Genomic DNA, 54676 nt, shown 5'->3' with positions numbered 1-54676 from the left:
ACTTGGTCAATTTCGGCAGGAACAGGAACGGCAAGTATCAATACATCAGGCGTTGTTTCGGGCTTAACGGCAGGAACGGTAACAGTGGAATATACGATAACCAACGGAAGTGGCTGTAAAACAAAAGTAACCGCTCCATTAACAATAAATGCGTTGCCATCAGCACCAACAGTTGGAACCATTACGCATCCAACATGTGCTTTGGTAACAGGAAGTGTAGTTTTGAATGGCTTACCTACAGGAAACTGGATTATCAATCCAGGGAATATTTCTGGAAGTACAGCTTCAACAACTATTTCAGGATTGTCAGCAGGAACTACTTTTAATTATACAGTAACTGTTGATGGTTGTACGTCTGGAACGGTTGAAGTTATTATTAACAATTATGTATGTCCAATATTCGAAAACGGAACCATCGCATCAACGGGAGGGGAAGTTTTTGCAAACATTGCAAGCAACGATAAAGTAAATGGAGTTCCGGCAGTATTGGGAACAACAGGAAACGCCACGGTTGCAATATCAGGAACATGGCCAACGGGAATTACATTAGATCCAGCCACTGGAAAAGTAACTGTTGCTGCAGGGACAGCACCGGGGACTTATAATGTAGTTTATGAATTGTGTGATAAATTAACGCCAGTGACATGTGCTACGGTTTCGAATGAAATCAAAGTAACAGCAATTGTTGAGCCAGTATTAGAAAACGGAACGATCCCATCAACAGGAGGAACTGTATTCGTAAATATTGCATCAAATGATAAGGTAAATGGAGTTTCGGCAACATTAGGAACAACAGGAAACGCGACCGTTTCCGTATCTGGAACATGGCCAACGGGAATTACATTAGATCCAGCCACTGGAAAAGTAACTGTTGCTGCAGGGACAGCACCGGGAACTTATACTGTAGTTTATGAATTGTGTGATAAATTAACGCCAGTGACATGCGCTACGGTTTCGAATGAAATCAAAGTAACAGCAGTTGTAGCACCAATATTCGAAAACGGAACCATCGCATCAACGGGAGGGACAGTTTTTGCAAACATTGCAGGCAACGATAAAGTAAATGGTGTTCCGGCAGTATTGGGAACAACAGGAAACGCGAGCGTTTCCGTATCTGGAACATGGCCAACGGGAATTACATTAGATCCAGCCACTGGAAAAGTAATTGTTGCTGCAGGAACTGCACCGGGAACTTATAATGTAGTTTATGAATTGTGTGATAAATTAACGCCACAAACTTGCGCTACGGTTTCGAATGAAATCAAAGTAACAGCAGTTGTAGCTCCACTATTCGAAAACGGAACCATCCCATCAACAGGAGGAGATGTTTTTGCAAACATTGCAAGCAACGATACAGTAAATGGAGTTCCGGCAGTATTGGGAACAACAGGAAACGCGAGCGTTGCAGTATCAGGAACATGGCCAACGGGAATTACATTAGACCCCGCAACCGGAAAAGTAACTGTTGCTGCAGGAACCACACCGGGGACTTATAATGTGGTTTATACTTTATGCGATAAATTAACGCCAGTGACATGCGCTACGGTTTCGAATGAAATCATAGTAACGCCAGTAACCATATTCGTAGCAAGTCCAAGTATAGCTTTAGTGAAAACAGCTCATTTCAATGACGAAAATGGTGATGGTTATGCAAAAGTTGGGGAAACCATTACCTATAATTTCGCAGTGACAAATACAGGAAATGTCGCTTTGACCAATGTATTCGTAGTAGATCCGCTAACAGGAGTAACTATGACTGGAGGTCCAATAAATTTAGCTGTTGGACAAGAGGACACGACTTCATTTACAGGTGCCTATTCTATAGTACAAGCCGATATTAATTTAGGAAGTATATCGAATCAAGCCGAAGTTTCTGGAACAGGTCCAAATGATATTGTAGTAAGAGACAAATCAGACAGTAGCAGTATTTTGGATGATAGTCCAACGGTATTGCCAATTTCAGGATGTGTTATAAAAGTATTTAATGCTATTTCTCCGAATGGAGATACAAAGAATGCCCGATTCTATATTCAAGGATTAGAATGTTATCCTGACAATACGGTTGAAATTTATAATCGCTGGGGAGTTTTAGTGTACGAACGTGATCATTATGATAATGTTAATGTAGTATTTAGAGGATTCTCTGAAGGACGTGTAACTGTTGCATCATCTGATGGATTGCCAGTGGGAACCTATTATTATGTTCTGAAATATAAAGACAGTGAATCCAATGCGCATCAGCAGGCTGGGTATTTATACCTCGGTAAGTAATTAGTCAAAACAAATTTAAATGGCTTAGTTTTTATGCTAAGCCATTCTTAAAAGTAAAATAAATGAGAAAATTAGTTTTAGTTTTTATGTTTTTTTCTGTTGCGGGTTTTGCACAGCAAGATGCGCAGTTTACGCAATACATGTACAATACCATCACTATTAATCCTGCTTATGCAGGTTCAAGAAGTGTCATGAATATTTTTGGACTATACCGTACCCAATGGGTTGGACTCGATGGAGCTCCGGTGACCAGTAGTTTTTCATTAAACACACCTTTAAATAATAGTAATTTAGGATTAGGAGTTTCATTGGTTAATGATAAAATTGGACCAACAACTGAAAATACTTTTTCCGCAGATTTGTCCTACTCTATACCAACTTCAGAAACTTTCAAACTTTCGTTTGGTATGAAAGCTACAGCGAATTTGTTTAATCTTGATGTTAATAAATTAAGCCAGGAGGATCAAGATGACCCTCAATTTCAAAATTTAAACAGTGAATTTTCGCCTAACATTGGGGCTGGGGTCTATTGGCATTCTGATAAAGGGTATGTTGGTTTGTCTGTGCCCAATTTTCTAGAAACCAATCGTTATGATGCAAATGAAGTTGCCATATTTAAAGAGAAAATAAATTATTACTTGATTGCTGGTTACGTATTTGATTTAAATCCTACTCTAAAATTCAAACCAGCCCTATTGACCAAAATGGTTGAAGGTTCACCTTTGCAAGTAGATCTTTCAGCCAATTTTATGTTTAACGACAAATTTGTGATTGGGGTTGCCTATAGATGGAGTGCAGCCTTGAGTGCTATGGTTGGATTCCAAATTACCGATGGTTTATATCTTGGTTATGGATATGACCAAGAAACAACCAATTTGAATAATTACAACTCAGGATCTCATGAGATTTTCCTGCGTTTCGAATTTTTTAATGATTTTAGTCGAATAACTTCACCTAGATTTTTCTAATATTCCAATTATGAAATCGCCATGATTCCTAAATCTAAAATTAGAATGAAGAGTGTCGATACCTCCCGATAGCTATCGGGATCCATTAAAAAATAAAACACATATGAAATCGCCATGACTGAAGTTGTCACAAACACCAATGAAGATCTAGCGATACCATATTCCATTAAAAAACAAATATTATCTACATATGAAAATTAAAAATTTAGTTTATACCGTTTTTTTAGTGCTATTTGTTTTCAAGGGAATTGCACAAACTGGCAATATCGCTAACGCCGATAAAAAATACAATAAATATGCTTATATCGACGCAATTGCTACTTACGAAAAGGTGGCAGAGAAAGGATATAAAGAGGAAAAAATGTTTCAAAGATTGGGCAATGCCTATTACTTTAATGGAGAGTTAACCAAAGCTTTAAAATGGTACGATGCTCTTTTTGAAATGAATGAGCAACAGGAATTAGAATATTATTACCGATATTCCCAAACGCTAAAATCAAAAGGCGATTATGCTAAAGCAGATAAAATGTTGGAGCTATTCAATCAAAAAGCAAACGCTGATAAAAGAGGATTGTTATTTGAAAAGAATAAAAATTATTTGGAACAAATAAAATCCAATTCAGGGCGATTTGAAATTGCAGATGCCGGAATCAATTCGAAATATTCGGATTATGGAAGTTCTTTTTTAGATAATAAGTTGGTATTTGCTTCAGCTCGAGATACGGGAGGAATTACCAAAAAAAGATTCAAGTGGACCAATAAATCCTTTACAAACCTTTATGCGGTGGAATTAAAACCAGATGGAAGTGTTGGTGAGGCAGAACGATTTGAAAGAAAGGTCAATTCAAAGTTTAATGAATCGACACCTGTTTTTACAAAAGACGGAACAACGATGTATTTTACCAGAAACAATTTCTTGAATGGCACAAAAGGGAAAGACGATAAAAAAATCACCTTATTAAAATTGTATAAAGCGAGCCTTGTTGATGGAAAATGGACTGATATTATTGAATTACCATTTAACAGTAATCAATACAGTGTGGCACATCCGACATTAAGTGTAGATGAGAAAAAGATGTATTTTGCCTCAGACATGCCGGGAAGTTTAGGACAATCCGATTTGTTTAGCGTTACCATTAATAATGATGGTAGTTTTGGTACGCCTGAAAATTTGGGAGCAACTATAAATACAGAAGGAAGAGAAACTTTTCCTTTTGTGTCAGGGGATAATGAGTTGTATTTTGCCAGTGACGGACGTCCAGGATTAGGAGGACTCGATGTATTTGTTTCAGCTATTAAAAGTGATTCGACTTTTGGAGAAGTACAAAATATTGGAGCTCCTATAAATACAAAACAAGATGATTTTGCTTTTGTAATGAACAGCAAAAATAGATACGGTTTTTTCTCCTCTAACAGAGAGGGAGGGAATGGTTATGATGATGTTTACCGATTTACGGAAACCAAAAAATTAGTTTGTGAGCAAGTTTTAACCGGAACTATTGTAGATGTTGAAACCAATGTAGTACTGGGGAATTCAAAAGTAAATTTATTGGATGATCAATTCCAAATAATTGGAGAAATAGTAACAGGAGCAGACGGGAAGTATAATTTTAAAGTAAATTGTGATCAAAAATATTATGTTAGAGCTGCAAGTCAAGACTATGAAACAAAAGAGGAAGCTATAACTATTGATAGAAACGCAAGCAAAACAGATTTGCTATTGGCCTTAACAAAAGCAATATGTAAAGTTGTTGTTGGCGATGATTTAGCGAAATGTTTTGGTATAAAAATGATTTACTTCGACTTAGATAAATCATTCGTTCGAAAAGAGGCCGCCTTTGAGTTAGAGAAAATCTTAGACGTGATGAAACAACATCCAGCGATGAAAATTGATGTTCGTTCACATACTGATAGCAGACAGACTCATGCTTATAATGAAAAACTTTCGGACAGAAGAGCCAAAGCAACTATTGCATGGTTAGTCAAAAATGGAATAGCTGCCGAACGATTAACAGGCAAAGGATATGGAGAAACACAATTAGTGAATCAATGCGCTGATGACGTAAAATGTACCGAAGAGGAACATCAAGCGAATAGAAGAAGTGAATTTATTATTACTTCGATGTAAATTGAATATCTTGATTAAAAAAACAGCCTTTTCTAGTAGAAAAGGCTGTTTCATTTATATCCCTATATTTATTTGGATTTTTTAAAATATTTGTACCCCCTATGTTTACAAATATTTTATTTCTAGAGACACTTCATCATATAGTAATTTGTAAAACGATAATCCATTGATCTTCCCTGTTTTCAAAACAGGTAGGTTGTGATTTTTTTTGCGCAAAAAAAGCCGAACATTGCTGTTCGGCTTTTTGTCGGGGTGGCAGGATTCGAACCTGCGGCCTCCTGCTCCCAAAGCAGGCGCGATAACCGAGCTACGCTACACCCCGTAATTCGAGTGCAAATATAAGGTTTAATTCTGTTTATCAAAATGTTTTTGAGAAATAAATAAAATTTATTTCGACATCAGTTTTTTGGATTTATAAGAGTGTGAATTTTTTATAATAAAGGGTATATTTGCATTTCAAAAAGTAAAAAATATGTCGGATACAATAGAAAAAATCAAATGCCTTATTATAGGTTCTGGTCCAGCGGGTTATACTGCGGCCATATATGCTGCTAGAGCTAATATGAATCCTGTTTTATACCAAGGAATGCAACCAGGTGGTCAATTGACTACCACCAATGAAGTAGAAAACTTCCCAGGTTATGTAGATGGAGTTACTGGTCCCGAAATGATGGTACAGTTACAAAGTCAAGCACAACGTTTTGGTGCCGACATCCGTGATGGTTGGGCTACAAAGGTTGATTTCTCTGGAGATATCCATAAAGTTTGGATCAATGACACCATAGAATTGCATTGTGAAACCGTGATTATTTCTACGGGAGCTTCAGCTAAATATTTGAATATTCCATCTGAACAACATTATCTAAAAATGGGAGGCGGAGTTTCTGCTTGTGCCGTTTGTGACGGATTCTTTTATAGAAATCAAGAAGTTGTTATAGTAGGGGCAGGGGATTCAGCTTGTGAAGAGGCTCATTATTTGTCTAAATTATGTTCCAAAGTAACGATGCTGGTACGTAGCGAAAAATTTAGAGCTTCTAAAATTATGGAAGATCGTGTTCGTAAAACTGAAAACATTACCATTTTGATGAATCACGATACCGTTGATGTATTGGGTGATGAGCAAGTGGTAACTGGTGTAAAAGCAAAAAATAAAACTACTGGAGATATTTTTGATATTCCGGCTACCGGTTTCTTTGTTGCGATTGGTCACCAGCCCAATACAGAAATTTTCAAAGAGTATATAAAACTTGATGAAACAGGTTATATTGTAAATACTCCTGGAACATCAAAAACGAATGTAAATGGTGTCTTCGTAGCGGGTGATGCAGCAGATCATGTGTACCGTCAAGCGATTACGGCTGCAGGAACTGGTTGTATGGCGGCATTGGACGCTGAAAGATATTTAGCTTCCATAGAGCATACTCAATTAGAAAAGTGCGTCAATTAATCTATTGAAACCGCCATGAATCAATTTTCTTCCTAATAAAAAGCGGTTCCTGACAACCAAATTTTAAATGTTTTTTAGGAAGAAAAATATATAATATCAAAAAAGTCCCAATTTTTTTAAGTTGGGACTTTTTTTATGGAAAATAATGAGCTGTTTAGTTTCCGGTTTTCAGAGTAGTCTTAGACATTGGAATCCGTTTTGTAGTGAAAACTGAAAACGAACTTTGTGATTACTTCAATTTCTTAATGAATTGGGCCTCCCCTAAAAATTTACGTACCTCAATTTTTGGAGTTCCAAGCAAGAAAATTTTTGAACTATCAGTGGCGTCAATGACCAGTTTTGTTTCGGCTAGAGTATTACAAACTGAATAACCTTCGGTAGTAACATCAGCATTTTTTATGTTGAATTTATTTCCTGTAAAAAGAGAGTTGTTATCTAAACGGATAATTGCATTAGTGGCATCTCCCTCTATAGTAGCAATCGATTTTTGGTACAGATCAAAAGCTAAATCAACCGTAGAAATTAACGCTTTAATCTGTGCATTTTTGCTCAATTCAATTTTTGCTTTTTCGGCTTTTAAATTGAGTTCAATTTTTGTTTTGTCATCCGATTTTAAAGTGAAATTTTTCGAATTCACATTCAAATACAATTTGGAAAAATCAAATGTCGAAAAGGTAATGTCATCCAATTGTATGGCTTCTATTGCATTTACTGTACTGGTGTTTTTGGCGAGTACCGATTTTAAATCATCCGTATATTTAATCCATACCGTTAGCTTTTTGAAACTACTTGTTTCTTTAGTGGTATAAATGCGAAGAGTTTTTTCTTTAATGTCAAATGAAATGATTTCATGCAGATTGTCATCGGCCTCAATTTTTATTTCATTTTTTGGACCTTTTTCCAAGAAAACAGTTAGGTTGTCTTCAATTTCTAAGGCATTAAATTCACCAATTTCTTTTGGTTTTTCGGTAACGGTTTTAGAACCTTTTATTTTTTCTTTATTTTGACCAATGGCCATGGTCGTTGTTAACAGGAAAAGTAAAATTACGTGGGAGATTTTCATTTAATTCAATTTGGATTTTTACAAATATAAAAAAACATCCGTTTCAATACTTAATGAAACGGATGTTTTAGAAATTCTGTTTAAAAAATTAGTCTTCTGTTCTCTTCAAATTGTCGTCAGGAATTCGATCGATCAAATAATTGTAAGGATCGATTCCGGCTTCAAAAGGCTTTTCTCTTGTTTTGAAAACATAAACATTGTTCTTTTTTGTTATTTTTAGTCTTTTGTAAATTAAAACTTTACCCAAATTGGCATCGTTTTTAGGTTCAGCAAAAACGGCAATATCAATATAATCGGCAACAGGTATTTGGTTTTCTTTTCCGAGTGCGTCGGATCTGAATTTTTCGGAAGTCGTTTTTAAAGTGACTTCATACCCAGAACCCACTTTTTTGTATTTGGCTTCCAGCATTCGGTTTGAAAACAGCGTAATGTTTTCGAACATATCAGGAATCAAATACTGTAAACTATCCGGTGTTACTTTTCGTAATTCTTTCACTGCATCTATCGAAGTTGGGAAAGGTGGATTTTTATAACCATAAGTGTCAACCAAATTTTTGAGGGCTTGATTGACCTTTTTCTCCCCAATCATTTCTTTCAAATAATACATCACTACACTCGCTTTTTGGTAGTGTATGTATTGTTGATGTTCGGTTTTTATCAAAGGCTGTTCTTTTTCAAGCTCAGAGCTTCGGCCTCTTAAATAACGATCCATTTCATATTTTAAGAACTTTTTCATTTTGTCCTTTCCATATTCTTTTTCCATTACCATCAAAGCAGAATATTGTGCAAAACCTTCGCTGAACATTTCACTTCCCTGCATATTGGCACCAGTAACTTGATGTGCCCAATATTGATGTCCCATTTCGTGTGCCGTGACATAATAAACTTGGTCAATGTCATCTTTCTTTACCTCACGTAAATCAATAATAAAACCAATACCTTCGCTAAAAGGCATGGTGCCCGGGAAAGCTTGCGCAAAACTTGAATATCTTGGAAACTCTATGATTCTACATTGTTTATGGTAGTAGGGACCAAAGTTTTTCGTATAATATTCTAATGATTTCTGCATACTTTTTAGCATATTCGGAACATTATAGGCGTGCTGTTTGTCGTAATAGACTTCTAAATCGATGCCATTCCATTTTTTACGGGCTACTTCATATTTAGCCGAAATAAAGGAATAGAAGTTCAATGATTTTTGGTCTAATTTGTAATTGAAATACTTTCTACCATTAGCTTCCCAAGTTTTTAATAATGAACCTGGAGCAATAGCAGTTTGGTCTGGTGAGGTACTTATCGTAGTATTCACTTCAACCCAATCTGAATCATTGCTGATATACGTATTGGCTCTAGCCGAAAGATTGTTCTCATCCAGTTTCGGCATTCTGTCTCTCTTTGGTAATTTCAGTTTGATGCGTTTATTTTTATCTGAAATCTCTGCATTACTATTGTATCCCAAAGTAGGTAATATGTCTGAATTGTTGAAGAAAGTTCCGTTTTGTGTCAATTGGGTAAAACGGACTTCGTTTTCAAACCCTTTGGTTAATTCCCATAAATCAATATTGATTTTTATGGAATCATTTGGCAACAAAGGACTTTTTAAAGTATATATTCGATAACTTAAACGGGAATCTTTTAGTTTCAATTTTGCTCCAGCAATACTGATTTTCAAACTATCCGACAGTTGTGGCATTGTAAAATGGAGTTCTTGTATGGGTGTATTCGATTTGTTTTTTGCCCAAGCTTCTATTTTGGCAGTCATGCTTCGTTCTTCGGGCATGAGGTCAATAGTGTAATTGAATTTATAAAAACGGGGTTGTGTTATATTTTCGAATTTTTTATACTTTTTCTCATAATCCACTTGCTTATTTTCCTGCTCTTTTGAGGAATCGTAAGTGTTTAGCACTTTGGTGTTATAGTAAACAAAACTACTGCAAAGTGCAAATACCACTAAGCTGATGGCTATAGCAATTTTGTTTTTTCCAAATTGTACTTTCGCATTTACCCATCGGTATTTGAATTGCTGTTCTTTGCCACGTATATAAAATGCGGTAATGACAAAGCATAAAATCAAACATGCCAATGTCCAATAGATATTGAACCAAATGGTTGAGGATATAAAAGGACCAAATCCATTCATGTCCGAGTAGGTGATGCTTGGTGTGTTGCCAAAATTCAACATATTGCTATTGATTTCGAGCAATCCCCAAATGAAACTATTGACGATAACAAAAGTGACGAAAGCAAAATAGGCGATGTATCGATTGTTGATTAGATAATGGAATAATATAGAAATTACCGCCATAAAAGAATAACTCAACAAAGACACTATCATAATTGATTTCAGGTAAACATCCAATTTGTAACTGTAATAGCCGTAAGCTGTTTGTGCCATAATTCCAACGATTATCGTCGAGGCCAAAACAATGGCTAAAGCAATAATTAGGGCAACCAATTTAGAGGAGAATAAAACCGCCGTTTTTATGGGTGTGGCATCTTGGATTTCATTGATCTTGGCATCACGTTCTTTCCAAACTAAAACGCCGGTATAAAAAGTAATAAACCCAATCATAAAAATACCAAAAGCCCCTTTTATAGTATCGATTACATCATAAGTGACAGGATATTGAGCGGTGCCGTAACCTCCGGTGAAAGTCGTAAGGCTTGCAATCAAATTAATCATTCCGATGGCAATAATGATAATAAAAGTTGGGTTTTTGATGATGGCTTTAGTTTCGAATTTTACCAAATTCCAAAAGGTATTTATCGAAAATACATTGGCTTTCGTTGGTTCGAATACCGCATTTGAAACAATTATAGGTGTTTCGGCTGCTTTTGATTTTTTAGTTTTTTTAGCTTTTTCTTTTTTGGTATTAAAAGAAAATTTATAATACACAGCAACCAGAATGACTAGACTGATTCCTATCCATATCAAACGATTGGTCAATAAATCGCCGTGTAATGTAACCGCATTTAGGTTTTTTTCGGCAACTGTGGCGTATTTGGTCATAATCTTAAAGGGACGGAGACCAAAAGGATCCAGTAAATTGGCTAACCATTCTTTTTGAATGTCTTTTGTAAATCCCGCTGAAACTATATAGAATACCAAAATAAGCATAGCTCCAATAAAAGAGACAATATTGCTTCTGAAAATAATGGCTAAAGCAAATAGTAAAACGCCTGAGATAATCACATTTGGAATCCCAAAAACCAATAGACCTTGTAAATGCCCAGACCAAATGATTTCGCCAAATCTTTCCGGTGGACACATATCAAACAGTGGCGCTAATACTGGAGCAATCAGGGCACCAAGAGAAATTCCGAGTAGAGGAATTACCGAAACGATGGCTGCTCCTATAAATTTCCCGAAATAATAGTCCCTTTTTTTGATAGGGGAGGAGAATATAAATTGATGCATGCCGCTTTGAAAATCACGGTTGGCCGTGGCGTTCATAAAGGCGGTGGTCATCAACAAGCAGATCATTGAAAGTATACCATAGTATTGTTCAACAACAAAAGGCGAATTTTTGTGTATGTTACCAATGCTTCCGCCAATGGTAACGTTTTCAGATCCAACCGCAAAAAAAACGATTAGGGTATTAATGAATAAAAAGATCCATATCATTGGTGTTCGCAACCAATATTTTAATTCGTATCGAATAAATTTCCACATAATTTTTTGTTTTAAAAGGGTCTAAGAGATTGAGGTTCTTGGGGCTAAGGCTTTACTAATGTAAATTTCTAAAATCTTAGAGACTTAGCTTCTTAACAACTCAGTATCTTTTTCCTTAGACTAATTCGTTTAATTGAGCAAAAAACACATCTTCGAGATTTTCCTCTGCTGGACTGAATCCGTCATTCAAATGGATGTCAGAAAAAACGTGAATCAAAGGTTGTCCTCCAACTAATTTATTCGAGATTACTTTGTACCCTTTTTGGTATTCAGGTAATTCCAGCTTGCTTACTTTTTTCTCCCAAACTTTACCTTTCACTTCCAGTAGGGCATCATCGGTATTGCCGCTAAATAGTACTTTTCCGTGGTTCATTACGGCCATTTGTGTACAAAGTTCACGAACGTCTTGAACAATATGGGTGGAAAGAATGACAATGGTGTTTTCGCCAATTTCACTCAAAATATTATAAAAACGATTTCTTTCGCCAGGGTCCAATCCGGCAGTCGGTTCATCTACAATAACTAATTGTGGGTTCCCGATTAAACATTGTGCAATTCCAAAACGCTGACGCATCCCACCACTGTAACTGCTTACCGCATTTTTTCGATGTTCCCAGAGATTGACTTTGGTTAGTAATTGCTCCACAATTTGTTTACGGTCTGATTTTTTATCAAATCCTTTTAAGAGTGCTAAATGATCTAAAAGTTCCACGGCAGAAGTTCTTGGATACACACCAAATTCTTGTGGTAAATACCCCAAAACTTTACGGACAGCTTCTTTGTTATTCAAAACGTCAATGTCTCCAAGGGTTATAGAACCACTGTCAACATCTTGCAAAGTAGCCAGTGTTCTCATCAAAGAAGATTTTCCAGCACCGTTTGGCCCAAGTAATCCAAACATTCCTTTTTTAATATGTAAAGAAACATCGTTCAGCGCATGTACGCCATTGCTGTATTTCTTGTCTAGGTTTTTAATTATTAATTCCATCGCTTATTGTGTTTTTTGGTTTTTTGATAGGTCGTTTCTTATTTATGAATGTTACAAGTGAAGTGGTAATTGTTTTATATTAAGATAGAATAAAGTAAAATGTTTTTTCTATCCTATTGAAATTCATTAAACTAAGTATAAAAAAAAACACCCGCTTTTGATTGGTGATTTTTGAACTGTTTTTGGAGAGCTATCAAAATTGATGTGTCCGCCGCTAGATGTCTCTGCTTTCAGACCCACTAAAGGATGTACTTGGATAGTTCCTCCACTAGAAACATTGGCAACTACTTCGTTGGCCAGCAATTTGTTACTGTTTGCTATTCCACCACTGGAAGCAGAAGTTTTCAAATGAATGGTTTTCTCCTTGATTGTTTGCGAACTTGAACTACTAGCTTCAATTTGAATCGTTTCGTATTCTGCAGTAACATTAATAGTGGCTACACTTGATGAATATAAACTGATGTTGTTTCCTTTTAGAACATTTTTAATAATGTTAGTTGACACCGAAGTTGCTTCTAAGCCATCTATAACACTCATTTAACTGTAATATTTTTAGATTTAATATTAATTAACTTACGGTATTTACAAGAAATGACCAAAACTCCATTTTCCACTTTAGGCGTGATTCCTTTTTGCAAATTGTCATCTGCTTCAATCTTAATTTGGTTTTTCGCCCCTTTTTTCATGAAAACTGTTAGGTTGTCTTCAATTTCTAGTGCTGTGAATTCACCAATTCCTTTTGGGTTCTCAATAACTATTTTGGAGCCATTTATTCGTTCTTTGTTCTGACCAAAAATCAATGTTGTAGATAGTAGGAACAATAGAATTGCGTACGGTAGTTTTATTTTGTACTTTTAATTTGGGTTTTTACAAATATAAAAAACATCCGTTTCATATGATATAGAAACGGATGTTTTAGTTTTTTGGTTTAGGATTATTCTACAACGCTTTTTAAATTGTCGTCTGGAACACGATCTATCATGTAATTATAAGGATCAATTCCAGCTTCAAAAGGAAGTTCTTTTGTTCTAAAAACATAGGTGTTGTCTTTTTTATTTACTTTAAATCGTTTGTATATCAATACTTTGCCTAAATTGTTGTCGTTTTTTGGTTCTGCAAAAACGCCAATGTCAATATAATCTGCAATAGGAATTAAGGTTTCTTTTCCTTGAGCGTCCGATCTGAATTTTTCGGAGGTTGTTTTGAGTGTTATTTCATATTCCGAACCTATTTTTTTGTATTTTGCCTCCAGCATTCTATTGTTAAAGAGGGTAATAGTCTCGAATAGATCTTTTATTAGATACTTCAAACTATCTGGAGTTACTTTTCTAAATTCGTTTACCGCAGCAATTGAAGTGGGATAAGGAGGTTTTTTGTAAGCATAGGTAGAAATTAAATTTTTCATGGCTTGGTTTACCTTTTTTTCTCCTATCATTTCCTTCAAATAATACAATGCAACGCTCCCTTTATTATAATGAATGTAAGGCTGATCTTCTGTTTTCATTAAAGGTTGCTCTTCTACGAGTTCTTCACTGCGCCCTTTTAAGTAATCATTCATTTCATAGTTCAGGAATTTTTTCATCTTGTCTTTTCCATATTCTTTTTCCATAACCATCATGGAAGAATATTGGGCAAAACTTTCACTCATCATTTCGCTTCCTTGCATATTGGCACCAGTAACTTGCTCTCCCCAATATTGGTGTCCCATTTCGTGAGCAACCACTTTATAGACAACGTCAATATCTTCTTTTGTTACTTTTCGCAAATCCATAATAAAACCTATTCCTTCACTATAAGGCATAGTTCCTGGAAATGCTTGTGCAAAAGATTGATATCTTGGGAATTCAATAATTCGACATTGTTTGTGGTAATAAGGGCCAAAATTTGCCGTGTAATATTCCAACGATTTTTGCAAACTTTTGAGCATGTTTGGTACGTTTACGGCATGTTGTTTGTCATAGTACACTTCTATATCGATGCCATTCCATTTTTTGCGGGCGATTTCGTATTTTGCAGATATAAAAGAAAAGAAATTAAGCGATTTTTTGTCTAATTTATAATTGAAATATTTTCTGCCATTGGCTTGCCATGTTTTTATTAGGGAACCTGGCGCAATAGCGGTTTGATCAACAGACGTGCTCATTGTTGTGGTAAGCTCTATCCAATCTGCATCTTTACTGATGTAGTTGTTTGATCTTCCAGCAATGTTGTTGTCATCCAATTTTGGCATTCTGTTTCTTTTGGGCAACTTCAATTTTAAACGTTTGTTTTTGTTGTCTAATTCGTTTCTGTCGTTGTATCCTATAGTTGGTAACACCTCGTCAAGCCTGAAAAAAGTCCCGTTTTGAGTAATTTGGGTTTTGCTTACCTCATTTTCAAACCCTTTGGAAGTACATGATATGTCGAAATTGATTCGGATGGAATCATTTGGCGCCAAGTTTTTTGCTAAAGTGTAAATTCTATAATTTAATTGTTTATCGTTTAATTTTAGTTTTGCTCCAGACATAGTGATATAAGTACTATCTGAAAGTCCAGGTAGTGTAAAGTGAATTTCCTTTATAGAACTAGTCGAGCTGTTTTTTGCCCAAGCTTGAATGTTTATGGTCATGCTTCTTTTTTCGGGCTTAATGTCAATAGTAGTATTGAATTTGTAAAAACGGGGTTGGGCTATATTTTCGTATTTTTTATATGTTTTTTCATAAGCCACTTGTTTGTTTTCTGTCTCTTTTGCTGAACCATAAGTGTTCAAAATTTGAGTGTTGTAATAGATAAAACTGCTGCAAAGTAGAAATGCAATCATGCTAATAGAAAACGCTATTTTGTTTTTTCTAAATTGCAATTTTGCATTTGTCCAGCGGTGATTGAGTTGTAACTCCTTTCCGCGAATATAAAAGGCCATAATCACAAAACTCAAAACTACACAAAATAAAACCCAATAAATGTTGAACCAAATGATTGTAGGAGCATATGGGCCAAATCCATTCATGTCCGAATAGATAAAATTTGGTGTTCTTCCAAATTTCAACATATTAGTGTCTATTTCAAGGAAGCTCCAAATAAAACTATTTACAGTTACAAAAACAACAAAAGCAAAATAGGCGATATATCTATTGTTAATTAAATAATGGAATAATATAGAAAGGACAACCAAAAAAGATAAGTAAAGTAATTCTATGCCTAATAATGATTTAATGTATACATCCAACTCATAACGGTAATATCCATTGATAGTTTGCACAATAATTCCAACTAGTATTGTAGAGGATAAAACAATAATTAAGGCAATGATAATTGAAGCCAATTTGGAAAAAAATAACATCTCTGTTTTGATAGGTGTTGCATCTTGTATCTCATTGATTTTTGCATCACGTGCAGACCATACCAATACACCAGTGTAAAAGGTGATGAAGCCAATCATGAAAATACTAAATCCATCTCGAACTTGATCGACTATGTAATAAGTAACAGGATATTTTGATGAGCCAAATCGACCCGTAAAACTAGCAAGGCCAGCGATTAAATTGATTAAACCAATGGATGTGATAATTATAAAAGAAGGATTTTTTACAATGGCTTTGGTTTCAAATTTTACCAAATTCCAAAATGTTGATATTGAAAAAACATTAGCTTTTGTTGGTTGAAACGTAAGGCCAGAATTGATTTTTGGTTCTGGAATTGACTGTGTTTTTTTTACTTTTTTTATTTTTTCTTTTCCAGTGTTGAATGAAAATTTAAAATAAATTACAATCAAAATCAAAAAACTAATACCTAACCATAGTAAACGATTGGTTAGTAAGTCACCATGTAATGTAATTAGGCTAAAGTTTTTTTTATCAATTGTCAAATACTTTGTAATGCCTTCATAGGGACGAATTCCAAAGGGGTCTATGATATTTGCCAACCATTCGTTTTGAGAATCTTTGATTAGACCAATTGAAAAAACATAAAAAATAAGAATAAGCATCGCACCTATAAAAGAAACAATGTTGCTTCTAAAAAGGATTGCCAAACCAAAAAGGAGTACTCCAGAGATAATAATATTAGGTATTGCAAATGCAACTATTCCTAGTAAATGCCCTGTAATATATACTTCTCCATAGCGTTCTGCTGGACACAGTTCAAGAAGTGGTGCTAAAATAGGAGCTAATAAAATCCCAAGAGAAACGCCCAACATAGGAATTACAGAGATGATCGTTGCGCCAATAAACTTACCAAAAAAATAATGACTTTTTTTAATGGGTGACGAAAATACAAATTGATGCATTCCTGACTGGAAATCTCGATTTGCAGTAGCGCTCATAAATGCGGTTGTCATCAAAAAACACATTATAGAAAGATAGCTATAATATTTTTCTATAATAAAAGGAGCGTTTTTGAATGTGTTGCCTAGTTTTCCTCCAATTTGAAAATTATCCGAAGAGGTGGCTAAGAAAACCATTAGTGTAACTATGAATAAAAAGATCCAAACCATTGGCGTTTTTAACCAATATTTTAATTCGTGACGTATAAATTTCCACATAATAATTCTAAATAAAAGGTTAGACTAATTCGTTTAGTTTGGCAAAAAAAACATCTTCTAAGTTTTCTTCGGCTGGAGTGAAACCATCATTCAAATGAGTGTCCGAATAAACGTGTATCAATGGATGACCACCCACCAATTTATTAGAAATTACTTTGTACTGATTTTGATATTCGGGTAGTTTTAATTTCGATACTTTTTTCTCCCATACTTTACCTTTAATTTGCAATAATGCATCGTCAGTATTTCCACTAAATAGTACTTTTCCTTTGTCCATTACTGCCATTTGTGTGCAAAGTTCACGAACGTCCTGAACGATATGGGTAGATAGAATAACAATGGTGTTTTCACCAATTTCACTCAGAATATTATAAAAACGATTTCTCTCACCAGGGTCCAATCCCGCAGTCGGTTCATCTACAATTACCAATTGAGGATTACCAATCAAACATTGTGCAATTCCAAAACGTTGGCGCATACCACCGCTATAACTCGCTACCGCATTTTTTCGGTGCTCCCAAAGATTTACTTTGGTTAGTAATTGTTCAATGATTTGTTTGCGGTCGGATTTTTTGTCGAATCCTTTTAGTAGAGCTAAGTGATCCAAAAGGTCAACGGCAGAGGTTCTTGGATAAACACCAAATTCTTGAGGTAGGTAGCCTAGCACTTTTCGAACTGCTTCTTTATTATTCAATACATCAATGCCTTGAAGTGATACAGATCCACTATCTACATCTTGTAAAGTGGCAAGTGTGCGCATTAATGATGATTTCCCTGCACCGTTTGGGCCTAGTAATCCAAACATACCTTTTGATATCGTTAGAGACACATCATTTAAGGCATGTACTCCGTTGCTGTATTTCTTGTCTAAGTTTTTAATGATTAATTCCATGCTATTCGTTTTTTGATTAATTGTTGATGATTTATGACGATTAGAATCCGTGTTTGCTACAGCTAATCATAAGGATTATTTTAAATAGCGAAGAGGAAGCTGTTTTTATATTGTTAAGTTTGCCATAAAATGGCATAAAAAAAACATCCGCCAGCGATGGATGTTTTTTATTTTTTAGTCGCAAATAAATAAATTTTTGGTACTAATGAATTATAGCGTCTCCTTTTATGTTTTTAAACTAAAAAGGAGATACTGATTTATTAAATTGTAGTCGAATTGATTTCGGTTAACTTAAATTGATTGCTAAACCTTTGTAAACAAAAATTCCTGACCTCTCATTTTTAACGTAAACTCGTTTTTGGATTCATTAAATTGAAGTTCTACTCCTCCTTGTTCCGCGCCAAATTTATCTTTACCAATTGATTCAAAGGAGAGTTTTGGTCCTTGTCCTTCTTCTGGAGTTCCCACAAGAGCACCGTTTTCTTCTGTTAAAGTAATTTTTACCGGAATTTGTTTACTTGTGTAATTGCCCAAATAAGTATCTAGAATAACCGCTTTCTCCAACTCGCTTTTATCTGAACTCCAAACATTATTTGCTGGGTTTATATCTGGAAAAACATGATCAGGATCTATTGTGATTGTTTCAATTTCTTCCGTAGAAGTATGTAGAAATGTCCAAGCGGTATTGCGTTGCCAAATTTCCACAGGAAGTTGAACACGACTAATGGCTCCACTTTTGGTTTTGATTTCCATAACGACCGGCATAGCCATTTTTTCAAGATTTTCAATAGAAATAAGGACTCCTAGCTTTGGGTCATTTTTCAAATACTTAATTTTTGTAATGCCTTGGTCTAAACGCCAGTTGTTTACAAACCAAGCTCTCCAAAACCAATTTAAATCTTCTCCCGAAACATTTTCCATCGTTCTAAAAAAATCATCTGGGGTTGGATGTTTAAAAGCCCAACGCTCGGTGTATGTTCTAAAGGCCTTGTCAAAACGGTCTTTTCCTAGTATTTGTTCACGTAACATAATAAGACCTGAAGATGGTTTCTCGTAAGCCAATAACCCTAAATTTGCTTCTTTCATTCCATCTGGTGATGTCATAATGGGTTCCAATTCCGGATTGGTTAACATTTGTGACATTCTTTGCATATTTCTTGGTCGGGATTTGTATTCTCCATTGTTGAATTCAGTCTTACTCAAGGTGTTGATAAAGGTATTGAATCCTTCATCCATCCACGCAAATAAACGTTCATTCGAACCCACAATCATCGGAAACCAACTGTGACCAAATTCATGATCCGTTACGAACCATAAATCTTCCCCTTTGGATTTCAAATCACAAAAAACAATTCCTGGATATTCTATTCCACCTTCGTTTCCTGCCACATTTGTTGCTGCCGGATAAGGATATTCAAACCAGTGGTTAGAATAATTTTCGATGGAAGATTTGGTGTATTCGGTTGCACGGCCCCAAGCCTCTTGTCCTGAGCTTTCGATAGGATAAGCAGAAATGGCTAGCGATTTTTTACCGCTTGGCAAATTGATTTTTGCTGCATCAACAATAAATGCCGCAGAAGAGGCCCATGAAACATCTCGAGCGTTTTTTATTTTAAAATGCCAGTTTAAAGTTGATGTTCCCGCGGGTCTCGAAGCAATATTAGTTACTTCTTCTGCCGACCGAATTATAACGGTTTTGTCGCTTTTCGAAGCCTCAGTCCAACGTTTTTGTTGGTCAGCCGTGTATACCTCGGAAGGATTTGTCAATTCGCCTGAGCAAACCACAATATGATTAGCCGGAGCGGTAATGTTCACGTCAAAATCCCCGTACTCAAGGTAAAATTCACCAGCGCCCAGATAAGGTAGCGTGTTCCACCCCTTGACATCGTCATAAACGCACATTCTTGGATACCATTGTCCCATGGTAAATATTTTTCCGTTTTTGGTGTCCATAACACCCATTCTGTCTGAACCAAAATTTGGAGAAATAAAGGAAAATTCAATTTTAAGTTTTATGGTTCCTCCATTTGGATTTAAATCCTGTGGAAGAAAAACCTGCATTCTAGTGTCGATTATCTCGAATTTTGCTTCTTTCTCAACGGTTTTTCCATTTTGAATAGCAATTACTTTTATCGATTTTATTTTATGCCCTCCGTCAAAAATTTGGCCTTTGTCCCCATTACGGCTTCCTGTTACTGGAATTACGGCTTTTCCTCGAGAGTTGTTTTTAAATAAGTTTTGATCAACATTCATCCATAAAAAAGAAATTTTGTCTGGACTATTGTTGGTGTAGGTTAAAATTTCGGTACCAATAATTTCGTTGTTTTTCTCATTCAAAGTTGCCGACAATTGATAATCGGCTTTGTTCTGCCAATATTTGGCTCCGGGTTGTCCACTGGCTGAATGCGTGTCAGTACCGTTTTTGGTATAAAAGTTGGGTGCGAAAGCAGCTTGATAGTCATACTTTGATGTTGCCTTAACAGCTGTTGTTCCCACTGGTGGATGCTCCTGTGCCTGAAGCCCCATGCCTCCTAAAAATAAGGCTAAAAAACTAGCTTTGAATTGATTGTTTTTCATAATTGGATTGATTTTGATTGATGATTTTGTAATTGAATACGTATTTGTATTAGTAGTAAATTAATGGTTAATAATTTTATTTTTGATAAAAAAAAACATTCTTGATTAATGAATGTTTTTTGATTTGATTGTATTATTCCTGATGAACACTTCCTCCAGAATGCTCCTCTTTTTGAATTGACTTTGGAGTAGTATTGTAGCTAATAGTTGCGCCGCTTGAGGCTTCAGCTTTTAGGCTTACTATAGGATGAACCCTTATTGACCCACCGCTGGAGGATTTGGCTACAACTTCATTGGCTAGTAATTCGGAGGTGTCGATTACACTTCCGCTAGAAGTCGATGCTTCTAGACGCAACGTTTTTCCTTTGATGGATTGATTGCTTCCGCTACTGGTAGTCAATTGAATCGATTCGTATTCTACTTCGGCATTAATCGAAGCCGCACTTGATGAAGTTAAACTTAAACGATTGCCTTTTAGTATTGATTTACTATTAATAGTAGCTGCAGATCGAGCTTCCAGTTCTTCAATAACAGGCATTTTTACGGTTACTTTTTTGGATGCAACATTGAGAAAGTTACCATATTTACAAGTGATTACTAATACCCCATTCTCTACAGTTGTTGTGATTTCTTTTTGTAAATTATCATCGGCTTCCACAATGATTTCTGTTTTGTCCGATTGTTCGATAATAAGGTCAATAGCTTTGTTTACGCTTACACTTTTAAAATCGCCTTGAACATTTCTTTTTTCGGTGGTGACATGACCGCTTCCTGTAATAGCATTGATCTCTCCTAGTTGGTTACAAGATCCAAAAAGCAAAGCGGTTAAAGCAACAATAATAAATTTCGTGATTAATGTGATGATTTTTAGCATGACTATTGATTTTATTTTGATTGAATAATATCACCGGTTGTTATGGTGTGTGTCTTTGCTTCTTTTTTGGTAGAACCAAGGATTAAAGAATAATTTTTGAAATAAGAAGGTAAACCTTCTGCCTGGTGGTTAATGGAATTTCGAACTTCAAAATGCAGATGGGGAAAGAATGAACTACCCGAGGTACCAATGGAAGCTATTTTTTGTCCTTTCTTTACTTTATCACCCACTTTCAATCCCATTGCACTTTGATTTTTTAGATGCCCATACATACTATATGTATTCTCACCATGCTTTAGAACAATGTAATTTCCGTATAAAGTTAGTGGATTTTCTTTTAGAGATGGAATGTCAAATGTTTTATCATCTTTTTTATCCGTTTCTATAGCAGTAATTTCTCCATCGGCTACAGCCAAAACATCGGTTCCAAAACCAAACCAGTCTGTATTGTTTTTTCCGTCATTAAGATACTGTTTTCCTTCAGAATCAAGCACTACAAAATCATAGGCATATCGCATGAAATTCCCAGTAAATCCCATTTGTTTGATAGGGATGAATTCATAGTCAAAACGTCTGTGATGAGAGTAAAGGTCATGCCCGTCGTACACCAGTATTTTGTTTTTTAGCGGCAGAATGAAATCTGTTATTTGTTCATAATCACTTGGAATAACTACTTTTTTGATTTCAATACTATTATTGAAAGTGAAGATGTATTCCAGTTTATCAGTCATACTATTTACATCCGGAAAAGGATTAAAAAGTAGGTTTGTTGAAACACTATTCCATTCAATATTTGGAATAGTGTTTATACTTGGTGCGGTTCCGTTATTATCCAAAAATTTTTGTTGGATAAGTTTATTTTGCTTATCAAAAAGCGATACTTGCAATCGGGTTAATCTTAAGCTATCCGTTGATTGGTTCTCTATAATAAAATCAAAATTTAAACTGGATTGTCCGTTGATTTTCTCTTTCAGTGGATGTTCTGGTTTGTTTTCAATTTTAATTTTGTTTTGAGCATTTGTAATCAGTGTGGATAATCCGAAAAAAAGTACAATAATAGATTGAATGGCTTTCATATTTACTTATTCGGTTTTAATAATTATACCATCTTTATTGATTTTTAATTCTTTAAAATTCTTTTTGGTTTTAACAACCGAATCACTTTCTATGGTAACACCATCTTCATTAATGGTAACATTAGTTTCATTGTCATTGTCATCGTCGTCGTCATTTTCATCTTCGGGACAATTTAAACATCTTATTTTATTGCTTTCTACTTTGTAGACGTCATTACTTGAGTCAGAATTCCATAGAAAATAATCACTATCAGTACGATCATAATGTTGCATAGAATCATCTGGTTTTAACAAGGTTCCTTCTGGTAAGTACAAGGTGATTTCGATTTCCTGATCACGAAATTTATTCTTTAAATCAGTAATCAAATAGTTGTCAAAGATCAGTTGGTTACCCACAATTTTATAACTGTATTTAATGGCATCGGCTCTTTTTTTAGCTTCAGACAATGATTTTCCTTTGGCTTCTTTTTCGATTTGAATGTAAGCGTACTTTTCTTCCGATTTTTCGATTCTAATGCTCACTTCATTCGAATAAATAATGTCATTATTCAAAGAATCTTGAGTAATCATAAAATTATTACGGTCATCTACATCTTTGGCAAAATAATCATTGTGTTTGAATTTAATGTAAAGGGTATCCGTTGGTTTTAGATTGAAAGTTTCCTTTTGAACCGATCTACCATTCACCGCAAATGCTGTAGCTTGTTTTATTCCAATTGATATTGCTAGCGAAACTGCAATTAACCAAAGAGCCAATAAAGTATATTTGGCAATGTTTCCAAGAAATTTCATGTTCGGTGCCAATAGTTTGAAACCCAATATCGCTAAGAAAAAGAACGGAATTCCAACAGCCAAGAACATTATTAAACCAAAAGTCCAAATAGGATAATCAGTAAAATTTCCGGCTTCTACAAAACTTTGCCATGGAAAGTCTATGGAAGAACTGGTGCCTAATGTGAATACTCCAATGAATAGCATGACAAGCGTAGTTAAACCTCCCATGATTAAAACCACTCCTAGAAATTTAGCGAAAATTTTGAAAACGGTCATGATAAAATCTCCTAGACCACTTCCCAGTTTTTCAGCTCCGGATTTAATTTGATTACCAAATTTATCATAATCCGCATTTTTTATTTTTCCGGAAACACTGTCAAATTCTTCACGAACTTTTTTTTCAATGTTCGAAATTGTAACCGGTTCTCCAGTCATTTCCAGTTTTTCGGATGTAGTTATCGCTTCGGGAGTTACAATCCAAAGAATGATATAGGCCAAAATCCCAGTACCAAATCCAGCAAAAACAAATATCAAGAACATAATTTTTAACCAAACGGCATCAATTCCAAAATAATGTCCCAATCCGGTTGCAACCCCACCAATCATTCCGTTTTCTTTGTCACGGTATAATTTTTTTGTGGTTCTAGGAGCGCTGAAGTCACTGTTTGTATGTGCATTATTATTGTCTTCCTCGATGATGTAATCCTCTGGTTGTCCCATCACAGTAATCACTTCGTCTACTTCTCTAATAGTAACTACGTGTTTTTCAGTTTTTTGTTTCTCGGTCAATAATTCCGAAACACGCATCTCAATATCTTTGATGATTTCTTCTTGTCCCGATGATTTAGATAATGAGCGTTTTATCGCGTCAAAATAACGGGTTAATTTTTGGTATGCATCTTCGTCAATGTGGAAGAACATTCCGCCTAGGTTTATATTTACAGTTTTGTTCATGACTATTATTTTTGGTTGGTTATTAAGTTTACAGCATCAGACAATTCCGTCCAAGTGCCATCTAGTTCTTTCAAAAAGGTTTGGCCTATCTCAGTCAGACCGTAGTATTTTCTCGGTGGTCCCGATGTTGACTCTTCCCAACGGTAGTTGAGTAATCCGTCGTTTTTCAATCGAGTTAGTAGCGGATAAATAGTTCCCTCTACAACTAATAATTTAGCGTTTTTTAAAGTGTCTAATATTTCTGAGGTGTAGGCATCTTTCTCTTTTAATACCGATAAGATACAAAACTCAAGAACACCTTTACGCATCTGGGCTTTTGTGTTTTCAATGTTCATAATTCCTTGATTTGATTTGATTTGTTGATGAAACTGTTCATTTTTTGTCCCGATAATTATCGGGAGATGATTGATTTTTTGATGATTGAAACTGCATATTGATTATATTATTTATTTTAAGAACGGTATCGTTAGAGGATAACTGTATTTCTCTCCATTGGATGCTTTGATTGAAGCATAAATTACTAAAAAGAATTCGGCTACTTTCATGCAGGCAAATCCGAAAAGGGCTAAGGCACCTACTGTCAAAATTCCGATGCTGTTACCGTAATCAAAATTTTCAAAAACTAGATCACTATTGTTTACAAAATCATTGAATGAGATATTTCTCAAAACAGTAATTAAAAAGACAGGAATGGCGATCATGGCAAATGCCAAAGAGTAAATTAAAATACTCAATTGAAAATTAAGTGCTTGCTTACCATTGTGATCTACAAATTCCGATTGGTCTTTTTTCGATGTCCAAATGATAATAGGAAATATGTAATTTCCAAACGGAATAAGATATTGACTAAAAGTACTCAAATGAGTAAAAGCGGCTGTGTTTCTTTCGGTTGTAGTTTCCATTTTTTGATTTCGTTTTTTTTGTCCCGATAATTATCGGGAGATGATTGATAGCAGTCCCGATAGCTATCGGGATGATTAAATGACTTACCTAGTAATTTCTTATGCAAATATATGTCTAAAGAAGAGTATCTTGTATCGCATAGTAGTGTATGTTAACAAAAAATTAACAAAAAACGTTATTTTTGTAAGAAAATGCTATGTTTTTTATTTGAAAATGATTTTACTTGTTAACCTATTGCTTCTGGTTTTGCAGTGAGCGTGAAGGATAGCGCCAAGTTACCGAAGTAACGGCAATAGCCTGACAGCATTAGGGAAAGGGGCAGAATAAGCGGCATGATGTGTTTGCCCCTTTTCCTAATGGTGGCACGCCCAAATGGTTAGAAATAGCATTGGTGAATACGTTTATACTGTTTTGAAGATTTTATTAATGGAAAGAAATAGCGTTAATTATAAAATTTTTATATGTACGCATAGTATTTTTTGTATTTTAGCAAAAAAATAGCTCAAAATGGAATTAACAGTATCGAAATTCAATAGATTTATATTTTTCAAATTGCCATCTGCTTTTTTATGTGGCGTACGGTTGAAACAGATTGACGAAAATAAATGCGTGGTCTCTGTAAAACACCGATGGATTAATCAAAATCCTTTTAATTCGATGTATTTTGCGGTTCAGGCAATGGCAGCTGAGTTGTCTACTGGAGCTATGGTAATCTATCAAATTCAAAAAAGTGGTCGAAAAATATCGATGCTTGTGGCCAATAATAAATCAAATTTTTCTAAGAAAGCCACGGGACGAATCACTTTTGTTTGCCAAGACGGGCATTTAATAGCCGATGCCATTCAGAAAACAATTGCAACTGGTGAAGGGCAAACTTTTTGGATGAAATCGATAGGAGCCAATGAAGAAGGAGTGCAGGTTTCTGAAATGGATTTTGAATGGAGTGTTAAACTCAAATAATGACCTGAATTATAAAAGCAAAAAAAAAGCTTCGTTGTATAAACGAAGCTTTTTTTAATATAAGGCAATGATGAATTAATAATTATATAGAAAACAACCTTAAATTTATGTTCTAGAGAGCTGTGTTCCTTGGGTGGAAGAAAATTCTACTTCAAAAATAGGGAAACTATAACTTAATAGTCTTAAAATTATATTAAAATTACGCTCTTCAATTTGTCTGATTTTGAAGCCGAAATGTAATTATTGAAATTAGGTTTTAAATAAAGGTGACAATTTGACATTTTATAAGTTTTGGCAGTACTTTTGCAATCCATAAAAAAGAATAAAAACGATGTTTAAGAATTTTTTTAAAAATAAAAGTAATATGACTACAGAAAATACAGAATTCGATCAAGAAATAGATGAGGTGACATTAGAGAATAATGCAAATGGTGAGCAACTTATTATTGAAGAATTAAGTGTTGAAGAACAATTAACGCAAGACTTAGCCAAAGAAAAAGATAAGTTTTTAAGGTTATTTGCTGAATTTGAAAATTACAAAAGAAGAACTACAAAAGAAAGAATTGAGTTGTTTAAAACGGCTAACCAAGAAGTATTACTTGCTATGTTACCTGTTCTAGATGATTTTGATAGAGCGATGGTTGAAATCAACAAATCGGAGGATGAGTTGTTGACAAAAGGAGTGGAGCTAATTCATGAAAAACTAAAAAATGCTTTGGTTGCTAAGGGATTAGAGCAAGTTGATGTAAAAGCAGGTGATGCATTTGATGCTGATTTTGCAGAAGCAATTACTCAAATTCCAGCTCCATCGGATAAGCTGAAAGGAAAAATAGTAGATGTTCTTGAAAAAGGATACAAATTGGGTGACAAAATTATTCGTTTTCCAAAAGTGGTTATTGGTAACTAAAAAATAAAACACTAAAATAAAAAAATCCAATTCCAAAATAAAATTGATTTAAGAACAAATTTACCGTTCGTTAAAATTGATATTTGGTCACGAAAGCTCCCGATAATTATCGGGACGGGATAAAAAATATTGGAATTTACTTTTAGTTTTTTTAGAATTTATTTTAATTATGAAAAAAGATTTTTACGAAATATTAGGCATTACAAAAGGTGCAGATGCTGCTGAAATTAAAAAGGCATACAGAAAAAGTGCATTGAAACACCACCCTGACAAGAATCCTGGCGACAAAGAGGCAGAAGAAAAGTTCAAGTTGGCTGCCGAAGCTTATGAAATATTGAGTGATCCTGCCAAAAAAGCAAAATACGATCAGTACGGTCATCAAGCATTTGATGGTTCTGGCGGATTTGGCGGTGGTGGTCATGGCGGAATGAATATGGATGATATCTTTAGTCAGTTTGGAGATATTTTCGGTAGTGGTTTTGGCGGATTTGGCGGAGGCGGAGGCGGAGGTCCTCGTCGCGTAAAAGGAAGCAATTTGCGTATTAAAGTAAAATTGACTCTGGAAGAAATCGCTAATGGTGTAGAGAAAAAAGTAAAAGTAAAACGTAAAGTTCAAGCCCAAGGGGTATCGTACAAAACCTGTTCTACCTGTAACGGTCAAGGGCAAGTAATGCGTGTTACCAATACCATTTTGGGTAGAATGCAATCGGCTTCAACTTGTCCTACTTGTGGCGGTTCTGGTCAAATTTTGGACAGAAAACCGAGCGATGCAGATTCTCAGGGAATGATTGTAGAAGACGAAACCGTTTCTATAAAAATTCCAGCAGGAGTGGTAGACGGAATGCAATTGAAAGTTTCCGGAAAAGGAAATGATGCTCCAGGAAACAGCGTTCCAGGAGATTTAATTGTAGTTATTGAAGAAATTGAACACGAATATTTGAAACGTGAAGGTGAAAATCTTCATTATGATTTATACATCAGTTTTGCCGAAGCGGTTCTTGGTATTTCAAAAGACATCGATGCCGTAAACGGAAAAGTGAGAATCAAACTGGAAGAAGGAATTCAATCCGGTAAAATTTTGCGATTAAAAGGAAAAGGTATTCCAAGTATTAATGGGTATGGTAGCGGAGATTTGCTTGTACACGTAAATGTTTGGACTCCAAAAACCTTGAACAAAGAGCAGAAACACTTTTTTGAAAAAGCCTTGACGGATGAGAATTTTATTCCAAGTCCTGAAAAATCAGACAAATCATTTTTTGAAAAAGTAAAAGATATGTTTTCTTAAATTTTTTAAACAGAAAATCAATATCTTTGATAATCATTAATTTATCTTTTAGATTATGAATGCAGTTGAGTTTTCTGGGAAAATAGAAAAGGGACTAATCAAAGTGCCCGATGAATATCAAAATTTAGAGGAAGATGTTCGTGTAATTATGCTTTTTGATGATGCTAAAAAAGTAATCTCAAAGAAGGATATTTTACGTGACGCATTATCTAAGATGAAAAGCGAAAAAATGTTTGCAACTATTGATAATCCTGTTTTGTGGCAAAAAACAATCAGAGATGAGTGGAAGTAAAATTGTTTTAGATACCAATGTTATCATTTTTGCTTCAAAGCAAATGATAGATATTGATGTTTTTTTAGACACTTTTGACGAGTTTTTTGTTTCGATTATTACTTTTATGGAAGTGTATAGTTATGATTTTTCTAATGAGAATGAGAAGAAACTAATTGATGCACTTTTTGAAGGTATTGAAGTAATTGAAGTAAATAGGAATATTGCCGAAATGGCTATAGAAATCAGAAAAAATAAACAAAAGAGAATTAAATTACCAGATGCAATAATTTTGGCAACTGCAAAATTTTTGGAATTGCCATTACTTACAGATGATTGGGATGATTTTCAAAATGTAGATGAATCTGTTTTGGTTAAAAAAATTGATTTCCTAAAAATATAACACTCTTTTTTTGTAAAGTATACAACCCATCCTGAATTAAAATAAGGATGGGTTTTTTATTGGATAATTAAAGTATTTCGGCTTGAAATTATTTACTTTTACGCCAATTAAAAAAGTAGCATGAGTAACATACTTGAAGTAAATAAAGTCGTAAAGCGATACGGTGATTATGTAGCGCTTAACGAAGTTTCATTGACCATTCCCAAAGGAAGTATATACGGACTTTTAGGCCCAAATGGAGCTGGAAAAACCTCTCTTATCCGAATCATCAATCAAATTACTTTACCTGATAGTGGCGAAATCATCCTTGATGGTGAAAAGCTTCAGCCCAAACACATTCAGCATATTGGCTATCTTCCCGAAGAAAGAGGGTTGTATAGCAGCATGAAAGTGGGAGAACAATGTTTGTATTTGGCACAAATGAAAGGTTTGTCTAAAGCCGAGGCTAAAAAACAACTCGATTATTGGTTTGATCGCTTGGGTATTCAAGGTTGGTGGAACAAAAAAATTCAGGAGTTGTCTAAAGGAATGGCACAGAAAATTCAATTTGTGGTTTGCGTTTTACACAAACCTAAATTATTGATTTTTGATGAGCCTTTTTCAGGTTTCGATCCCGTAAATGCCAATGTGATCAAAGATGAAATTTTGGCATTGCGTGAGGATGGAGCCACAATTATTTTTTCGACCCATAGAATGGAAAGCGTAGAGGAATTGTGTGATCATATTGCATTGATTCACAAATCGAATAAGTTGATTGAAGGAAAGCTTATTGACGTAAAAAGACAATTCAAGACCAATAGTTTTGAAGTGGGTATTTTATCGGACAATGTAGAGGGATTGATGTTTGATATCACTCAAAAATTTACGGTAGGACAAGCCAACTTTAAATCCTTAAACGACGAAATAAAACTAGAGATTCAACTCGGAAATGGTACACCAAATGAATTGCTCAATATCCTAACGCAACGTGGGCAAGTAACTCATTTTGTTGAGAAAATCCCAAGTGTGCATGATATTTTTATCCAAACGGTTAGTTAGTAATCAGTGTTCTAAAATCTGAAATCAAAAATCTAAAATCAAGAAATGAGTATAATTTCATTAATCATAAAAAGAGAGTTTATTGCCAAAGTTCGCAATAAGTCTTTTATTGTTATGACTTTTTTAAGTCCGTTGCTTTTTGTTGGTATTGCGGGGTTTGTAGCCTACTTAAGCTCCATGAAAGCGGATACCAAACGTATTGCAATTCACGATGAATCAGGTTTGTTTGTCAATGAGTTTGTGGCTCAAAATGATAAAAACAGTGAATACAAATATCTGGATTTATCTACCGTTGACATGCAGTTTCTTAAAGATAGTATCACCAATGAAAACTATGAAGGGTTGCTTTATATACCCAAAACAAAAACGAACAAAGATTTAGAAAATAAAATCGAGTTCATATCCAATAGTAGTCCAAGTATTGTTTTTATTGAAAAGACTCAGGCCGTTATTGCGGACAAGTTGACAAAATCGAATCTGGAAATAGCTCATTTGGATACTTTGGCGATTAAAAATGCTGAGGCAGACATCAATATAAGTCTGTCAAAAGCCTCAGGGGAAGAAAGTATCATAGGACTGAATGAAATAAAAATCGCAATTGGTGGTGGTTTTGGTTATCTGATCATGATGTTCATAATCATTTATGGGAATATGGTCATGCGAAGCGTCATAGAAGAAAAAACCAACCGTATCGTTGAGATTATCATTTCATCGGTAAAACCATTTCAATTAATGATGGGGAAAATTATAGGAACAGCATTGGCGGGTTTGCTTCAATTTTTAATTTGGACTGTTATTGGTTTGTCTTTAATGTTTGCTGCATCAGCATTTTTTGGTGTGAATATAGGGCCTACCTCTAGAGTTTCTCCAGAAATAATGCATGCTGCCCAGCAAGAATTCTCGGGAACGGCTCAATTGTATATCAAAGAACTTTGGAATTTGCCTATAGCCAGTATTTTGATCAGTTTTATCATTTATTTTATAGGAGGATATTTTCTATATAGTTCTTTTTATGCGGCTATTGGTGCAGCGGTCGACAATCAAACCGATTCGCAACAATTTCTTTTACCTATCATTATGCCATTGATGTTAAGTGTCTATATTGGATTTTTTACGGTTATAAATGATCCTCATGGTACCATTGCTGTGGTTTTTTCTATGATTCCCTTAACGTCTCCTATTGTAATGCTAATGCGCATCCCTTTTGGAGTGCCGTGGTGGCAAATTGCAATTTCCGTATCTTTGTTGTTTGCTACATTTTTTGGAGTAGTTTGGTTTGCTGCCAAAATTTACCGAGTGGGTATTTTGATGTATGGCAAAAAGCCAACATGGAAAGAATTGTATAGATGGTTGAAATATTAATAGATTCACGCTACAAAGCAAAACTTAAATAGTTATTTATGTCAAAAATTCTAATTATAGAAGACGAAGAGGCAATCAGAAGAGTATTAGTTAGCATACTGTCTGAAGAAAATGAGTCTTATCAAGTTGAGGTGGCCGAAGATGGTGTTGTGGGACTTGAAAAAATTAAAAATAACGACTATGATTTAGTTCTATGTGATATAAAAATGCCTCGTATGGACGGCGTGGAATTGCTGGAAGCCGCAAAGAAAATAGATTCCGAACTTCCGATAGTGATGATTTCCGGTCATGGTGATATGGAAACGGCTATCAATACCATGCGTCTTGGCGCTTTTGATTATATTTCAAAGCCACCCGATTTGAATCGATTGTTGAATACGGTTCGAAATGCACTAGATAAAAAAAAGCTGGTTGTAGAGAATAAAATTTTAAAGAAAAAAGTCAGTAAAAAGCATGAAATAATTGGGAATAGCGAATCAATCAATCAGGTAAAAGTGATGATTGAAAAAGTAGCTAAGACGGATGCGAGAGTGTTGATTACTGGGCCAAACGGTACCGGAAAAGAATTGGTTGCCCATCAATTGCACAATAAAAGCGATCGGTCTAATGCGCCAATGGTAGAAGTAAATTGTGCTGCAATACCAACAGAGTTAATTGAAAGCGAGTTGTTTGGTCACGTCAAAGGGGCTTTTACATCGGCCGTAAAAGATCGCTTGGGTAAATTTGAGGTGGCAAATAAAGGAACGATTTTCTTAGATGAAATTGGTGATATGAGCTTATCGGCTCAAGCCAAAGTATTGCGTGCTTTGCAGGAAGGTGTAATTACAAGAGTTGGAGCAGACAATGATATTAAAATCGATGTTCGTGTTATCGCAGCAACCAATAAAAATTTAAAAACCGAAATTGCCGAAGGCCGTTTTCGGGAAGATTTGTACCATCGTTTGGCCGTAATTTTGATTAATGTACCATCGTTGAATGATAGGCGTGAGGATATACCGGTTTTGATTGAGCATTTTGCAACACAAATTGCTGCCGAACAAGGAAATGCCGTTAAACATTTCTCTAACGATGCCGTTAATTTATTGGCAGCATACGATTGGACTGGGAATATTAGAGAATTAAGAAATGTAGTGGAACGCTTGATCATCCTTGGAGGAAATGAAATTTCCGAAAGTGATGTCAAAGCTTTTGCAAGTAAATAATTTATTTCGCAAAGATTCGCAAAGTTGACGCAAAGAGACACAAAGTGATTTTTAAATTAAATCTTCGTGAATCTTCTTTTTACTTGGTGAATCTTCGTGTAAAAACAATAAAAATGAAACTAAAAAAAATAAACGAAAAATTGCAAGAAGGTCTAGTTGAAAATGGTTTAACAGAGGCTAATGAGATGCAAAAAGAAACTTTTTCGACACTAAAAAGCGGTGCTGATGCCATTATTATTGCGCCAAAAGGTTCAGGAAAATCAACAACTATTGTGCTGAATGTGATTCAGCAACTGGCTAATGGAACCGAAGAATCGCCGCGTGCTTTGATTATTGTAGAAGACAAAGCCAAGGTTTTAGAGATGGAAGAACTTTTTGAAAAATACGGAAAATATACCGATCTTCAAGTTTATGGGGTACACGATAAAGGCGATATGGAATATGATAAAAATTATATTTCAACAGGAATCGATGTGCTTATCGGAACACCAAATAAATTGAGTGAAATGTTTACCACAGCAGGTTACAATGTAAACCGACTGAAAATGTTCATTCTGGATGATGCCGATCCTATTTTGAAATTGCGTCACGAAACAAAAATTATGCGTATTTCGAATAGTATTACAAAAACACAACGCATTATTTTCTCGGAACAACTTACGGAAAGAATAGAAATTTTGGCTGAGAAAATGTTATTGGAACCTTTTGTCTTTGATTTTGATGAAGAATATGATGAGGATGAGGAAGATCTTGAAGAAGAAGAAAATTCTGAAAGAAAAGAAGGTGATGATTTTGAGGAGGAAGAAGATCTAGAGGACGAAGAGGAATAGTTTTTAGATTGCAGAAGGCAGATTTTAGTTTACAGTATTAAGAAAATAGATGACATTTAAAAATAGTAATATCATGGGATTAATGAAAGTGTTTTCGGGAAGTGAAATTTTAGCTTTGGCTTTACAAGAAAAAATTGAAGCTGCGGGAGTAGAAACTTCAATTAAAAACAATATTCAATCGGCTAGAATGTCGGGTTTTCCAAACTTAGACTCAGCTGTTGAGGTTTTCATACAAGAAACGGATTTTGCAAAAGCAAACCCTGTTATCGAAGAATTTAGGTTGAGTATCTAGTTAAAGAAATTCGACTTTAACTTTTGAAAAACCTTGAGGCTTGTTTTAGTTTCGAGGTTTTTCAGTAATGGAATAATTTTATATAATGAAGCAAACAAAATACAAAATGATTGTTTTGGATATGGATGACACGTTGTTGACAGACGACCATACCATATCAGACGAGAATGCAGCGATGATTTTTAAAGCCCAAGAAATGGGGGTTTATGTGATTTTGGCCTCAGGAAGACCAACTTCGGCAATGACCGCTTACGCCAAAGAATTGAAAATGGATTTTTATAATTCATTCATGATTTCTTATAATGGGGCCGTAATTACCGATTTGAAAGAAGATAAAATTCTTTTTGAACAAACCTTGACCAAAGAACAAATTCATGAATTGCATGACTACAGTTTGAAGAGCAAAACGCATATCATTACCTATATAAATGATGCCATTGTAAGCGAAACCGATTCGGAATACATTGAAGTTGAAAAGCATATTACGGGTTTAGAGCACAATAAAGTGGCTAGTTTTAAGGAAGCTGTAAAAACGAATGCCGTGAAATGTATTTTATTGGAAGAGCCTTCTTATCTCAAAACAGTAGAGGATGATTTGAAATTGGCCATGCCGCATTTGAGTGTTTCGATGTCAAAACCTTTTTTCTTGGAAGTAGCTCAGAATGGTATTGACAAGGCCAATAGTTTGAAAATTCTAGCCAAAAAATTAGATATTCATCAAAGTGAAATTATTGCTGTCGGTAACGCAGGTAATGATTTGACGATGATAGAATATGCAGGTTTGGGTGTTTGGGTAGATAATGTGACTCCTGAATTACGTGATAAAGGCGATGTTATAGTGGCATCCAATAATAATCACGGTGTTGCCGAGGTAATAAAACGTTATATCTTAAATTAAGATTATTCAAAAAATTCCATAAAAAAACCGTCTCATTTGAAAAATGAGACGGTTTTTTTATGGAATTTTTGTTGATATGCACTGAAGTGCATCTCTTATTTCTTTGCTACCGAAATGAAATAATTGTTTCCATCACCCATAGTAAGTTTTACTCTTTCGTCGCAAACATCTATGTTAAAATTACCGTTGTCATAACAAGTACAGGTTGTTTTTTTGTCTTTAGACATTTCATTATCGCATTTTCCTGTTTTGTATCCCGCCAATTGTGGAGTGTAAAAAGAAACCAAATCGGTTGAAGCGGTTACCAATGAAATAATACTTGCCGAGTTGTCATTAGCGATTCGATATACAATTCTATCGGTGTAATTGATGTTGTCAATCGATACTTTACGAATGTAAGTATAGGAAGTTGAGGCAGTCTCAACTGATTTTTCTTCAAATTTAAAGCCAAGTGTTCTGATGTCAAGGTTGAATTTTTCTTGTGAATTGTAACTCGCCCAAGCAGTCAAAGTACTAATTGTTGGAAAAGGATTTTTAGTAGCAATGGTTGGTGTATTTTGAGCTTGTGAGCAAAGGGTAATGAGTAGTAGGGAGATTGTGAGGTAGAATGATTTCATTTTTTGTTTTTTCTTTATTATTAACCTACTCTTTATGGTTTTCGGCTATCCCATTTATTATTGTTTATTCAAAAAACACAATTATTTACCTCAATTTTTATTGAACTGAAATAATTTGTTGGTTTTAAAAAGGTTTGATTTGTATAGTTTTTAAATTCTTGTGAAAGAAGTTCAACTATAAAATAATATATGCTGATATTTGATTATTTTCGCAAGTAGCTAAACATCGGAATATATTTACGTTCTGTAAAATTAACTCCATATGGTAGTGATAAAGCTGATTTTAATCGGTTGTTTTTGGAGGTGTGAATTTATAACTTTAATAGATAGGAACAAAATTTGAGTGATATTATTTTAACTATTTGTCAGCTTTTAAATAATGATGGCACCTAGTTTTAAACCATTCAATTAGGTTTTTTAAAATGCAAATATTTCTCTTGAGAAAAAATAATTTTACAGTTTAGAATTTTTATTGGTAGGAATTAAGGACGTAGGTTTTAAAAAAAGGAAGTCTTTTGATCTTTTTTTTTGAAAAAAAATTTTTGAAACTAGAATTTTACAGATTTCTTTATGTAGAATATTGTTCGTAAATTTGCATTCTCAATTTTTTGACAACGATTTCATTAATTGAGTTATCTTATGGAAAATAGAAAAAAAGTCGCTTTTTATACGCTTGGTTGCAAACTGAATTTTTCTGAAACATCAACCATCGCTCGTAATTTGCAAGATGAGGGTTTTGATCGTGTCGATTTTGAAGAAGTGGCCGATATGTACGTAATCAACACCTGTTCGGTTACAGAGAATGCCGATAAACAATTCAAACAAGTAGTACGCAAAGCGATGAAATTGAACGACAAAGCATTTGTCGCTGCGGTAGGTTGTTATGCGCAATTGAAACCAGAGGAATTGGCGAATGTAGATGGTGTGGATTTAGTTCTTGGGGCAACCGAAAAATTCAAACTTGCTGATTATATTAATGACTTGTCGAAGAATGATTTTGGAGAAGTGCATTCCTGTGAGATTGCCGAAGCCGATTTCTATGTAGGTAGTTATTCGATTGGCGATAGAACTCGTGCGTTCTTGAAAGTACAAGACGGTTGCGATTATAAATGTACCTATTGCACGATTCCGTTGGCACGTGGAATTTCACGAAGTGATGAATTGGAAAATGTATTGAAGAATGCGTATGAGATTTCAAAACAAAACATCAAAGAAATTGTTCTAACAGGTGTAAATATTGGAGATTACGGAAAAGGGGAATTTGGGAATAAAAAACACGAACATACTTTTCTGGAATTAGTTCAAGCTTTGGATGAAGTAGAAGGAATCGAAAGATTGCGAATTTCGTCTATTGAACCTAATTTATTGAAGAACGAAACGATAGAATTTGTATCTAAAAGTAGAACTTTTGTACCGCATTTTCACATTCCGTTGCAATCAGGAAGCAATGGTATTTTGAAATTGATGAAGCGTCGTTATTTGCGCGAAGTCTATACCGAACGAGTGAATAAAATTAGAGAAGTAATGCCACACGCCTGTATTGGTGTGGATGTGATTGTTGGATTTCCTGGTGAAACCGATGAGCATTTCTTGGAAACCTATCATTTCTTGAATGAAATGGATATTTCGTATTTACATGTTTTCACCTATTCGGAGCGAGATAATACCGAAGCTGTAGCCATGGAAGGTGTAGTTCCTGCCAATGTTCGTGCTAAACGCAGCAAAATGCTAAGAGGTTTATCGGTTAAAAAGCGTCGTGCTTTTTACGAAAGTCAGTTGGGAACTAATAGAACAGTACTTTTTGAAAGTGAAAATAAAGAAGGTTACATTCACGGTTTTACAGAAAACTACGTAAAAGTAAAAACACCTTGGAATCCAGAATTAGTCAACACTTTGCATGAAATTAATTTGACAAAAATTGATGAGGATGGTAGTGTTCGAATGGATTTTATTACTGAATTAGTATAGAGAATCCAAGATCTTATAAAACGACAAAACCCCTTTGTATGAAGGGGTTTTGTTGTTTATGACGGAATATGATTATGGATTTGTTGACCAAATACTGCTGTTTTTGATAAACACACGTCGGTTTAATTTTAGCTGAGCAATAATTAATTCGGCCACATCTTCGGATTGCATTACTTTTTCGGGATTGCCATCTGTGAGTTTTAATTCTCTCGCCATATCAGTAGCTACAGTACTTGGCGTTAAAGCGGTAACACGAATATTGTGTTTGCGAACTTCCTGCATTAAAGATTCAGTCAATCCTAAAACAGCAAACTTAGAAGCACTGTAAGCACTGGTGAGCGCATTTCCGCTTAATCCAGCAGTTGAAGAAATATTGAGAATGTCTCCGGTTTGCCTTTCAATCATGTTAGGTAAAACAGCACGGGTTACATAATAGGTTCCCATTAAGTTGACCTGAATGATGCGTTCCCAAGCGGCAGGCTCTAATTCTAAAAACTTCCCAAAAGCAGCAATTCCAGCACTGTTGATTAAAATGTCGATTGTTTTGAATTCGGCCAAAGCTTTTTCTACAGCAGTATTTACCGAGTTGATATCGGCAACATCGGCGGTTATTGCAAGTGCTTTTACTCTTAATGAACGAGCTTTTGTAGCCACACTATCTATTTCCTCCTGTGTTCTGGAAACCAGAATTACATTTACTCCTTCTTTTGCCAAAGCAATGGCTACGGCTTTTCCTGCACCTGTAATAAGGGCATTTTTATTTTTTAAGTCGTTCATTTTTTTATTTTTCTAAAGTTAATTTGTAAATATTGGCTTCTAGAACCTCAGTATCGTTATCCTCGCAAAGCAGGAATTCAATTTTGTCATTTGAATTTTTGAATAAAGTCAGTCCTTCGAATTTATGGGTTTCGGTGATTTTCTTGGTGAAATCAATTTTCATGGTTTCAAGATCGATGCTACCAATAAGGCTTCCCAGAATTTCTCCGTCATTGTAAGTAGAGTCGGTGTCTTCGGCTGTAGCCAAAAAATAAATTTTGTTATCGACCAAAATGGCATCGGTAAAACTGCTGCGCACTCCTTTTATTTTGGGCAATTTGTAGTTGTTAGAAAGGATATTGAACTCGTTAATCAAGTTTTTGCCTTGGATGGTAAACAATACATTTTTGGCTGATTTGCCGTTACCTCGATTGAATAAATACCATTCTTCCCCGGTGTAAATTGCACCTTCAATATTGAAATCCTCGGGTTCTATTTCTCCGAAACTTTGCATTACTCCATACAAATCATTTAGGTCATTGGTGCTTATTTCCTTTTCAAGCGTATTGATTTGAATCATTTTATTCCTTTTTGCAGTTGATCCAGAACCAAAAACATAGAGATTGTCTCCAAAATGGGTGATGGCCTCAAAATCGGTTTTTTCACTTTTTATAATATTTTCTTTGGCATTTTCTATGATTTCATGGCGTTGCAGGTTTTTGGATTCGATACTGTATTCGTATAGAAATCCGCTGTTGTCGCCAATGATGAATAAACTGTTGTCTTTGTAAATGAGCCCTGAAGCAGAACCAATTCCGATAATGTGAAAGAGAATTTCGAGTGTGAATTTTTCCATGAAATGTTGTTTTGAAAATGACTGCCCTAGCCCAGATGGTAGTTTAATGTTATTAAGGTTAAGAAACAATTTATAAAATGATTGCTGATTTTTGATTAACGATTTTTGATCTCAGATGTGATAAATCCCGTAAACTCTACAATCTTATATTTACCAACACGAAATCAGAAATCACCAATCGTTAATCTTCAATCTAAAATCTTTTAACCTGAATGACATTGCTCGATGTCTATGGGGATTGAGCTCCCCAAAAATAGTCTTTTTAGTTGGGTAGGGAAAATTGGAATTTTGTTTTGAAAAGGGATTACAGTGTTTAGATTTTTTTTTTGTTTGTCAAAATAGTTTTAAAAAACGGGAATGTAATAAACTTCATGTGAAATTATTGTTTCCCTTTTTTTGAATTAGTCAGTTTTTATTTAAGTTTTGATAATATTAAATTCATTTTCAGTTTATAATATGGAGGTTTCTTTGCGATGAAAATTATAACAAATAACCAAATGAAAAAAAGTATTCTATCGATGCTTGTAGTAGCATCATTACTATCGTGTAACAATGATAAAAATGAAGAAGAAAACCCTATTAACAGTGATGTTTTGGCCAAAAACCAATCGAAGACACCTGTGTTTTTATCAAAAAAGGAAGGTTTTGAAAAATTAGAGATTTTTTCTTTACTAAGTTCTGAGGATGTATTAACTCAATCGCCAAATTTCGTGTATGGTTCAATGGCAGACGGAATGGGATTGATGAAAAACCAAGATGGTACTTTCACATTGATTAATAATATAGAAGCCGCTTATTCAATTGCTAGAGTTACTTTTGATAAAACGTTTAAACCCGTAAAAGGAGAATATATATTGAATGCGGTTGCAACAGCTGGAACAGCCCAGTGTTCGGGGAGTTTAATTACTCCAGAAGAGCATGGTTTTGGCCCGCTTTTCCTTTCGGGAGGTGAATGGGATGGTACTTCTAAAGGTGTTTTTGCTACTGATCCTTTTAAAAGTGCTGAAACTGCGGGAATTGCAAAAATGTTGCCTTCTTTTGGGCAGTGGTCAGCAGAAAATGCTGTAGTTATAGGTAAAGATGCGTATCCAAACAAAACGGTCGCATTTATTGGTGACGATACCAGTGATGATTCTACTCCTTCAGGGCAATTAGCAATGTATGTGGGAAATAGAGGAGATTTAAATGCAGGAAAGTTGTATGGTTTAAAAGTAGCCGCTTCAGGAATAAATGTTGAAATGGATATGAAAGAAGGCGTAAGCTATGATGCCCAATTTGTTGAATATTCCGAACGAACTTTAGATGGATTAGAAAGTGAGTCAAGAGCCAAAGGGATTATGGGATTCTCTAGGGTTGAAGATATTGATTACAGAAAAGGATCCGCAGAAAGTAATAGAGAAATTTATTTTGCTGTTACAGGTAGAAAAAAGACAGCCTTAATAGGAAAAGGGTCTGTTTACGGTCGAATTTATAAAGTAATTTTGAATGGAAATGACCCTACAAAAGCAACGATTACTTGTGTATTAGATGGCGATAAATTGGATGGTAAAGCGAAGCAATTTCATAGTCCAGATAACGTAGTTGCTACCAAAGATTATCTGTATATTTTGGAAGATCCAAATGGTTATCCTGATACTGCAGATAAAAAGCATTTTGCTTACTTGTATCAGTACAATATAAAAACAGGAGCCTTGAAGGTAGTGCTAGAATGCGATCAAACAGCTGCTGAAAAAGCAGGTTATGGATTGGCATCTATTGCATCGGAAGTAACTGGTATGATTGACGTTTCTGAGACTATTGGAGTAGAAGGAAGTTTCTTGATCATTACCCAAAATCATGGTTGGATAAAACCAGGGTTTAAAGATCCAAAAGCAGATGCAGGTCCGAAAGCTGTTACAGAGGGAAGTGTTTTGCATCTTATAAAAGGTTTAGAAAGATAGTATGATTAAAATATTGAAATTCATTAACTTAAAGGCTATATTAGTATATAGCCTTTTTGCTGTTTTTGTAGGATGTAAAGATGCATCAAGTTACAAAGACCTTAATTCATACGAAAAATTAGAGATTTATTATAAAGAAACCTTACTGCAATCTGCAACGGCACTGGATTCATTAGTAAATTCTAAAACTATTAAAGAAAGAAAAGCCTATTTTTTAAAGGCTAGAATGTGTTTTAAAAAGGCTGAACCCATACTGGCTTTTGTAGATTCTGAAAATTATAACTATTTAAATCAACCCAATATTTTAAAGATTGAAGAAGAGGATTTTACAGACGTGAAAATAATTAAGCCTACGGGATTTCAAGTTTTAGAAGAGGCTGTTTTCTCGGATGACGAAAATGATGTGGCGCTTATTAATAGACATGCGCTGAATACAAGCGCAAAGTTGAAGTTTTTGCATGAAAATGCTTCTTTAAGATTTTTTAAAAAGCATCATATTTTATGGATCATTAGAGATGCCATAAACAGAGTGGCTTTAACGGGAATAACAGGTTTTGATTCTCCTGCTTTAGAAAATTCATTGGCAGAAAGTCAAGAAGTTTATAAGAGTTTAGTAGTTATTTTACAATTATTCGAAAAGGATTTTAAAGATCATACCCTTTTTATGGAGTGGAAAGAAGAACTAGATCTAAGCATAAATGATTTGAAAGGAAATTTCAATGCATTTAATAGATATTCTTTTATAAAAACACACACTCATAAAGGGTTAGAAATTTGGAACAAAACCGTTTTAGATTGGAAAGTAGTTTTTCCATTCAAGCAAGCTATAAATTACGAGGTTTCCAATTTGTTTGGCAAAGAAACATTTAATATAAGTTACTTTACAGGTCAAAATGGAGATCCGTTAGCTGCAGAGAAAGTAGCTTTAGGGAAATTGCTATTCGAAGATAAATCGTTGTCTAAAAACAATAATATGAGCTGTGCAAGTTGCCATAAAGCAGAGCACTATTTTACAGATGGATTGGCAAAACCAGTTGGAGGCCAAAGAAATTCACCTACATTGTTTTACGCTGCTTTACAGAAAGGTTTTTTTCATGATAAAAGAGCAGGTAGCTTAGAGGCTCAAATTGTTGATGTTATTAATAATCCAAACGAGTTTCATTTGAATTTAAATGAAGTTGAGAAAAAGGTCTCTACAAACGCAAAATATCAAATGGCCTTTAGTAAAGTCTATCAAGAAAAAGTTTCTAATGATATTATCCGAAATGCGATCGCATCCTACATTATGTCTTTAAATCCTTTTAATTCTAAATTTGATAGAAATATTGGCAATATGGAGAATAGTTTAACTCAGGATGAGATTAATGGATTTAATCTTTTTATGGGGAAAGCAAAATGTGCGACTTGTCATTTTGCTCCTGTTTTTAATGGTTTAGTGCCAACTACCTTTAAAGAATCGGAAATAGAGTTGATTGGAGTACCTAGTACTAAAGACACTATTAATCCTAAGATTGATGCTGATTTTGGGCGCTATGATGTTTATAAAACAGAACTGAGAAAATTTTTCTTTAAAACACCGACAATACGCAATATTGAAAAAACGGGACCTTATATGCACAACGGAGTGTATGAAACCTTGGAAGAAGTGGTTGATTTTTATAATGGTGGTGGAGGAAACGGTATGGGTTTCAATTTACCAAACCAAACTTTGCCTGAAGATAAGTTGAATTTAACACCATTAGAAAAGAAACAATTAATAGCTTTTATGAAGACCTTGACTGATACAAAAGGGAGCTATTGAGATTCATTCATATGTAGATAATGTTTGTTTTTTTTAGGATTCTGATAGCTTTCGGCAATATCATTAAGTTTAGGATTTTATGTAAGGCTTTTGTTGAATTTGTTTCTCGCAAAGACGCTAAGTCGCAAAGAAAAGGCTTCAATCTTTGCGACTTAGCGTCTTTGCGAGAAAATAAAACCTTAACTTAATGACATTGAGCTGTCGGGAGATATTACCATTGTTTATTAGTGTTTGTTATATGGAATCTTGGCGATTTCATGGTTTAATTTGAAAAGGTTCTCATTACCTTTGCCCAAAATAAATTAAAATGAACTTCTCTCAATACACCAAAGAATTCTCGTATAATATTAAATTGGCTTATCCCGTAATTTTAGGGATGTTGGGGCACACTTTGATAGGTATTGTAGATAATTATATGGTTGGGAATTTGGGTTCAACCGAGTTGGCAGCCGTGTCTTTGGGGAATAGTTTTATCTTTTTAGGCTTGTCCATAGGGATAGGTTTTTCTACAGCTATAACACCATTAATAGCCGAAGCTGATGCCGAAAAGAGCGATAAGAAAATCAGAACTACGTTTCATCATGGATTGTTGTTGTGTACCATTCTGGGTGTGTCGTTATTTATATTGACGGTATTGTCAAAGCAATTAATGTATTTTATGGATCAGCCTCCTGCTGTGGTAGCGCTTGCGGGACCTTATATTGATTGGGTTGCTTTTTCTTTAATTCCGGTGGTAATGTATCAAGGATACAAACAATTTGCAGATGGTTTGTCTTTGACCAAATATTCTATGTACTCGATTATTTTGGCTAATGTGGTGCACGTTTTTTTTAATTATGTATTGATTTATGGTTTTTGGATTTTCCCAAAACTAGGCGTTATAGGAGCTGCTTTGGGAACTGTGATTTCTAGAATTATGATGGTGGTTTTTATGCATTATCTGATGAAGCACAATGCTGTTATGAAGCAGTATTTTAAAAATTTCACTTTTAAAGAAATAAAAAAATCAATCGTTAAAAAAATTATTGGACTTGGTTTTCCTTCGGCCATGCAAATGTTGTTTGAAGTGACTTTGTTTACCGCGGCAATCTGGCTTTCGGGGACATTGGGTAAAAATAGTCAGGCGGCGAATCAAATTGCGCTTATATTGGCTTCCTCGACGTTTATGGTAGCCATGGGTTTGAGTGTTACGGCAATGATTCGGGTGAGTCATTCCAAAGGGGTGTCTGATTTTAAAAACTTAATTATCGTGGCTCGATCCATCTTTTTATTGGCGATTATTACCGAAGCTTTTTTTGCGTTTATTTTTGTTGTGTTTCATAATTATTTGCCACATTTGTTTTTGAATATGAACGATCCCGCTCAGGTTTTAGATAATAAGGAAATCATTTTTATTACTTCAAAATTATTGCTGATTGCTGCTATTTTTCAAATTTCGGATGGGATTCAAGTGGTGGTTTTGGGTGCTTTGAGAGGTTTGCAAGACGTTAAAATCCCGATGTACATTACTTTTGTGGCCTATTGGGTGATTGGCTTTCCGATTTCTTTTTATCTGGGAAAATATACCGACTTAAAAGCAGCGGGTATCTGGATAGGTCTTTTGGCAGGGTTGACCGCAGCGGCTTTGTTTTTGTATATTCGGTTTGCCCGTTTGACAAAAAAGCTAGTTTTGGAAAATTCAGAAAAATAAGTGTTTGTAAGAATGTAACTTATAATTGGTTTCTTCGTATAATCACTGTACCAATTAAAAAACTATAAAATGATACTATTTATTATTCTTGGAATAATTTTATTGATTCTCGGATTTACGTTAAGCAATAATGTCAATCCGTTTTCGAAATTCGCCGGTTTATTAAAGATTGTTGGATTTGTCCTAATTGCTTTGGGGGTTTTTTCTTCTATGTTTAAACAAATTGATGCTGGAAAAGTGGGAGTAAAGTCTCTTTATGGAAGTGTTGAATCTGGAGTTCTAGAAAGTGGTTTGAATGTTATAAATCCACTTTTGGATATTACCGAATTTGATATTCAAACTCAAAATTATACCATGTCTGCTGTTCATGGTGAGGGTGCTCAAGAAGGAGATGATGCTATTCGGGTTTTGTCCAACGATGGACTGGAAGTGATTATTGACCTGACGGTTTTGTATCGCGTGGTACCTACTGATGCTCCAGTGATTTTTAAGAAAATTGGGGTAGATTATACCGATAAAATTGTTCGTCCTGTAACTCGAACCCGTATTCGTGATAACGCTGTTTATTATGATGCCGTGGCTTTATATTCAACGAAAAGGAATGAATTTCAACAACGAATTTTTAAGAGTATTGAAGCAGATTTTAAAAGTAGAGGTTTGGTTCTTGAGCAATTATTAATTCGTAATATCAATCTGCCAATATCTGTAAAAGCATCGATAGAAAGTAAAATCAATGCTGAACAAGATGCTCAAAAAATGACGTTTGTACTTCAAAAGGAAAAACAAGAAGCCGAACGTAAAAGAGTAGAAGCACAAGGTATTGCCGATTATCAACGAATTATTTCTCTTGGCTTAACAGATAAGCAACTACAATACGAACAAATTAAAGCGCAAAAAGAGCTGGCTGCTTCTCCAAATTCTAAAATTATTTTTATGAATGGAAAAGGAAATGCACCCGTTATTTTGTCGGATAAATAAATTTTTGAAGACAAGTAGATAATAGACAAAAAGATGATAGACTCTTAAAAGGTTATGTTGTTTTTATCTATTATCTATTTGTCTATTATCTAATATCTTAAAATTAATACAAACATGGAATTACCAAAATTTTTACTAGGAGACAATACCGATTTTCCGGATGATATCTTCATCATTCACTTGGATTACCCCAGATTCATCATCAATCTGAAAGACGATGAAGTGGAATTTATAGAAGAAGCAGAAGATCTTGATGAAGCTGAATTGAATGCCGAAATGGAAGGACTTATTGTTCTTGCCAATGAATTTTATGATAGAGAAATGGAACGTTACGAGAAGGAATAATTATTTCTTCGTAACGATATAGTATATTCTCGTTAATCGATCGTTATGTTTCTTTGATTCTTTTGGAATATGATTCATATCAATATAAGAAACCTTTCTTAAACTATAATTCTTAAATTCTTTTTTAGAAACGATACTATCTGTTTCAGAAACCAATAAACCAAATTTATTTTCTAAAGGTAAATTTAGTTTATTGGTTTCTTTATTTAATAGAATGGGCATGCTAAACCCATAATCCCATATTATTTCGGGAGTAAATGAATTTATTTCATAGGTACGAACACCTAAACTTTTTTCTGTTTTTCTAATTGCTTTCGCACTAGCGTAATCAGGATTTTTTAAAATAAGCTTGGTAAATGGTATTCCAAAAACTACTACGGCTACTTGTACGGCTATTATCGCATAGAATACTTTTATAAATTTTTTATTTCTAAGGTTTGTGAATATAACATAGCCTATGGTCAATAAAGATAAAGTTAAGCCAATCAACCAAAATTCAAATCCTACAATTTCGTTTTTCACTTTAATAAATATCCCAACAGGAATAGCAATACAAACAATTCCGATAAGTCCAAAGGCAAAATAAACGATTCCTTTCTCTTTTTTTAAAGTTATATTTTTGAAATTGGAAATCAAGTATTCAATATAAAATCCAGTATTTAAAGCCATCGGAATTAAAACAGGTAATAGATATCTAGATTTTTTTTCGGGTACTATCGAAAGTAAAACTACAGCTGCTAATGTCCAGATCAACGTAAATTGATAGGCTTTTAAATTGCAGACTTTGTTTTTTAAATACGGATAGATTAAAGCGATTAAGGCTGGAACGGTCCAAATTCCACTTTGGGTAAAAAAGCTCCAATAATAATAAAAAGGTCTGGTGTTGTAATTCCCCCATCTTCCACTTTCGAGCTTTGTAACTTTTAAGTAGGTTATAGGATCTACCCATTTTACATACAAAGGCCATGATAAACCTATAATTATGCCTAATAGAAGGATCAGCAAAAGGTACATTTTTTTGTTTTTTAATTGAAACTTATAGGTAAATCCATAAGCAATTAAAAACGGTAGTAATAAAGCATAAACTGAAATTGGTCCCTTGCATAAAAAAGAGAATCCAAAAAACAATCCTGCCATAACTGCATTGAAAAGAGGTTTCTTAGGTTCATTCAATAAATCCCATAAAAATAGTATACAAACAACCATAAAGCTATGGGTGTACATGTCCCATTGGTTGTCTCTTCCTGCAAAATAAATATAAAAAGAAGTGATTAAGATAAGTCCATTATGGAAGTTTTGTTGCTTTGATAAACCTAATTTTTCAGAAAGTTTATAAACTCCAAAAACAAGTAATAATGTAATTAATACAACAGGGAAGCGCATGCCATAAATACTATCAAAACCGAAAATAATTCCGGAAACAGCCGTTAGCCAGGTTGGTAAAGGCGGTTTCTCATAACGTGGTAAGTCATTTATGGTGGTCAATATCCAATGATTATTGGTTGCCATTTCTCTTGCGGTAATGAAATTTCTAGCTTCCATGATGTTTATTTCTATTACATCTAAATGTGGAAAAAGCATGAGACAGGCTACTATAAAAAGCCAGAAAGTATAATTATGAATTAATTTTGACATCCTTTTTTATGATTATTATATTTCTAGTATAAATGACTAATCCTAAAGCGTGACCAGCTAATAACACGGGATCTTTTCTAATTATGGCATAAATAAATATGATAAATGATCCGCTTAAACTGATAATCCAAAAGCCCAATGGTAAAACAGAATTTTTTTTCTTTTCAGAATAAATCCATTGATAGACAAAGCGTAATGTAAATAAGACTTGTCCGACAATACCTGTCCAAAGCAGCCATTGTGGAATCTTTTCGTTTTTAAACAAGAAATCCATGTCCATCACATTGTTATTATAACCGTATCCAATTATGAAAAAGGGAAAAAGAATTACAAACCATCTTAAAACGACATGTAGTTTTTTCCAATCGTTTTGCAATTGAATGTTACGAATATAGATGTAATACGTAATGGTTTGGCCTAGCATAATCGAAAAATCATGCCTGAAATAGCCATATACAAAAAGCAAAAAGGAAGCAAATAAACTAATCTCCCAAAATAAAACAGGAGTCAATACTTTTTTGTTTTTTTCAGAAATAATCCATTGTAAAATCATTCTGCTTGAAAACAAAATTTGTGCAAGGAATCCTATGGAATAAATTAGAATAGTATTCATTACCCTTGTTTTGCTACACTATAATTGATGTATTTTTTCTTCATCCATAAATAAGCGAAACAGTCCTGTAAGGGACCCAATAAGCGATTCCAAAGATTGAATTTTGAAAGTCCAGCTATTCTAGGAAAATGTCGAACTGGAGTTTGTTTAATTTTGCCATTTTGCAATAAAATCATAGCGGGTAAAAAACGGTGTAAGCCATTGAACATCGGGATTCTCTTGGCCATATCCGTTCGGATTATTTTTAAGGGACAACCCGTGTCGTCCATGCCGTCATCTGTAAAGGCTCTTCGGATGCCATTGGCAATGGTAGAGGACATGTTTTTGGTAAAGGAATCTTTTCTGTTGGAACGTACTCCGGTAACAAGGTCAAATTCGCCTGCAAAATCCATTAGAATATTAAAATCTTCCGGAGCAGTTTGTAAATCAGCATCAATGTATCCAACCCAAGGAGTGTCAGTATAATCAAAACCTGCTTTGATGGCTGCACTTAAACCAGTGTTTTTTTCGAAAGCAATAAAAGTAAACTCTTCGTTGTCTTTGCAGATTTTCTCGACTAGAGATTGGCTGTTGTCTTTAGAACCGTCGTTGACAAATAGAATTTTTGTCTTTTTTTTAGCAATGGTTAGGAATTGTTTCATTTCTTGATGCACGCGGTCAAGATTGTCCTCCTCATTATAGACGGGTATGATGATGGTTAATTCAAAATTCATATTTATATAGTTTGTGTAAAAGTATTTTATTTTGTGAATGAACAACTTAAGATTTCATTAAAACTTGAATTGATTTATTAAAGATAGCAATGTTTATTCTTACTTTTATGAATAAAATTTTTGAACATGAAAATATTAGTTACGGGTGCGGCTGGATATATTGGTTCACATACCGCGGAAAGATTACAATCTCTTGGACATGAAGTAGTTGGTTTGGATAATTTTTCGGATTATTATGATGTGTCTTTGAAGCAATTGAATGCTAATGTGTTGCATGCTAAAGGTATTGTAATCGAAAAAATAGATTTAAGGTTTGCTGAGCAACTACAGGCGTTACCAACCGATTTTGATTATATTTTTCATTTTGCCGCCCAACCGGGTATTTCAGCCACTTCAAGTTTTGAAGATTACTTGAGTAACAATGTAATTGGGACAAAGAACCTGCTTGATTTTGCTTTAAGGAATCAAAATTTAGCACTTTTTGTTAATATAGCTACTTCATCCATTTATGGTATGAATGCAACTTTTGATGAATCTGTTCCTCCAACGCCAGTATCTCATTATGGGGTGACTAAATTGGCTGCGGAACAATTGGTTTTGGAAAGTAGTAGACTTGGAGAGCTAAAAGCCTGTTCTTTGAGACTGTATTCAGTTTATGGGCCAAGGGAAAGACCGGAAAAGTTGTATACTAAATTGATTGCCAATGCTTTTAATAATGTTCCTTTTCCATTGTATAAAGGAAGTGAACATCATTTGAGAAGCTTTACGTACGTTCAGGATATCGTAGATGGGGTGGTTAGTGTTATTGGTGCAGAACATTTGGTCAATAATGAGATCATCAATTTAGGAACGGAAGAGGAAAATACAACTCAACAAGGTATTGAAATCGTCGAGCAAATTTTAAATAAAAAAATAGACCTTGAAATTGTTGAGGCTAGGACAGGAGATCAATTGAGAACGAAAGCGGTAATTGACAAAGCCAGAAGATTACTGGGTTATAATCCTAAAACAACTTTGAATCAAGGATTAGAAGCGCAAGTACAATGGTATCAAGATAATTTTTTATAGTATTACATTTTGATTTAAAAAACTACAAAAACTGTATATTCAACTTTTGCAGTTTTTTTTAAGGTATTATTTTGAAAGATGATTATTTTTTAAAATAGTTGTCCAATAAAACTTGAGCAGCAACAAAAGGTGAGATTTCATCATTTTGAACTGCTTTTTTAGTTGAATCTAATAGTTGAATGATGGCCGGTTGATTGTAGAAATGACTTTTTAATTGTTCATCAATGGTTTCCATCATCCAATATTGATTTTGTTCTTTGCGTTTGTCTAAGAAATAGTGATTTGAATTTACCAATTCGAGATAATCTAAAATAGTTTGCCAAACTGCATCAATTCCTTCTTGAGTTATGGCACTACAGGTTGCGGTAGTGGGAATCCAACCTGATTTTTTTGCTGGGAATAAATGCAAGGCTCTGTTGAATTCTACTTTTGCCAACTGTGCTTTTCTAATGTTATCGCCGTCTGCTTTATTAATAACAATGGCATCTGCCATTTCCATAATGCCGCGTTTGATACCTTGGAGTTCATCGCCAGCTCCTGCAATTTTTAATAATAAAAAGAAATCGACCATGCTGTGTACCGCAGTTTCGCTTTGTCCGACACCGACGGTTTCAATTAGGATAACGTCAAATCCGCAAGCCTCACAAAGGGTTATTGTCTCTCGGGTTTTTCTAGCGACACCTCCCAAAGTCTCTCCTGATGCCGAAGGTCTAATGAAGGCATTTTCGTCTTTTACCAATTCTTCCATTCGGGTTTTGTCTCCAAGAATACTTCCGTGTGAGATCGTACTGCTTGGATCTACTGCAAGAACGGCTACTTTTTTGCCCAAGCTCGTCAAGTATTTTCCGAAAGCTTCTATAAAAGTGCTTTTTCCAACGCCTGGTACCCCCGTGATTCCTATTCGGATCGATTTATTGGCATGCGGCAAACAGCCATTGATAACTTCATTTGCTTTTGATAAATGTATGCTATTTGTACTTTCAATTAAGGTAATAGCTCGGCTCAATAAAGTAATATCTCCAGTTAAAATTCCGTCAATCAATTCTTGTGCAGAAGGTTGAATTTTTCTAGTTGACTTAATATGTTGCATGCCACTTTGACTGATCATTTCTGGTGGTGAAATTCCAGGTTTTTCGTGTAAAGCGCTTGGATTTGGTTTTTTAGCAGACAAAATTTTAGTGTTTTTTTGAAACCCACATTAAAAAAAAATTCTACCGATGAAATAAAAAAGTGGGTTCCTGACAACCAGAATTTAAATATTTTCTCGGAAGAAAAGTAAAAATACTAAAAATAGAATTGTTCTGGTTTGATAGTTGGTTTTTTATTGTTTTTGAGAATAGTATTTTGCAAATGAAAATGGTATTTCAGAAAGAACGGAATATCTTTGTAACATTATGAACAACTTTATTCTCATTTTTGTTTGCTTATTCCTTGGTCTTGTATTGCAAAATATAAAGCAAATACCTCAAAACACCCATAAGTTTTTAAATTGGATAGTCATCTATATCTGCCTTCCTGCTTTAGCTTTATATTACATTCCAAAAATTAAATGGGACAATCAATTGCTGTTTCCTATTGGGGTGGCTTGGATAGCGTTTATTGTTTCGTATTTCTTTTTTAGTCTTTTGGGAAAGAGATTCGGTTGGTCCCGAAAATTGACGGGTTGTTTGATTATCTGTGCCGGACTTAGTAATACTTCTTTTTTGGGTTTCCCGATAATTGAGGCTTTGTATGGAGAAGAAGGTTTGAAAACAGCTATTTTAGTAGATCAGCCAGGGTCTTTTGTGGTACTATCTACTCTGGGCGTTTTTGTTGCTACAGTCTATTCTAAGGGGAATCTGAATAGTTTTCAAATTGCCAAAAAGATTGCTTTTTTTCCTCCGTTCATTACTTTTTGTATCGCTTGTTTGATGAATGTTTTGCAGTTTGATTTTCAGGAATGGGGGCAATTGTTCTTTAAGTCGGTAGGAAGTGCAGTGACGCCTTTGGCATTACTTTCGGTGGGGTTGCAATTGCGTTTTGAAAAACGAAGCATGCATTGGGATTTTTTAGGGTTGGGTTTATTTTATAAATTGATTTTAACTCCTGCCATTATCTATTTCTTATATGTGGTGGTCTTGCATCAGCATGGTAAGGATATTGAAGTCGCTATTATGGAATCGGCTATGGCACCTATGATTACGGGCTGCATATTGGCTTCTACTTATGGATTAAAACCAAGGTTAAGTAGCATGATGATTGGTTTTGGAATACCGATTTCATTTTTGACTTTGCTGTTTTGGTACTTCGTATTGCAATATGTTTAAGTTAGATGGTTATCCATAAAGCAGACTAAAATCATTTTGTGTCATAATTTTATCGTTTATTAAACATAAATATTAGCCCACCGATTAAACGGATTATACCGATTTACACTGATTTTTTACTTGCTGAACAGACTGTTTTAAATCTGTGTAAAATCCGCTCAATCTGTGTGCCATTTTTTCGCTTTGGGACATATTGCGGATAGTCATATAAATTACACCAAATTATGAATTTTAGCATACTGCAATAACATAATAGTTTTAGCATCTTTTATTTCGCCAGATTCTATCATAACATAAGCTTGGTCAAAAGGGATTTCGATAACATCAATTTCTTCGTGTTCATGCTCTAACCCGCCACCAGAACTTACTTTCATACTGGAATCATATTCTCCCACAAAGAAATGCAGAATTTCGGTTACGGCACCTGGAGACATATAGGATTCAAAAACTTTCTTTACCGAACGCAAGCGATATCCCGTTTCTTCTTCTGTTTCACGGATGATACAAGCTTCTGGATTGTCTTCATCCAGTAATCCGGCGCAAACTTCGATTAACAGCCCGCTTTTGTTTCCATTTAAATAGGTTGGTAATCTAAATTGTCGAGTTAGAATGACCGTTCCTTTTAATTTGTTGTACAATAAAATGGCGGCTCCATTGCCTCGATCATATACTTCGCGTTCTTGTGTATCCCAAGTGTCGTCTTTTTTTTGGTAATCCACGGTAACTTTGTTCAGAATGTACCAGTTGTCAGACAGTAATTCTGTTTTTTGTATTTTGTATTTTGGATTGTTCATGAGTATTATTTTGAGTGCTAAAAAAAACGCTCTGAATTCTCAGAGCGTTAGTTGTATTATTTAAGTATTGTTTGTTTTCTGTCTGGACCAACAGAAACAATTTTTATAGGAACTTCTACTTCTTTTTCGATGAACTCGATGTATTCTTTTAATTCAATAGGCAATTGATCGTAAGTGGTCATACCCGTTAAATCTTGGTGCCATCCTTTGAATTCTTTGAAAACTGGAGTCACATTCTCTGGTTCGATGTTGTAAGGGAAATGCGAAATGTTTTCTCCTTTATAATTGTACTCTGTACAGATTTTCAACGTTTCGAAACCAGAAAGGACATCACCTTTCATCATCATTAATTGTGTTACTCCGTTGATTTGGACAGCATATTTTAATGCCACTAAATCCAACCATCCGCAACGTCTTTGTCTTCCGGTAACCGATCCAAATTCGTTTCCTACTCTAGCCATGGTAGAACCATCTTCGTCAAATAGTTCAGTTGGGAAAGGTCCGCTACCTACACGTGTTACGTAAGCTTTGAAAATTCCGTATACTTCTTTGATTTTGTTTGGAGCTATTCCTAAACCAGTACAAGCACCAGCTGCTGTAGTGTTTGATGAAGTTACAAATGGATATGTTCCGAAATCTACATCTAATAATGATCCTTGAGCTCCTTCACAAAGGATAGATTTCCCTGCTTTTTGAGCTTGGTTTAAATATTCTTCGCTATCAATGAAGTCTAATTTTTTTATTTCTTCGATAGATTCGAAAAATTCTTTTTCCATTTCAGCCAAATTGTACTGAATATTAACATCGTAGAATTTAATCATTTCTTCGTGTTTGTCAGCCAATGCTCTGTAACGGTCTGCGAAATCTTCTAATTCGATGTCTCCAACACGCAATCCGTTTCTACCGGTTTTGTCCATGTACGTTGGCCCAATTCCTTTAAGTGTAGAACCAATTTTTGCTTTTCCTTTAGACGCTTCAGAAGCGGCATCCAGTAAGCGGTGTGTTGGTAAGATTAAATGTGCTTTTCTCGAAATGATTAATTTGCTTTTGATGTCCAAATTAAATTTCTCAAGACCTTCAATTTCTTTTTGAAAAACTACTGGGTCAATTACCACTCCGTTTCCAATAATGTTTATTGCGGTTTTGTGGAAAATCCCTGAAGGAATGGTTCTAAGAACGTGTTTTATTCCGTCAAATTCTAAAGTGTGACCTGCATTTGGTCCTCCTTGAAAACGAGCAATTATATCATAATTTGATGTAAGAACGTCAACAATTTTACCTTTTCCTTCGTCTCCCCATTGTAATCCTAATAATAAATCTACAGTCATTCTATGTTTTATTTGTAGTTAATTTTCTTGTGTATTTTCTGTGTTTGCTTTTTTCTTATTTCCGTATAAGTATAGGGAATGATTGGTGATTTCGATATCAAAAATTTCTTCGATTGTTTTTTTGATAGTTTGAATTCGTGGGTCACAAAATTCAATCACTTCACCGGTATCGGTCATAATGATATGATCGTGTTGTTTGTCGAAATAGGATTTCTCGTAATGTGCTTGATTTTGTCCAAACTGATGTTTGCGGACTAAGGCACAATCCAGGAGTAATTCGATGGTATTGTAAAGGGTGGCTCTACTGACACGGTAGTTTTTGTTTTTCATTTTGAGATACAGATTCTCTATGTCAAAATGTTCTTCGCTTTCGTATATTTCTTGAAGGATAGCATATCGTTCAGGAGTTTTGCGATGTCCTTTGTTTTCGAGATACATTGTAAAAACATTTTTTACAATCTCTTGATTTTTGATGTTATCTGTGGAAATGAGTGTCATATCTTGCAAAGATAAATTTTTATTTTAAATGTATAAAAAATTAAAGTTTTTAATTCTAGTATTCAATTCTTTTTTAGAGTGAAAAAATTTTGATAAATAAGTGTTTCTTGGGTAATGTAATCGTGTGGTTTAGCGCGTGAGGGATAGAAGCTAGCTACCTTGTAGCGCATTCTATGATAAAAAACAATTAAATTTAAAAGATTAACTGGCAAATT

46 protein-coding genes and 1 tRNA gene are annotated in these 54676 nt (G+C 34.6%); 23 read left to right on the top strand and 24 right to left on the bottom strand.

Features of this window, described 5'->3' with window-relative positions; all coding sequences use genetic code 11:
- The 3 genes from DB891_RS15645 to DB891_RS15635 all read left to right on the top strand — a co-directional run.
- Window positions 1–2271: T9SS type B sorting domain-containing protein (locus tag DB891_RS15645; RefSeq protein WP_133243531.1), on the top strand; the 2271-nt coding region annotated here is incomplete at its 5' end.
- A 62-nt stretch (window positions 2272–2333) separates the two neighbouring features.
- Window positions 2334–3239: a PorP/SprF family type IX secretion system membrane protein gene (locus DB891_RS15640; RefSeq protein ID WP_116764519.1), complete on the top strand. Its 906-nt coding sequence runs from the start codon at window positions 2334–2336 to the stop codon at window positions 3237–3239.
- Window positions 3240–3429: 190 nt separating this feature from the next.
- On the top strand, window positions 3430–5367 hold the full coding sequence (locus DB891_RS15635; protein ID WP_116764518.1) for an OmpA family protein: 1938 nt from the start codon (window positions 3430–3432) through the stop codon (window positions 5365–5367).
- A 247-nt stretch (window positions 5368–5614) separates the two neighbouring features.
- On the opposite strand, the gene DB891_RS15630 is transcribed toward DB891_RS15635, so the two are convergent.
- Window positions 5615–5689 (bottom strand) — tRNA-Pro (locus DB891_RS15630).
- A gap of 150 nt (window positions 5690–5839) precedes the next feature.
- Between DB891_RS15630 and trxB the strand changes: the two genes are divergently transcribed.
- Window positions 5840–6814 carry a thioredoxin-disulfide reductase gene (trxB, locus tag DB891_RS15625; protein ID WP_116764517.1) on the top strand — a complete coding sequence of 325 codons (975 nt, stop codon included), beginning with the start codon at window positions 5840–5842 and terminating at the stop codon, window positions 6812–6814.
- Window positions 6815–7043: 229 nt separating this feature from the next.
- Here the strand turns inward: trxB and DB891_RS15620 are convergent, their stop codons facing one another.
- The 13 genes from DB891_RS15620 to DB891_RS15560 form a co-directional block, all read right to left on the bottom strand.
- Window positions 7044–7877, bottom strand: coding sequence for a GIN domain-containing protein (locus DB891_RS15620; RefSeq protein WP_116764516.1), 834 nt, complete (start codon window positions 7875–7877; stop codon window positions 7044–7046).
- 88 nt (window positions 7878–7965) lie between these two features.
- A complete protein-coding gene (locus DB891_RS15615; protein WP_116764515.1) occupies window positions 7966–11550 on the bottom strand; it encodes an ABC transporter permease/M1 family aminopeptidase in 3585 nt (1194 codons plus the stop codon).
- A gap of 115 nt (window positions 11551–11665) precedes the next feature.
- Window positions 11666–12538, bottom strand: coding sequence for an ABC transporter ATP-binding protein (locus DB891_RS15610; RefSeq protein ID WP_116764514.1), 873 nt, complete (start codon window positions 12536–12538; stop codon window positions 11666–11668).
- Window positions 12539–12664: 126 nt separating this feature from the next.
- Window positions 12665–13075 carry a GIN domain-containing protein gene (locus tag DB891_RS17900; RefSeq protein ID WP_116764513.1) on the bottom strand — a complete coding sequence of 137 codons (411 nt, stop codon included), beginning with the start codon at window positions 13073–13075 and terminating at the stop codon, window positions 12665–12667.
- A complete protein-coding gene (locus tag DB891_RS17895; protein WP_124019528.1) occupies window positions 13072–13359 on the bottom strand; it encodes a GIN domain-containing protein in 288 nt (95 codons plus the stop codon). The genes DB891_RS17900 and DB891_RS17895 overlap by 4 nt, the downstream gene beginning before the upstream one ends.
- Window positions 13360–13472: 113 nt before the next feature.
- A complete protein-coding gene (locus DB891_RS15595; protein WP_116764511.1) occupies window positions 13473–17057 on the bottom strand; it encodes an ABC transporter permease/M1 family aminopeptidase in 3585 nt (1194 codons plus the stop codon).
- A gap of 19 nt (window positions 17058–17076) precedes the next feature.
- Complete coding sequence (locus DB891_RS15590) at window positions 17077–17949, bottom strand: ABC transporter ATP-binding protein (RefSeq protein WP_116764510.1); 873 nt, start codon at window positions 17947–17949, stop codon at window positions 17077–17079.
- Window positions 17950–18252: 303 nt separating this feature from the next.
- On the bottom strand, window positions 18253–20526 hold the full coding sequence (locus tag DB891_RS15585) for a M1 family metallopeptidase (protein WP_116764509.1): 2274 nt from the start codon (window positions 20524–20526) through the stop codon (window positions 18253–18255).
- Between the two features lie 133 nt (window positions 20527–20659).
- Window positions 20660–21400 (bottom strand): head GIN domain-containing protein, encoded by a 741-nt coding sequence (locus DB891_RS15580; protein ID WP_116764508.1) that lies wholly within the window; start codon window positions 21398–21400, stop codon window positions 20660–20662.
- Window positions 21401–21411: 11 nt separating this feature from the next.
- The gene (locus DB891_RS15575; RefSeq protein ID WP_116764507.1) at window positions 21412–22476 is read right to left on the bottom strand and encodes a M23 family metallopeptidase; all 1065 of its coding nucleotides are present in this window, start codon (window positions 22474–22476) and stop codon (window positions 21412–21414) included.
- Between the two features lie 6 nt (window positions 22477–22482).
- A complete protein-coding gene (locus tag DB891_RS15570) occupies window positions 22483–24204 on the bottom strand; it encodes a PspC domain-containing protein (RefSeq protein ID WP_116764506.1) in 1722 nt (573 codons plus the stop codon).
- Between the two features lie 5 nt (window positions 24205–24209).
- The gene (locus DB891_RS15565) at window positions 24210–24539 is read right to left on the bottom strand and encodes a PadR family transcriptional regulator (RefSeq protein ID WP_035640831.1); all 330 of its coding nucleotides are present in this window, start codon (window positions 24537–24539) and stop codon (window positions 24210–24212) included.
- Between the two features lie 111 nt (window positions 24540–24650).
- Complete coding sequence (locus DB891_RS15560) at window positions 24651–25106, bottom strand: DUF4870 domain-containing protein (RefSeq protein WP_116764505.1); 456 nt, start codon at window positions 25104–25106, stop codon at window positions 24651–24653.
- A 508-nt stretch (window positions 25107–25614) separates the two neighbouring features.
- Here DB891_RS15560 and DB891_RS15555 point away from each other — a divergent pair.
- The 11 genes from DB891_RS15555 to DB891_RS15505 all read left to right on the top strand — a co-directional run bounded on the left by DB891_RS15555 (window position 25615) and on the right by DB891_RS15505 (window position 34555).
- Window positions 25615–26067 (top strand): DUF4442 domain-containing protein, encoded by a 453-nt coding sequence (locus tag DB891_RS15555; RefSeq protein WP_116764504.1) that lies wholly within the window; start codon window positions 25615–25617, stop codon window positions 26065–26067.
- A gap of 331 nt (window positions 26068–26398) precedes the next feature.
- Window positions 26399–26974 carry a nucleotide exchange factor GrpE gene (locus DB891_RS15550; protein ID WP_116764503.1) on the top strand — a complete coding sequence of 192 codons (576 nt, stop codon included), beginning with the start codon at window positions 26399–26401 and terminating at the stop codon, window positions 26972–26974.
- A gap of 169 nt (window positions 26975–27143) precedes the next feature.
- Window positions 27144–28259 (top strand): molecular chaperone DnaJ, encoded by a 1116-nt coding sequence (gene dnaJ / locus DB891_RS15545; RefSeq protein WP_116764502.1) that lies wholly within the window; start codon window positions 27144–27146, stop codon window positions 28257–28259.
- A 55-nt stretch (window positions 28260–28314) separates the two neighbouring features.
- The gene (locus DB891_RS15540) at window positions 28315–28551 is read left to right on the top strand and encodes a hypothetical protein (RefSeq protein WP_116764501.1); all 237 of its coding nucleotides are present in this window, start codon (window positions 28315–28317) and stop codon (window positions 28549–28551) included.
- Window positions 28538–28933, top strand: a complete 396-nt coding sequence (locus DB891_RS15535) for a type II toxin-antitoxin system VapC family toxin (protein ID WP_116764500.1) — start codon at window positions 28538–28540, stop codon at window positions 28931–28933. Before DB891_RS15540 ends, DB891_RS15535 begins: the two co-directional genes overlap by 14 nt.
- 120 nt (window positions 28934–29053) lie before the next feature.
- Window positions 29054–29971, top strand: a complete 918-nt coding sequence (locus DB891_RS15530; RefSeq protein ID WP_116764499.1) for an ABC transporter ATP-binding protein — start codon at window positions 29054–29056, stop codon at window positions 29969–29971.
- Between the two features lie 45 nt (window positions 29972–30016).
- On the top strand, window positions 30017–31333 hold the full coding sequence (locus DB891_RS15525) for an ABC transporter permease (protein WP_116764498.1): 1317 nt from the start codon (window positions 30017–30019) through the stop codon (window positions 31331–31333).
- A 38-nt stretch (window positions 31334–31371) separates the two neighbouring features.
- Complete coding sequence (locus DB891_RS15520; RefSeq protein WP_116764497.1) at window positions 31372–32535, top strand: sigma-54-dependent transcriptional regulator; 1164 nt, start codon at window positions 31372–31374, stop codon at window positions 32533–32535.
- Window positions 32536–32648: 113 nt separating this feature from the next.
- The gene (locus tag DB891_RS15515; RefSeq protein WP_116764496.1) at window positions 32649–33365 is read left to right on the top strand and encodes a DEAD/DEAH box helicase; all 717 of its coding nucleotides are present in this window, start codon (window positions 32649–32651) and stop codon (window positions 33363–33365) included.
- A gap of 73 nt (window positions 33366–33438) precedes the next feature.
- A complete protein-coding gene (locus tag DB891_RS15510) occupies window positions 33439–33657 on the top strand; it encodes a putative signal transducing protein (protein ID WP_116764523.1) in 219 nt (72 codons plus the stop codon).
- Between the two features lie 85 nt (window positions 33658–33742).
- Window positions 33743–34555: a Cof-type HAD-IIB family hydrolase gene (locus tag DB891_RS15505; RefSeq protein WP_116764495.1), complete on the top strand. Its 813-nt coding sequence runs from the start codon at window positions 33743–33745 to the stop codon at window positions 34553–34555.
- 95 nt (window positions 34556–34650) lie between these two features.
- Here the strand turns inward: DB891_RS15505 and DB891_RS15500 are convergent, their stop codons facing one another.
- Window positions 34651–35172 carry a hypothetical protein gene (locus tag DB891_RS15500; RefSeq protein ID WP_116764494.1) on the bottom strand — a complete coding sequence of 174 codons (522 nt, stop codon included), beginning with the start codon at window positions 35170–35172 and terminating at the stop codon, window positions 34651–34653.
- A 639-nt stretch (window positions 35173–35811) separates the two neighbouring features.
- Between DB891_RS15500 and mtaB the strand changes: the two genes are divergently transcribed.
- Window positions 35812–37140 carry a tRNA (N(6)-L-threonylcarbamoyladenosine(37)-C(2))-methylthiotransferase MtaB gene (gene mtaB, locus DB891_RS15495; protein WP_116764493.1) on the top strand — a complete coding sequence of 443 codons (1329 nt, stop codon included), beginning with the start codon at window positions 35812–35814 and terminating at the stop codon, window positions 37138–37140.
- Between the two features lie 72 nt (window positions 37141–37212).
- Here mtaB and DB891_RS15490 read toward each other — a convergent pair whose 3' ends face one another.
- Together DB891_RS15490 and DB891_RS15485 are read right to left on the bottom strand one after the other, a co-directional pair.
- Window positions 37213–37917, bottom strand: coding sequence for a 3-ketoacyl-ACP reductase (locus DB891_RS15490; protein ID WP_116764492.1), 705 nt, complete (start codon window positions 37915–37917; stop codon window positions 37213–37215).
- Window positions 37918–37921: 4 nt separating this feature from the next.
- Window positions 37922–38752 (bottom strand): DUF6929 family protein, encoded by an 831-nt coding sequence (locus DB891_RS15485; RefSeq protein ID WP_116764491.1) that lies wholly within the window; start codon window positions 38750–38752, stop codon window positions 37922–37924.
- Window positions 38753–39249: 497 nt separating this feature from the next.
- Here DB891_RS15485 and DB891_RS15480 point away from each other — a divergent pair, with 497 nt between their 5' ends.
- The 5 genes from DB891_RS15480 to DB891_RS15460 all read left to right on the top strand — a co-directional run bounded on the left by DB891_RS15480 (window position 39250) and on the right by DB891_RS15460 (window position 45506).
- Window positions 39250–40692: an alkaline phosphatase PhoX gene (locus tag DB891_RS15480; RefSeq protein WP_116764522.1), complete on the top strand. Its 1443-nt coding sequence runs from the start codon at window positions 39250–39252 to the stop codon at window positions 40690–40692.
- Between the two features lies 1 nt (window position 40693).
- Complete coding sequence (locus DB891_RS15475) at window positions 40694–42493, top strand: cytochrome-c peroxidase (protein WP_116764490.1); 1800 nt, start codon at window positions 40694–40696, stop codon at window positions 42491–42493.
- Window positions 42494–42800: 307 nt separating this feature from the next.
- Entirely contained in the window at window positions 42801–44183 is a 1383-nt protein-coding gene (locus DB891_RS15470; protein WP_116764489.1) for an MATE family efflux transporter, read from the top strand.
- Between the two features lie 69 nt (window positions 44184–44252).
- Window positions 44253–45161 carry a prohibitin family protein gene (locus tag DB891_RS15465; RefSeq protein ID WP_116764488.1) on the top strand — a complete coding sequence of 303 codons (909 nt, stop codon included), beginning with the start codon at window positions 44253–44255 and terminating at the stop codon, window positions 45159–45161.
- Between the two features lie 114 nt (window positions 45162–45275).
- Entirely contained in the window at window positions 45276–45506 is a 231-nt protein-coding gene (locus DB891_RS15460) for a hypothetical protein (protein WP_116764487.1), read from the top strand.
- Here the strand turns inward: DB891_RS15460 and DB891_RS15455 are convergent, their stop codons facing one another.
- The 3 genes from DB891_RS15455 to DB891_RS15445 are packed head-to-tail and all read right to left on the bottom strand — an operon-like array spanning window position 45507 to window position 48467.
- Entirely contained in the window at window positions 45507–47141 is a 1635-nt protein-coding gene (locus DB891_RS15455) for an ArnT family glycosyltransferase (protein ID WP_223256123.1), read from the bottom strand.
- Entirely contained in the window at window positions 47122–47754 is a 633-nt protein-coding gene (locus DB891_RS15450) for a lipid-A-disaccharide synthase N-terminal domain-containing protein (RefSeq protein ID WP_116764486.1), read from the bottom strand. Before DB891_RS15450 ends, DB891_RS15455 begins: the two co-directional genes overlap by 20 nt.
- Complete coding sequence (locus tag DB891_RS15445) at window positions 47754–48467, bottom strand: glycosyltransferase (protein ID WP_116764485.1); 714 nt, start codon at window positions 48465–48467, stop codon at window positions 47754–47756. The genes DB891_RS15450 and DB891_RS15445 overlap by 1 nt, the downstream gene beginning before the upstream one ends.
- A 126-nt stretch (window positions 48468–48593) precedes the next feature.
- On the opposite strand from DB891_RS15445, the gene DB891_RS15440 reads away from it, so the two are divergent.
- Complete coding sequence (locus tag DB891_RS15440) at window positions 48594–49535, top strand: NAD-dependent epimerase/dehydratase family protein (RefSeq protein WP_116764484.1); 942 nt, start codon at window positions 48594–48596, stop codon at window positions 49533–49535.
- 82 nt (window positions 49536–49617) lie between these two features.
- Here the strand turns inward: DB891_RS15440 and meaB are convergent, their stop codons facing one another.
- Window positions 49618–50706, bottom strand: coding sequence for a methylmalonyl Co-A mutase-associated GTPase MeaB (gene meaB / locus DB891_RS15435; RefSeq protein ID WP_223256122.1), 1089 nt, complete (start codon window positions 50704–50706; stop codon window positions 49618–49620).
- A 223-nt stretch (window positions 50707–50929) separates the two neighbouring features.
- Here meaB and DB891_RS15430 point away from each other — a divergent pair, with 223 nt between their 5' ends.
- Window positions 50930–51841: an AEC family transporter gene (locus DB891_RS15430; RefSeq protein WP_116764483.1), complete on the top strand. Its 912-nt coding sequence runs from the start codon at window positions 50930–50932 to the stop codon at window positions 51839–51841.
- Window positions 51842–52053: 212 nt separating this feature from the next.
- Here the strand turns inward: DB891_RS15430 and nudK are convergent, their stop codons facing one another.
- Genes nudK through DB891_RS15415 form a run of 3 tightly spaced genes read right to left on the bottom strand, consistent with a single transcriptional unit; the run spans window position 52054 to window position 54461 of the window.
- Window positions 52054–52635, bottom strand: coding sequence for a GDP-mannose pyrophosphatase NudK (nudK, locus tag DB891_RS15425; RefSeq protein WP_116764482.1), 582 nt, complete (start codon window positions 52633–52635; stop codon window positions 52054–52056).
- A gap of 56 nt (window positions 52636–52691) precedes the next feature.
- Entirely contained in the window at window positions 52692–53963 is a 1272-nt protein-coding gene (locus DB891_RS15420; protein ID WP_116764481.1) for an adenylosuccinate synthase, read from the bottom strand.
- 18 nt (window positions 53964–53981) lie between these two features.
- Window positions 53982–54461, bottom strand: a complete 480-nt coding sequence (locus DB891_RS15415; RefSeq protein WP_116764480.1) for a Fur family transcriptional regulator — start codon at window positions 54459–54461, stop codon at window positions 53982–53984.
- Window positions 54462–54676 lie beyond the last annotated feature (215 nt).

It is taken from the genome of Flavobacterium laiguense, assembly GCF_003097655.1.
GTDB classification, from domain to species: Bacteria; Bacteroidota; Bacteroidia; order Flavobacteriales; family Flavobacteriaceae; genus Flavobacterium; species Flavobacterium laiguense.
The sequence above is the reverse complement of the archived record's forward strand: the minus strand, read 5'-3'. Positions and strand labels throughout refer to the sequence as shown.

What these genes read in the sequence shown, in the direction of transcription:
- DB891_RS15620 (WP_116764516.1), bottom strand. Translation starts at nt 7,877, where the DNA reads ATGAAAATCTCCCACGTAATTTTACTTTTCCTGTTAACAACGACCATG.
- DB891_RS15580 (WP_116764508.1), bottom strand. Translation starts at nt 21,400, where the DNA reads ATGCTAAAAATCATCACATTAATCACGAAATTTATTATTGTTGCTTTA.
- DB891_RS15475 (WP_116764490.1), top strand. Translation starts at nt 40,694, where the DNA reads ATGATTAAAATATTGAAATTCATTAACTTAAAGGCTATATTAGTATAT.
- DB891_RS15525 (WP_116764498.1), top strand. Translation starts at nt 30,017, where the DNA reads ATGAGTATAATTTCATTAATCATAAAAAGAGAGTTTATTGCCAAAGTT.
- DB891_RS15585 (WP_116764509.1), bottom strand. Translation starts at nt 20,526, where the DNA reads ATGAAAAACAATCAATTCAAAGCTAGTTTTTTAGCCTTATTTTTAGGA.
- DB891_RS15460 (WP_116764487.1), top strand. Translation starts at nt 45,276, where the DNA reads ATGGAATTACCAAAATTTTTACTAGGAGACAATACCGATTTTCCGGAT.
- DB891_RS15465 (WP_116764488.1), top strand. Translation starts at nt 44,253, where the DNA reads ATGATACTATTTATTATTCTTGGAATAATTTTATTGATTCTCGGATTT.
- dnaJ (WP_116764502.1), top strand. Translation starts at nt 27,144, where the DNA reads ATGAAAAAAGATTTTTACGAAATATTAGGCATTACAAAAGGTGCAGAT.
- DB891_RS15635 (WP_116764518.1), top strand. Translation starts at nt 3,430, where the DNA reads ATGAAAATTAAAAATTTAGTTTATACCGTTTTTTTAGTGCTATTTGTT.
- DB891_RS15540 (WP_116764501.1), top strand. Translation starts at nt 28,315, where the DNA reads ATGAATGCAGTTGAGTTTTCTGGGAAAATAGAAAAGGGACTAATCAAA.
- DB891_RS15575 (WP_116764507.1), bottom strand. Translation starts at nt 22,476, where the DNA reads ATGAAAGCCATTCAATCTATTATTGTACTTTTTTTCGGATTATCCACA.
- nudK (WP_116764482.1), bottom strand. Translation starts at nt 52,635, where the DNA reads ATGAACAATCCAAAATACAAAATACAAAAAACAGAATTACTGTCTGAC.
- DB891_RS15535 (WP_116764500.1), top strand. Translation starts at nt 28,538, where the DNA reads ATGAGTGGAAGTAAAATTGTTTTAGATACCAATGTTATCATTTTTGCT.
- DB891_RS15565 (WP_035640831.1), bottom strand. Translation starts at nt 24,539, where the DNA reads ATGAACATTGAAAACACAAAAGCCCAGATGCGTAAAGGTGTTCTTGAG.
- DB891_RS15430 (WP_116764483.1), top strand. Translation starts at nt 50,930, where the DNA reads ATGAACAACTTTATTCTCATTTTTGTTTGCTTATTCCTTGGTCTTGTA.
- DB891_RS15450 (WP_116764486.1), bottom strand. Translation starts at nt 47,754, where the DNA reads ATGAATACTATTCTAATTTATTCCATAGGATTCCTTGCACAAATTTTG.
- DB891_RS15530 (WP_116764499.1), top strand. Translation starts at nt 29,054, where the DNA reads ATGAGTAACATACTTGAAGTAAATAAAGTCGTAAAGCGATACGGTGAT.
- DB891_RS15500 (WP_116764494.1), bottom strand. Translation starts at nt 35,172, where the DNA reads ATGAAATCATTCTACCTCACAATCTCCCTACTACTCATTACCCTTTGC.
- DB891_RS15480 (WP_116764522.1), top strand. Translation starts at nt 39,250, where the DNA reads ATGAAAAAAAGTATTCTATCGATGCTTGTAGTAGCATCATTACTATCG.
- DB891_RS15595 (WP_116764511.1), bottom strand. Translation starts at nt 17,057, where the DNA reads ATGTGGAAATTTATACGTCACGAATTAAAATATTGGTTAAAAACGCCA.
- DB891_RS15640 (WP_116764519.1), top strand. Translation starts at nt 2,334, where the DNA reads ATGAGAAAATTAGTTTTAGTTTTTATGTTTTTTTCTGTTGCGGGTTTT.
- DB891_RS15515 (WP_116764496.1), top strand. Translation starts at nt 32,649, where the DNA reads ATGAAACTAAAAAAAATAAACGAAAAATTGCAAGAAGGTCTAGTTGAA.
- DB891_RS15455 (WP_223256123.1), bottom strand. Translation starts at nt 47,141, where the DNA reads ATGTCAAAATTAATTCATAATTATACTTTCTGGCTTTTTATAGTAGCC.
- DB891_RS15415 (WP_116764480.1), bottom strand. Translation starts at nt 54,461, where the DNA reads ATGACACTCATTTCCACAGATAACATCAAAAATCAAGAGATTGTAAAA.
- DB891_RS15610 (WP_116764514.1), bottom strand. Translation starts at nt 12,538, where the DNA reads ATGGAATTAATAATTAAAAACCTAGACAAGAAATACAGCAATGGCGTA.
- DB891_RS15490 (WP_116764492.1), bottom strand. Translation starts at nt 37,917, where the DNA reads ATGAACGACTTAAAAAATAAAAATGCCCTTATTACAGGTGCAGGAAAA.
- DB891_RS15445 (WP_116764485.1), bottom strand. Translation starts at nt 48,467, where the DNA reads ATGAATTTTGAATTAACCATCATCATACCCGTCTATAATGAGGAGGAC.
- DB891_RS15440 (WP_116764484.1), top strand. Translation starts at nt 48,594, where the DNA reads ATGAAAATATTAGTTACGGGTGCGGCTGGATATATTGGTTCACATACC.
- DB891_RS15590 (WP_116764510.1), bottom strand. Translation starts at nt 17,949, where the DNA reads ATGGAATTAATCATTAAAAACTTAGACAAGAAATACAGCAACGGAGTA.
- DB891_RS15615 (WP_116764515.1), bottom strand. Translation starts at nt 11,550, where the DNA reads ATGTGGAAATTTATTCGATACGAATTAAAATATTGGTTGCGAACACCA.
- DB891_RS17900 (WP_116764513.1), bottom strand. Translation starts at nt 13,075, where the DNA reads ATGAGTGTTATAGATGGCTTAGAAGCAACTTCGGTGTCAACTAACATT.
- DB891_RS15485 (WP_116764491.1), bottom strand. Translation starts at nt 38,752, where the DNA reads ATGGAAAAATTCACACTCGAAATTCTCTTTCACATTATCGGAATTGGT.
- DB891_RS15560 (WP_116764505.1), bottom strand. Translation starts at nt 25,106, where the DNA reads ATGGAAACTACAACCGAAAGAAACACAGCCGCTTTTACTCATTTGAGT.
- DB891_RS15520 (WP_116764497.1), top strand. Translation starts at nt 31,372, where the DNA reads ATGTCAAAAATTCTAATTATAGAAGACGAAGAGGCAATCAGAAGAGTA.
- mtaB (WP_116764493.1), top strand. Translation starts at nt 35,812, where the DNA reads ATGGAAAATAGAAAAAAAGTCGCTTTTTATACGCTTGGTTGCAAACTG.
- DB891_RS15510 (WP_116764523.1), top strand. Translation starts at nt 33,439, where the DNA reads ATGGGATTAATGAAAGTGTTTTCGGGAAGTGAAATTTTAGCTTTGGCT.
- DB891_RS15555 (WP_116764504.1), top strand. Translation starts at nt 25,615, where the DNA reads ATGGAATTAACAGTATCGAAATTCAATAGATTTATATTTTTCAAATTG.
- trxB (WP_116764517.1), top strand. Translation starts at nt 5,840, where the DNA reads ATGTCGGATACAATAGAAAAAATCAAATGCCTTATTATAGGTTCTGGT.
- DB891_RS15470 (WP_116764489.1), top strand. Translation starts at nt 42,801, where the DNA reads ATGAACTTCTCTCAATACACCAAAGAATTCTCGTATAATATTAAATTG.
- DB891_RS15570 (WP_116764506.1), bottom strand. Translation starts at nt 24,204, where the DNA reads ATGAACAAAACTGTAAATATAAACCTAGGCGGAATGTTCTTCCACATT.
- DB891_RS15550 (WP_116764503.1), top strand. Translation starts at nt 26,399, where the DNA reads ATGTTTAAGAATTTTTTTAAAAATAAAAGTAATATGACTACAGAAAAT.
- DB891_RS15505 (WP_116764495.1), top strand. Translation starts at nt 33,743, where the DNA reads ATGAAGCAAACAAAATACAAAATGATTGTTTTGGATATGGATGACACG.
- DB891_RS15420 (WP_116764481.1), bottom strand. Translation starts at nt 53,963, where the DNA reads ATGACTGTAGATTTATTATTAGGATTACAATGGGGAGACGAAGGAAAA.